Genomic DNA, 54240 nt, shown 5'->3' on the forward strand with positions numbered 1-54240 from the left:
CCCCACGCTTTGCGGTCGGGCAGATTTAGCGCTTCAGTGCTTGCACGCACCCCATGCTTTTCGTCGACGAGCGCAAGCCAGCCGTGGCTCCCGCCGCATGACATTCGTTCGGCCCGGGCCCGCGCATCAACGTCGGCCCGGGCTGCGTATATCCGTGAATCGCCGCGTGTGTGGCCTGACGCGATCAGCTCGCCGAATGCGCCGCCGCCGTGTCGACAGCGGCCGTACCCGATGGCAGTCCGAACGCTTCGCTCGCGCCCGCATCGTCGAGCACGGCCGCGAAGATCGACAACTGCGCGCTGTCGGGCATCGGCGCCTTCAGCGCGGCGACGATCAGCGAGGACAGCCGCGCGATCATCTGCACGTCGTTCATCGTGCGGCCTTGCGAGAATTCGTCGATCAGGCTTTCGGTTTCGGCACCGGCCAATGCGCCGGACAGCGCGCCGATCGCGAAGTGCAGTCGCCAGCCGAGCTCCGTGCGCGGCAGATGCGGCAGCGCGCGCTGGAACGCATCGAAGAAGCGGCCCGCGACGCTCGCATAGTGCGCGGTCAGGAAGTTGCGCACGAACGGCGACGGGTCGGTGTACGCGCGGCCGATCAGACGGAGGAACGCGGGGCCGCCGCGATCGGGGTCGCGCGACGCCTTCAGCGCGGGAATGAACATCGCGCCGAGCACGTGCTCGCAGGTGATGTGCGCACCGAGTTGCGCATCGAAGCGGTCGAGGATGCCGAGGCGTTCCTGGTTGAGCTGATCGAGCCGACGCGACAGCATCGCGTGGATCAGCGCTTCCTTGCTGCCGAAGTGGTAGTTGACCGCGGCGAGGTTGACCGCCGCGCGTGACGTGATCTGCCGCATCGACATCGCTTCGAAGCCGTGTTCGATGAACAGATCCTCGGCCGCATCGAGAATGCGTGCCTTCGTCCCGCCGGTCTGCCGATTGCCGGATGACCGCGTCCCGGACGGCCGTCCTGCGGGCTGCCGCCCCTCCTGACTTACTGCCATGTCCCGCCTCCCAATGCCGGTCGCCCGGCCGCGAACAGGTGATTTGTTTGTCTGATTCAAACAGTCGTTTTTATTAAGATAAAAAAACGCGGGCGGCGCGGGCAAGCGGGGAATCTGGACAAATTCCTCTAGTTCGATGTGCAGGTGCGGAAACCATCGCATGCCGCCCCGGCGGGGCGGGGCGCACGCGATGATGCAGTGCGGCAACGCGCGGGTTCAGCCGACGGTGGTACGCGTATTGACCGATTGCGTCATGTCGATACCGCGCCGTTCCCGGCTGAACAGGATCAGCACGGCGATCACGACGGCCACGATGCCGGCCACGAGCGCCAGCGCGAAACTGTAGTCGTTGCCCTGCGAAACTGCGAGCGACGCCTGCATCGTCGCGTTACCGGACGCGAGCAGGTTGCCGAGCTGGTAGACGACGCCAGGGAAGGTCGCGCGGATCTCGTCGGGCGAGATCTCGTTCAGATGGACGGGGATCACGCCCCACGCGCCCTGTACCGAGATCTGCATCAGGAACGCGCCGGCGGCGAGCGCGACCGGGCCGCTCGAGAACGCCCACAGCGGCAGCACCGGCAGCGCGATCAGTGCCGCGATGAAGATCGCGCGACGGCGGCCGATCCGCTCCGAGATTGCGCCGAACGACAGGCCGCCGACGATCGCGCCGATGTTCAGCACGATCGTGATCCACGACACCGTGTGCGGATCGAAGTGATGCTGTTCGCGCAGGAAGGTCGGGTAGAGATCCTGCGTACCGTGCGAGAAGAAGTTGAATGCGGTCATCAGCACGATGGCGTAGATCGTGAGCTTCCAGTTCTGCTGCAGCGTGGCGCCGAGGCCCGGCCGCGAACGCTTCTCCATCTGCTTCCAGGCCGGCGATTCGGGCACGTGCGCACGTACGTACAGCACGAGCAGCGCGGGCAGCACGCCGACCATGAACATCCCGCGCCAGCCGATGTACTGGTAGAACAGGCCGAACACGACGGACGCGAGCAGATAGCCGCTCGGATAGCCGGCCTGCAGCAAGCCCGACACGAAGCCGCGCGCGTGGGTCGGCACGGTTTCCATCGTCAGCGCGGAGCCGACGCCCCATTCGCCGCCCATCGCGATGCCGAACAACGCGCGCAGCACCAGCAGCGCGGTCAGGCTTGGCGCGAAACCCGACGCGAGCTCGAGCAGCGAATAGCACGCGATGTTGACCATCAGCGTCGGGCGGCGGCCGAAGCGATCGGCGAGCCGGCCGAAGATCAGCGCGCCGATCGGGCGCATCGCGAGCGTCAGCGTGAGCGCGAATGCGACGGCGGGGATCGTCGATGCGAATTCGGCGGCGATGTCCTTCAACACGAAGACCATCAGGAAAAAGTCGAACGCGTCGAGCGTCCACCCGAGATAGGCGGCGATCGTGACGTTGCGTTGTTCGCGGGTCCAGCTCATGTCCGAGGTCTCCTCGTTGGCTTGCGCGCTCACGATCTGCAGGCGGATGCCAGCCCGGCTTGCGCGCGGCGCGGGGGCATGGATCGAGTGTAGGCCGCGGCGCCGTCCGATGTGGGGCGCGATAATCGCGAATCGGGAATAATCCCTATGAAATGAACTGTTGAGAAAGCGGAAATGGTGCGCGCGAGACAAGCGTCAGGCGTCTGTATCATTCTGGAAGGCTTTCTGTATCAGTTTCGTAATACGCGCGATGCGCAACGCCATCGAATCAGGAGTCCAGATGACTGAACCATCCGTTGCCACGTTGCCCGTCCTCGAGACAGAGCGGCTGGGGCTGCGCCCGCGCATCCTGGCCGACCTGGACGCGAGCATCGAGATGGATCGCGATCCCGAGGTGACGCGGTACATAGCCGGCCCGTGGCATGACCCGGACCAACATCACCGCTTCGTCACGCACCGGATCACGCGCGAGTATCCGCCAGGGCTCGGCTACTGGTCGATCTTCGAGAAGGCCGCGCCCGACGCGTTCATCGGCTGGATCCTGCTGATTCCCGACTATGCGGACGGCGCACGCGACGTCGAGATCGGCTGGCGGCTCGTGCGCGCGGCATGGGGGCGCGGCATCGCGTGCGAAGCCGCCGCGGCTGTCGTGCGCCATGCGTTCGACACCGTACGGCTGCCGCGCGTGATCGCCGATATCGCCGAGGCGAACACGGGCTCGCTGAACGTCGCACGCAAGCTCGGGATGCGGCGCGTGAGCGTCGTGCACGATGGAATTCCTTACGTGCGTCATCGTCTCGAGCGCGACGACCTGCGCGCATGACGCGGTAACGCGACGCGGCTGCGCGGCTTGTTGTCGGAGAGAGGTCAAACGCTTGCGTATCGAGGCCGCGACGTATTAACGGTTCGCACGATCAGGAGTATCGTTGCCGGAAATTCGCAACATGGGGTACGACCATGGCACTCGGCAACGACGTTCATCTCATTCCCGTCCGGCTCGATGCACTGCGTCCGACGCAAATGACGGTCGGCTATCGCGAAGTGAAAGCGAAACGCAAGCACTGGAAGGCGCTCGACAAGCGCGCACGCAAGGCCGCGATCGAATCGCACTGGTTTCCGGCCGTCCTCGGCCCGGGTGGTCTGCACTACATCACCGATCATCACCATCTCGGCCTCGCGCTGATCGAGGAAGGGGAGACGCGCGTGAACGCGATGCTGCTGAAGGATCTGTCGTGGCTCGACGACACGATCTTCTGGCGAATGATGGAACACAACCAGTGGGTGCATCCGTTCGGTGCGGACGGCTCGCGTCGTGACTACGCGCATCTGCCGAAGGCGCTGACGGGGCTCGAGGACGATCCGTACCGGAGCCTCGCGGGCGAATTGCGCACGGCCGGCGGCTATGCGAAGGATGCGACGCCGTTCAGCGAGTTCCTGTGGGCCGACTACCTGCGTCAGCACGTGACGCTCGACCAGATCCGCAAGAGCTTCTCGAAGGCGCTCGATATCTCGCTGCGCCGTGCACACGACCAGGACGCGCGCTATCTGCCCGGCTGGTCGGGTGTCATTGCCGTCAAACCCTGATACGGGCCCGGCGCCTGCTGCCTCATGACGACCGCCTCGACCCGTCCGGATGCCGGCCCGCAGCATCCCGAGCATTTCGCTGCACTCGATGCGGCAACGCCGTCGACGACGCGGCGCATCGCCCTCGATGCGCTGGCTGGCCTGTCGATCGCCGGGCTGTTGATTCCCGAGGCGGTCGCGTATGCGGGGCTCGCCAACCTGGCGCCGCAGGCTGGCCTCATCGCGTTGCTGTCCGGGCTCGTCATCTATGCGCTGACCGGCAGCAGTCGCTTTGCGATCGTGTCGTCGACTTCATCGTCGGCGGCGGTGCTCGCGGCGACCGTGCTGGCCGAATCGGGGATGGCGCTCGCCGCGCAGCTCGCGCTGGCGGCCGCACTCGTCGCGATGACCGGTGTGCTGTTCATCCTGGCGGGCCTCGCGCGACTCGGCGGCATGTCGGATTTCGTCGCGCGTCCGGTCCTGCGCGGTTTCACGTTCGGACTGGCGCTGACGATCGTCATCAAGCAACTGCCGAAGATTCTCGCGATTTCCGTGCGGCACAGCGATGCGCCACATGTCGCGCTCGAGCTCGTCACGGGTGCGCCGCATGCGAACCTCGCAAGCGTTGCGCTCGGCGCGACCGCGCTTGCGCTGTTGTTCCTGCTCGGGCGCAGCAAGCGCGTGCCGGCCACGCTCGTCGTGATCGTGCTGTCGATCGCGGCCGGCTATGTGCTCGACTGGCAGCACTACGGGATCGCGATCGTCGGACACATCGATTTACGGCACCTCGAATTCGGACTGCCGCATCTCGACCGCAACGCGTGGATGCAGACGATCGAGCTCGCGTTCGCGCTGATGCTGATCCTGTATGCGGAGTCGTACGGGTCTATCCGCAACTTCGCGCTGAAGCACGGCGACAGCGTGTCACCGAACCGCGACCTCGTCGCGATCGGCTGCGCGAATCTCGTGTCGGGGCTGCTGCACGGGATGCCGGTCGGCGCCGGCTATTCGGCGACGTCGGCGAACGAGGCGGCCGGCGCGCAATCGCGCCTCTCGAGCCTGTGGGCAGCCGGCGTGGTCGCGCTGATCGTGTGGCTGCTGCTGCCTCAGCTCGCGCGCACGCCGGAGCCCGTGCTGGCGGCGATCGTGATCTTCGCGGTCAGCCACTCGCTGCATCCGTCTGTATTCCGGCCGTACTGGGTGTGGCATCGCGACCGGCTCGTCGTGATCGCCGCGCTGCTCGCGGTGCTCGTGCTCGGCGTGCTGCACGGGCTGCTCGCGGCCATCGGCGTGAGCCTGTTGCTGACGCTGCGCAAGTTGTCGGAGCCGAACGTCAGCGTGCTCGGCCGGCTGCGCGACGGGCACGACTTCGTCGACGTCGCGAATCACGCCGACGCGAAGCCGGTGCCCGGTGTGCTGATCGTGCGGCCCGAGGCACAACTGTTCTTCGCGAACGCCGATCGGATGCTCAATCGTGTGCGCGCGCTGATGAAGGCCGCGCCCGATACGCATATTGTGCTGCTGAGTCTCGAAGAAACGCCGGACGTCGACGGCACGACGATCGAGTCGTTGCGTACGTTCGCGGCAGAGTGCGCGGCACGCGGGCTGCAGCTCGCGATTGTGCGGCTCAAGGAGCACGCGCTGCGTGCGCTGCGGCGCGCGGCCGACGATACGCTGCGCGACGATGCGATGTCCGAATTGAGCGTCGACGAGAGCCTGCAATTGCTGCGGGCGCGCGGTAACGGCGGTACTGTCGGGAAGGCCGGCGCGTGACGATGCGGCGCGTATGCACCGCTTGGTGCTTTCGGATGTCGCCTGGTGCGATAGCGCGGCGTCGGCTGGCTCGGTGCTCGCGCGGGCGGCCACGACATCGGCTACTTCGGCAGCCGTCGCCGTATACCCTTGTGCCGCGGCGGTGCTGCGGTTGAGCCAAGCGGGCGGGCAGGGCCGGCGTCGCGCGCGGCGGCGCAGCCCGGCACCGCCCGGGGTGGTTGGTCGCGTAGCGCGATCAGCGCGGGCTGCTCCAGCCCTTGTAGCTCTTCACGTTGTCGCGCGTGACGAGCGTCGGCTCGATCAGGATCATCGGGTTGGCCGGCTTCTGGCCGTTCATGATTCCGTAGCCGACGTTGACGGCCTGCTGCGCCATCGCCCACGGGTCCTGGCTCGACGACGCCTGCACGAGCGTGTTGGACTTCAGCGCCACCTCGATGTCCGGCGCGCCGTCGACCGACGTGATCACCACGTTCGGGCGATTCAGCTGCTTCGCCGCGAGATCGCTGCCGATCGCCTGCGGGTCGTTGATCGTGAACACGCCGTCGAGCTTCGGAAAGCGCGTCAGGTAACCCTGCATCGTGTTCATCCCGCCTTCGCGCGAGCCCTTGCCGTCCTGGTCGCTCGACAGCAGCTTGATGCCCGGATTCTTCGCGAGCGCGGCCTTGCAGCCGTTCACGCGATCGATCACGGCCGACACCTGCGGGCCGTTCTCGATGATCACGTTCCCCTTACCGTTGAGCTTCTTCGCGAGGTAGTCGCACGCCAGCTCGCCGGCCTTCACGTTGTTGGTCTGCACGGTCGCGTTCGCGCCGGCGGCCGCGACGTCCACCGCGACGACCGTGATGCCGGCCGCCTGCGCCTTCTTCACCGCCGGCTCGATCGCCTTCGGATCGGTCGCGTTGAGCAGGATCATGTCGACGTGCGCGGAGATGAAGTTGTCGATCTGCGTGAACTGCTTGTTCAGGTCGTAGTCGGCCGATACCGCGGTGACCTTCGCGTTCGGATTGAGCTGTTTCGCGCGCGCTTCGGCGCCTTTCACGATCGTGACGAAGTACGGGTTGCCGAGCGATCCGACCGTGACGCCGATCGATTTCAGCGGCTTGTCGGCTGCATGGGCGGCGGCAGCGCCAAAGGCGAGCGCGCAGGCGACGGCGGTCAGGGCGGCTTGGTGCTTGAACATGTCGTTGTGTCTCCGGAAGGTCCGTTGGCGAACGGGCGCAGGAGGACCTGCCCGCGCCCCGATGGTTGAACGGTGAGGAATGCGTGTCAGGTACGAGCCGAGTCGCGCTGGCGATAGCGGTCGAGTGCCACCGCGCCGATGATTACGAGCCCCTTGATGATGTATTGCCAGATGTCGGACACGCCGAGCAGCACGAGGCCGTTGGTCAGCACCGCGATGATCAGCGCGCCGATCAGCGTGCCGACGATCGAGCCGACGCCGCCGACGAAGCTCGTGCCGCCGAGGATCACCGCGGCGATCGCATCGAGCTCGTACGACTGGCCGAGCTGCAGGCCGTTGGCCGCATAGAGGCGCGCGGCCGACATCACCGCGCCGAGACCGGCGAGCAGGCCCGACGCCGCATACACGAACAACTGGATCGCCCGCACGTTGATGCCCGACAGCCGTGCGGCTTCCGGGTTGCCGCCGACCGAATAGATCCGCATCCCGAGCACGGTGCGACGCAGGATGAACCACGACAGCGCGATCACGGCGCAGGCGATCACGACGAGCCACGGCACGCCGAGGATGGTGCCGTTGCCGATGAACGCGAACGGCAGTTGCGGGTTGAAGATGGTCGTGTCGTTGCCGATCAGGCGGGCGACCCCGCGCACGGCCGTCATCGCGCCGAGCGTGACGATGAACGGCGGCAGGCGCAGGAACGAGATCAGGCCGCCGTTGATCGCGCCGAACACGAGGCCGACGGCGAGCGCGATGGGCACGCCGAGCCAGCCCCAGCCGGGGATGGTCGAGGCGAGCAGCGCGGCGACGGCCGACGCGGCGAGCACCGAGCCGACCGACAGGTCGATGCCGCCCGTCAGGATCACGAAGGTCATGCCGGCGGCGAGCACGATGTTGATCGAGGCCTGCTGGGTGACGATCGACAGGTTCTGCAGCGTGAAGAAGCCGTCGGTCAGGAATCCGAAGCCGATGCAGAGGACCAGCAGAACCGGCAGCATGCCGGCGGTGCGCATCAGCGACTGCATGCGCGCGCGATGATCGGCGCCGCGCAAGAGCGGCGTACGGTTGGCCACCGGGGCCGTCGCGGAAGCGAGGTTCCGCTGCTTGGTCGGGTTGATCATTTCGGTACCTTGAATGAAGAAGGAAATGAAGGGGCCGTGGTCAGTGCGCGTCGGCGAGTTCGGCCTGCGAGCCGGTCGCGAGCGCGATGATGGCTTCCTGCGTGATGGGCGTGTGCGTGTGGCCGCCGAGTTCGCCGGCGATCTCGCCTTCGCGCATCACGAGCACGCGGTCGGCGACACCGATGATTTCCGGCAGTTCGCTCGAGATCACGATCACGCCGACGCCCGCGCGGGCCAGTTCGTTGATGATCCGGTAGATCTCGGATTTCGCGCCGATGTCGACGCCGCGGGTCGGTTCGTCGAGGATCAGCACGCGCGGCTTCGTCTCGAGCAGGCGCGACAGCAGCACTTTCTGCTGGTTGCCGCCCGACAGCGCGCCGACGTTGACGTTCGCGTGCGGCACGCGGATCGACAGCGAGGCGATCGCGTCGCGTGCGCGTTCGGCGCCGCGCGCGAGATCGAGCGCACCGAGCCGCGCATCGCGGTTGCATACGGAGATGTTGATGTTGTCGCGCACGCTCATGTCGAGGAACAGGCCCTGGCGCTTGCGGTCTTCGGTCAGGTAGATGAGGCCGGCGTCGATCGATTCGCGCGGCGAATGGGTGCCCAACGTGCGCTCGCCGAGCTTCACGTCGCCGCGGGTGCGCGTCTCCGCGCCGAAGATCAGCCGTGCGAGCTCGGTGCGGCCGGCGCCGACGAGCCCGGCGATGCCGAGCACCTCGCCGGCATGCAGGTCGAGGCTGCAGCCGCGCACGCGTTCGCCGTCGGCGATGTCGCGCACCGACAGCAGCAGGTGGCCGGGGTCGTACGGGGCATGTTCCTTCTTGTAGAAGCCGGAGATGTCGCGGCCCACCATCATCGCGACGAGCCGCTCGGCCGACAGCGATTCGCGCTCGAGCGTGCCGACGTACGAGCCGTCGCGCAGCACCGACACGCGGTCGGACAGTTCGTAGATTTCCGCCATCCGGTGGCTGATGTAGATGATCGCGAGCCCTTCCTCGCGCAGCTGGCGGATCAGGCCGAACAGATGCTCGGTCTCGCGCGAGGACAGCGGCGTCGTCGGTTCGTCCATCACGAGGATGCGAGCGCGGGTGTGCACGGCGCGGGCGATCTCGACGAGCTGCTGTTCGGCGATCGACAGCGTGCCGACGAGCGTGTCGGGCCCGAACGGCGCACCGAGGCGCGCGAGCACGTCCTGGCAGCCGCGCGCCATCGCCGCGCGGTCGATGGTGCCCCAGCGCCGGTTGCCGCGCCGCAGTTCGCGGCCGACGTAGATGTTTTCCGCGACGGTGAGGTTGGGTGACAGGCACAGCTCCTGGTAGATCACCGCGACGCCGGCATCGCGCGCGGCGAGCGGGCCGTCGACGTCGATGCGCTCGCCGTCGATCAGGATCTCGCCGCCGGCGTCGGCGCGGTAGGCACCCGAGAGGATCTTCATCAGCGTCGATTTGCCCGCGCCGTTCTCGCCCATCAGCGAATGAATCTCGCCGGGATAGACGGTCAGGCTGACGTTGTCGAGTGCGCGCACGGCCGGGAACGTCTTGCTGATTCCGCGCATCTCGAGCAGCGGTCGGGGCGACTCAGATCGCGACATGATTGATCTCCTGCGATTCGGTGCGGGCGCCCTTGAGAATGCCGGCCCGCGGGGAGAAGTTGAAGAACATCGGCAGCGTCGCGGCGCCGATCGCACCGGCGTCGGCGCCGAACGTGCCGCGCACGAGCGTCGGGGTACCGCGCGCTTCCGGCGCGGTGGCGGCGAGCGCTGCGCGCAGGCGGGTCGTCACCGCATCGAGCAGGCCTGCGTCGGTATCGGCGTCGAGCACCACCACCGGCGCATCGACGACGCACAGCACCGCGCGCAATGCAGGTGCGAGTGCGTCGACGCAGTCGTCGATCCATTCGTCGACGGCGGGCAGGCCGCGCGCGATGCAGGCCTCGAGGTCGGCGCGGTTCTCGACCGTCTCGCCGTGATGGCGCAGGTGGCGCACAAGCGCATGCAGCGACGCGCGGGCGAGCAGGATGTCCCACTGCCCGCGCGGCGGCGGCGCGGACGCCAGCCGGCTCGGCGGCACGGGCATCACGGCGATGTCGCCGGCATTGCCGGTCACGCCGCGCAGGCAGTCGCCGTCGATGGCAACGCCGCCGCCGATCGCGGGACCGATGAACAGGTAGACGAAGTCGTCGCACTGACGGCCGTACCCGTAGAACAGTTCCGCGATTGCGGCCGCATTGCCGTCGTTTTCGCCGTACACGGGTAGCGACAGCGTGCGTCCGAGGTCGCTTGCGAAGTCGACGTCTTCCCATGCGCGGAACGTGTCGGGTGCGAGACCGAGCTCGCGCATCCACGCGCCGAGGTTGTATGGTTGGGCGACGCCGACGCCCGTGAGGCGCGCGCGCTCATGCGCGGGAAGCAAGTCCTGCATCGCGTCGATGTCGCGCCGCACGATGTCTAGCACGTCGGCGGGCGGGGGGAGCTGCATGTCGTGCGAGCGGCGGCCGAGCACGTCGCCCGCGAAATTGACGAGCGCCGTCTCGATGCGCATCCGATCGAGATGGACGCCGATGCCGAACGCACCGCGCGGATCGAGACGGATCAACGAAGCCGGCTGGCCGCGCTGGCCTTCGGTACGACCGGCGAATTCGATCAGCTTTGCGTCGGCGAGCGACGCGATGATGCTGCCGACCGCCGTGCCCGTCATGTTCGCGAGACGGGCGAGGTCGGCCTTCGACGCGCTGCCCGCACGGCGCAGCGTCTTCAACAGCAGGCGCTCGTTGTAACGGCGCACGTTGACCGAGTTGCTGCCCTGGCCGATGTGCGGGCTTCTCATGGCGTCTCCTTCCATGGCGCGCCGGCTGTGGGCGCATTAAATAAATCATGCTGATTTATTTAACCGCGTGAGCGGCGGCATGTCAGCTTAGGGAAATCCCGGTTTCGTCCGGAGATGACGGCGGAGTCTGGTTTCCGGGCAAGCGTGGTGCGCGGGGAGGTCGGAAGTTTCGAATTCGTCTGATGGATTTGCTTTCAGGCACACGCCACGATTGCCTATCGGGCTGTTTGCAATACGGCAGCACGGAGATGGCGATGTCGGTGCAGGCGGGGGCATGTGGCGCGGGCTGCAGGTCGCTTGTTCATCGACGCGGCGGCGGAAGCCGCCCTGCGTCTGCTTCTATTTGAGAGAAAGTCCATGCACCGCACGACGCGTCCTTCGATATCGCTACTTGACCCATACACCGGTAGCGAACCGCTCCCGCTTTACTCGACGACGGTGACCGTTACTGGTGGCGAGTCGGCGCATGGACGGTCGTCCGGACATGTGCGTTCGGCAACCGGCGAACTGGATGTGTCGTTGCGCTTGCCGGTTGAACTGGGTGGCACGGGTGGCGGCACGAATCCGGAGCAGCTATTCGCGGCCGGCTTCGCCGCATGTTTTCATGGCGCGTTGGTGCTGGTCGCGACGAAACGCCGGATTCGACTGCCCGTCGATCTCGCGATTTCGGCCAGCGCAACGTTTCAGCGCGACCCGGCGGATGGCTGGTTTGCGCTCACGCTGGATGTCGAGGTCAGCATGCCGGGTGTGGGTGCCGATGATGCGCGTAAGCTCGTCGCCGCGACCGAGGCGATTTGTCCTTACGCGAAGATGGCGAGGGAGGGGATTGGGCACACCGTACGCATCACCGGGACGGTGTGAGCGCGATGTGAGGTGGATATCGCGCTTCCGGCAGCGGAAATGAAAAAAGGTCGGCTAAAAGCCGACCTTTTAAAAACAGATGGTGCCCAGGAGAGGACTCGAACCTCCACGGTGTTGCCACCGCTAGGACCTGAACCTAGTGCGTCTACCAATTCCGCCACCTGGGCACGTTTCGCTTGCTGCGATGCGAAGACAGCTATTCTAGCGTGTCTGAAGAACCTGTCAATAGAATTTGAGGTCGCGAACGAAAATAATTTGGCGGCTTGCCTGCGGGGCTAGAGATGCGCGTCGTAGCGAGGGGGCGATGCGACAAGATGCCGGGCATATGGATGCTGCCATGACTGCGCGTTATCTATTCGGCGCCGGAAATGAAAAAGGTCGGCTAAAAGCCGACCTTTTTAAAAACAGATGGTGCCCAGGAGAGGACTCGAACCTCCACGGTGTTGCCACCGCTAGGACCTGAACCTAGTGCGTCTACCAATTCCGCCACCTGGGCACGTTTTGCAGTAGCTGCTTGCTGCAAAGAAGCGAAATTATAGCGTGTCTGTAGAGGCTGTCAACACCATTTGATCATTGGCGATAAAAATATCGCGCGTTGCATGTTCGGGTTTTCAGACGCCGATCGGATCCGCACGCTTCGCCGTGAAATTCCAGCGCAACGCTTCGCTCGTGTCGACGCGAGCGGGTAGCAAACCGGCTGCGAGGAACGTATCGGCGATCTTCTGCTGCTCACCAAAGTTCTGCGTGACCACGTCGCGCACGAGATAGCTGCGTCGCGCGTTCGCGCGCTCGATCGTCTTCGCGTCGAGTCCCCAGATCGGCGCCAGGGTATTGGCAGCCTCTTGCTGGTGTTCGCGCAGCCATGTGCCAGCCTGCGACAGACGATCGAACACGATCTGGATGACGTCTGGGCGCGCGGCAGCAAAGCTGCTCGATGCGAGGTAGTAGCGCTGGTATGAAGCAAGCCCGTTGCCATCGGCCAGAATCCGCACGTCGGGATTCGAGTCGACGGACGCGACGTACGGATCCCACGTGATCCACGCATCGACGCTGCCGCGCTCGAACGCCGCGCGGCCATCCGCCGGTGTCAGGTAGTGGATCGCCGTATCGGCAGGGGCGAGCTTGGCGCGCGTGAGTGCGGCAAGCAGCAGGTAGTGGCTGCCGGCAGCCTTCGTGACGGCGATGCGCCTGGCCTTCAGATCGGCGAGCGTGCGCAGTGCACTGTCGCGCTTGACGATAATGGCCTGCGCTTTCGGCGACGGCGCTTCCTGCGCGACGTACACGAAGCGCGCATGTGCGGCTTGTGCGAAGACGGGAACCGTGTCGGCCACGTCGGCGCTGAAATCGACAGCGCCGACATTGAGCGCTTCGGTGAGCGGCAAGCCGCTCGCGAACTCGTGCCACGACACGCGCAGGCCGAGCGGAGCGAGCGACTGCTCCAGCGTGCCGCGCGTCTTGAGTAGCGTAATGAGCGTCGACGATTTCTGGTATCCGATGCGCAGTGCGGATGGCGTGTTCTCTGCGTGAGTCCGGATGCCGGCGGCGCTCAGGCCGACGGCCAGCATCGCATGCGTGAATACGCGGCGGTTCATCGACGTCATGTGGAGAATTCCTCGTTGGGCTCGTTGAGAGCAAGGCGGCTAACGTACCAACGGGGAGGGCAATCAATAACTGATTAATTCTGCTATCGATCGGAGCGGCGGGTATATGGCGCGGCCAGTGCGTGCAATGTGCGCGCCGGAAATGAAAAAGGTCGGCTAAAAGCCGACCTTTTTAAAAACAGATGGTGCCCAGGAGAGGACTCGAACCTCCACGGTGTTGCCACCGCTAGGACCTGAACCTAGTGCGTCTACCAATTCCGCCACCTGGGCACGTTTTGCAGTAGCTGCTTGCTGCAAAGAAGTGAAATTATAGCGCCCCAATTATTGGTGTCAACACTTTTTTGCGATGCGCCGCAAACCGGCCGCTGTGGCGCCTGGGCGCGGCATTCGCGTCATTTCGCAACACAGGCGGGTGATAGAATGATCCGCCGCCGTCACTATAGAACTGTCTGACGGACACTTCTATGTTGATGCCGTGCACCGTCAGTCAACGCAACGAGAACAATCATCGACAAACCCTTGAGCAAATATCCGTACCCCATTCCGAGCCGTGAAGAAATTCTCGGCGTGCTGCGTACGAGCGACGCGCCGCTGGCCGCCAACGACATCGCCGAAGCGCTGTCGATCAAGCGTCAGGAGCGCGAGGGGTTCTTCCGGCGAGTCGCCGCGATGGAACGCGACGGCCAGATCCGCCTCGACAAGCGCGGCCACTACCAGCTCACTCATCCGTCGAACTTCGTGGCCGGTCGCGTGCAGGGGCATCGCGACGGCTACGGATTCGTGATCCGCGACGACGGCCAGGACGACCTGTTTTTGCCGAACGGCGAAATGCAGAAGGTGATGCACAACGACCGCGTGCTCGCGCGGATCGTCGGCTACGATCGCCGCGGCCGGCCGGAAGGCCATGTCGTCGAGGTTACCGAGCGTGCGAACAAGCGTGTGATCGGCCGCCTGCTCAATGAAAATGGCGCGCTGATCGTCGCTCCGGAAGACAAGCGTATCGGCCACGACATCCTGATCACGCAGAACGTGAAGAAGGCGAAGGTGGGGCAGGTCGTCGTCGTCGAGCTGACCGACTTCCCGAGCCGTCATTCGCAACCGCTCGGCCGCGTCGTCGAAGTGCTCGGCGACATCGACGATCCGGGCATGGAAATCGAGATCGCCGTGCGCAAGTACGGCGTGCCGCACGAATTCAGCCAGCCGGCACTCGACGAAGCCGCCGCGCTGCCGGACAAGGTGCGGCCGGCCGACCTGCGTTTCCGCGTCGATTTGCGCGACGTGCCGCTCGTGACGATCGACGGCGAGGACGCCCGCGACTTCGACGATGCCGTCTACTGCGAGCCGACCAAGGTCGGTCGCGGCGACGGCTTCCGCCTGATCGTCGCGATCGCCGACGTGTCGCACTACGTACAGCCGGGCAACGGTCTCGACGCCGACGCGCTGGAGCGCAGCACGTCGGTCTATTTCCCGCGTCGCGTGATCCCGATGCTGCCCGAGAAGCTGTCGAACGGGCTGTGCTCGCTGAATCCGCAGGTCGACCGCTGCGTGCTCGCGTGCGACATGGTGATTACCGCGCGCGGCGAGATCAAGGCGTACCAGTTCTATCCGGCGGTCATCCATTCGGCCGCGCGCCTGACGTACACCGAAGTCGCCGCCGTGCTGTCGAATACGAAGGGGCCGGAGGCGGCGCGCCGCGCGGACCTGCTGCCGCACCTGCAGGACTTGTACGGCGTCTACAAGGCACTGTTCGCTGCCCGCCAGAAGCGCGGCGCGATCGACTTCGACACGACCGAGACGTACATCGTCTGCAACTCGCAGGGCAAGATCGAGCAGATCGTGCCGCGTCAGCGCAACGATGCGCACAAGCTGATCGAGGAATGCATGCTGGCCGCGAACGTCTGCGCGGCCGACTTCCTGAAGCGCAACAAGCACCCGGGCCTGTACCGCGTGCACGCGGGGCCGACGCCGGAGAAGCTGGAGAACCTGCGCGCGTTCCTGCGCGGCATGGGCCTGTCGCTCGGTGGCGGCGACAAGCCGCACGCGAGCGACTACGCGGCGCTGATGGCGCAGATTCGCGACCGGCCCGATGCGCAGATGCTGCAGCCGATGCTGCTGCGCTCGATGCAGCAGGCCGTCTACAGCCCGGACAACATCGGCCACTTCGGTCTCGCGTATGAGGCGTACGCGCACTTCACGAGCCCGATCCGCCGCTATCCCGACTTGCTCACGCACCGCGCGATCTACGCGATCCTGTCCGGCAAGAAGTACGCACCGAAGGCGCCGGACGGCTTCGAGCTGAACACCGCGCTGTCGCCGCGCGCCCGCGCGATGCAGCAGGCCGACGACGAAGCGCGCGGCCGTTCGCGCTCGAACACGGCGATCTGGGAAGAACTCGGCCTGCACTGCTCGGCGAACGAGCGGCGTGCCGACGAAGCGTCGCGCGACGTCGAGGCCTGGCTCAAGTGCTACTTCATGCGCGACAAGCTCGGCGAGGAGTACGGCGGGATGGTGAACGGCGTCACGTCGTTCGGCATCTTCGTGCAGCTCGATACGCTGTTCATCGAAGGGCTCGTGCACGTCACGGAGCTCGGCTCGGACTATTTCCAGTACGACGAGATCAAGAACGAGCTGCGCGGCGAGCGCACCGGCATCCGCTATCGCCTGTCGGATCGCGTGCGCGTGCAGGTGAGCCGCGTCGATCTCGACGCGCGCAAGATCGATTTCCGTCTCGTGCGCGATACACCCGTGAAGGCGCCGCGCCCCGCGCCGGCGCCGGTTGCTGCCGGTAACGGCAACGATCGCGGCGGCCCGCGCGTGCGCTCGTTGCCGCCGGCGGAGGATGCCGTGCCGCGACGCAAGAAGGCGGCAAGCGCGCCGACCGTCGCGGTGAAGGAAGCGCGTGCAGCGCGTGCAGCGAAGAAGAAGGGCGGCACGGCGGCGAAGACGGCCGCGAAGAAGCCACACGCGCGCAAGAAGTATTGAGCGCTCGGGGCGGCGCGAAGCGCACGCCCTTGCAGTATCGAGAGACGCCGCGTTCTACCGGTCACCGGCCGGCAACGCGGCGCTTTCCTTTTCCATGGATCGCGGCTGCGCGCGTTGCGCGGCCGCACGTTTGATCGAAGGTTGTTCCAGTCATGTCACGTCTGAAGGTTCTTTACGGTTTTCATGCGGTGACCGCACGTTTGCGGCACGATGCATCGACGGTTGCGGAGGTGCTGTACGACCAGACGCGCCGCGACCGCCGCATGCAGGACTTCCTGCACGCCGCGAAGGAAGCGGGCGTGCGACTGATCGCGGCCGACGAAACCCGCCTGTGGGGGCTCGCGCACACCGAGCGCCATCAGGGCGTCGTCGCGCGCGTCGAGGACGTTCCGCTCGCGCAGAACCTGTCCGAGTTGCTCGACGGCATCCAGGGCCCGGCGCTGCTGCTGGTGCTCGACGGCGTCACCGATCCGCACAACCTGGGCGCATGCCTGCGTGTCGCCGATTCGGCCGGCGCGCATGCGGTGATCGCACCGCGCGACCGCGCGGTCGGCCTGAACGCGACAGCAGCGAAGGTCGCGAGCGGCGCAGCCGACACGGTGCCGTACATCACGGTCACGAACCTCGCCCGCGCGCTGCGCGAGCTGAAGGACGCGGGTGTGTGGATCATCGGCACGTCGGACGAAGCGTCGGCGACGCTGTACGAAACGAAGCTCGACGGCCCCGTTGCCATCGTGATGGGTGCGGAAGGCGAAGGCATGCGCCGGCTCACGCGCGATACGTGCGACGAAGTGATGAGCATCCCGATGGCCGGCAGCGTGGAAAGCCTGAACGTGTCGGTTGCGAGCGGCGTGTGCCTGTATGAAGCGGTGCGGCAGCGGCGCGTGAAGGGCTGATACACGGGCTGACGCACGCGGTCTCGCGTGATGCGCGGGCCACCATGACCCGCACGACGCGTGCCGCGATTGCGCGCGGCACGCGGCTCCCGGAACTCGCGAACCATGACCCTGTTTCGCCTCGGCGCATCGTGCGCCGTCCTTGGCCTGCTGGCCGCCTGCACGTCGCCGTCGCTGGTCGAGCGCGGCACCTATTACGCCGACACGAGCCTGCACGCACGCGGCGCCGATTCGCGAATCCGCTTTCTCGTGATGCATTACACGGAAAGCGACGAAGCGAAATCGCTGCGTACGCTGACGGGCGATTCGGTCAGCGTGCACTACGTGGTGCCGCCGCAACCGCGCATCGAACACGGGATGCCGGTCGTCTACCAACTCGTTCCCGAATCGAAGCGCGCATGGCACGCCGGCATCAGCGAATGGCAGGGCACGACCGAGCTCAATGCGGCATCGATCGGCATCGAGAACGTGAACCGCGGGCCGCTCGATCCGCAAAACCGTACCTGGCAGCCGTATCCGCCCGAACAGGTCGATGCGCTGATTCGTCTGTCGAAGGATATCGTCGCGCGCTACCAGATTCCGCCGACGCGCGTGGTCGGACATAGCGATATCGCGCCGCAACGCAAGATCGATCCGGGGCCGCTGTTCCCATGGCATGCGCTCGCGCAAGCCGGCGTTGGCGCATGGCCGGACGATGCGACCGTGACCGCACGGCTCGGCGGGCGCGATCCGCACGCGCTCGTCGACGTGCGCGAATTGCAGCTGAAACTCGCGCGCTACGGCTACGACGTGCCGACCGACGGCGTGCTCGATGAGCGCACGCGGCGCGTATTCGCCGCGTTCCAGATGCATTTTCGGCCGTCCGACTATGCGGGCGATCCGGACGCCGGAACCGACGCGATCGCGCAGGCACTGCTCGACAAGTATTTTCCTGCCACGCCGGCCACCGGCAGCGCGTCGGCCACCGGCGCGCCCTGACCGGCGGCGTGCCCGGCGCCGACACCCGCACGGAAAAAGCCCGAGCCGTCTTCCGAGTCCGGTAAACTGGCGGTTTTCCGCAATCCTGCTGTATTCCCACCTCATGACTCAAGACGAACTCAAACGCCTGGTTGGCCAGGCGGCCGCCGATTATGTGATCCAGAACGTGCCGGAAGGCGCCGTGATCGGGGTCGGCACCGGCTCGACCGCCAACTGCTTCATCGACGCGCTCGCGACTGTCAAATCGCGCTATCGCGGCGCCGTATCGAGCTCGATCGCGACGACCGAACGCCTGAAATCGCACGGCATCAAGGTGTTCGATCTGAACGAGGTCGAATCGCTGCAGGTGTACGTCGACGGTGCCGACGAGATCGACGCAAGCGGCGCAATGATCAAGGGCGGCGGCGGCGCGTTGACGCGCGAGAAGATCGTCGCGTCGGTGGCCGATACGTTTGTCTGCATCGCGGACGGCAGCAAGCGCGTGCCGGTGCTCGGTGCCTTCCCGCTGCCGATCGAGGTCGTGCCGATGGCGCGCACGGCGATCGGCCGGCGCGTGACCGCGCTCGGCGGCGTGCCGGTGTTGCGCGTGACGAAGGACGGCGCGCCGTACATTACCGACAACGGCAACGAGATCATCGACGTGAAGGGGCTGCAGATTGCCGATCCGCGCGGTTTCGAAGCGCAGGTCAACGCATGGCCGGGCGTCGTGACGGTCGGCCTGTTCGCCGAGCGCGGCGCGAATCTGTGCCTGCTCGGCACGGCGAACGGCGTCGAGACGATCGTTTATCCCGGTTAATTAAAACTGAATGAGAAGCAGTCCGTAATGGCATCAGGATGCCGTAATGGATTGCATGTTTAAATTTTGAGAGAACCGCGGCCCGGCAAGCGCAGAGCGCTTCCCGGGCTTTTTTTGAAGCCTTATAAATCACCCCGTCTAAAAGAGGGATAACCCTGTCAGGTGTTTACCAGATAGCGAAATATCCTCGAACTCATCAACTTATAGATCATAAGAACAGTCGTAACCAGGGCCGGCGGAACTGCGGAGCAGGTGTTCGCAAATCGACGCACGGGGAGGTGTCATGGAGCAGGGCAAAGACCGGTCACTGGTCGCCAAAGTGATGGATGGGCTTGTCGAGGGTATCGTCGAGGACAAGTACGGCGGCATTTTGCCGCCGCAGGATGTGCTGTCGAAAGAGTTCGATGTCAGTCGTACGGTGATGCGCGAAGCATTATCGATGTTGCTTGCACGCGACATGCTCGACGTGCGTCCGAAAGTCGGTACGCGCGTTCGGCCGATGCGCGACTGGCGCATGATCGATGAAGACGTCGTGAGCTGGCGGTTTCGTGCGAAGCCGGATCCGCAGTTCATGCGCGACGTCATCGAATTCCGAATGCTGATCGAACCGCGCGCGACCGCGCAGGCGGCGGTCCGTGCGACGGCCGTCGACATCGCTGGCATCCGCGAAGCGTTCGAGGCGTTCAAGGTGTTGCAACCGGGCGACCCCGGCTACGACACGGCGGACGAACTGCTGCACACGCGGATCGTCCAGGCGAGCGGCAACCAGTTCTTCCAGCAGATGGCGGCGATCGTGCGCGGTGCGGTGCGGCTCGTGAATCCGCGCGTCGTGCAGAAAGATGGCGCGCACGACATCGCGGTCAAGGCGCATGCGCGCGTCGTCGATGCGATCGAACGCCGCGACCCCCGTGAAGCCGAAGCGGCATCGCTCGCCCTGATCGATTTCAGCGCCGACGAGATCTCGCGCGATTTCTCCGTCGACGTGCCCGTGCGCGCCTGAATCCGAACGCGTCGCTTATCCGTGAGCCGGCAAGCCGTTTATCATGACGGCCGGCCGGCAGCATGCCGGCCGCCACCGTCATACGACCGACACGGAAGATCCGGATGAACGACTTCGACAACCGCCCGGTGCGCTTCGGCATCGTCGGCGCTGGCAGCATTGCACGCCGTTTCGCGCAAAGCCTCGCTCACGTGCCCGGTGCCATGCTCGCCGGCGTGTGGGCCCGCCGCGCCGACGCGGCAACCGCCTTCTGCGACAACTGCGGCGGCACGCCTGCCGCCAGCCTCGATGCACTGCTCGCGAGCGACATCGACGCGATCTACATCGCGACCCTTCACGACAGTCATGCGCACTATGCGCAGGCGGCACTCGCCGCCGGCAAGGCCGTGCTGTGCGAAAAGCCGGCGACGCTGAACGCGACGCAACTCGACGGCGTGCTGGATGCCGCCCGCGCCGCCGGACGGCTCTTCATGGAAGCGATGAAGCCGCCGTTCTTTCCGTTGTACCGTCAACTGCGCGCCCACCTGGATGACGATCCGATCGGCGAGATCCGGCTCGTGCGCGCGGGCTGCGCGTCGTCGTCGGTGCCTGGCGATCATTCCGTCTATCGTCTCGATCGTGCCGGCGGTGCGCTGCTCGACATCGGGATCTACGAAGCGTTTCTCGCAGTCGACTGGCTCGGTGCCGCATGCGACGTGCAGACGCTCGGGCGCGTCGGCGCGACGGGCGTCGATGTATTCGCAAGCCTGAACAGCTGCCACGCGAACGGCGGCATCGCGCAGCTTTTCTGCGGGCTCGACGTGATGGGTCGTGGTGACGCGCTGATCGCCGCGGCCGGCGGCCACGTGACGATTCACGAGAAGTGGTGGAACCCCGCGCGGGCGACGATTCGCTATGCCGACGGGCGTACCGTCGAACTCGACGCACCGTTCGACGGCGGTGGCCTGAACTACGAGACCGCGCATTTCTGCGACCTGCTGCGCGCGGGCAAACTCGAGAGCCCGATCATGACGCACGACCATTCACGACAGATGATCGCGATGACCGACGCGGCACGCGCGGCGCTCGGCGTGCGCTATACGGGCGAGTAGGCGGGAAGGACGGGGCCGGGCGCGCATCCGCGGCCCGGCGCCGATGCAACGTGCTCAGTGCCGCGCGGGCAGCGACAGGCGCTTTTCGTACCAGCGCTGGACCCATTCGAGGATCTGGCACAACACCCAGTAGACAGCTGCTGCGGCAAGGTACAGCGGCAACGGCTGGTAGGTCGCCGCGATCACTTCCTGCGCGCTGCGCAGCAGCTCGGTCACGGTGATCACGGACACGAGCGACGTGTCCTTGATCAGGCTGATCAGGCTGTTCGACAGGCTCGGCACCGCGATACGCAGTGCCTGCGGGCCGATCACGTAGCGCAGCGTCTGCCCCCAGGACAGACCGAGGCTGTATGCGGCCAGCCATTGGCCGCGCGCGATTCCGTTGATCGCGCCGCGCATGCTTTCGGACATGTAAGCGGCGACGTTCGCGGACAGCGCGATGACGCCGGCCGGCGTCGGATCGAGCGAGATACCGAGGCTCGGCAGCCCGTAATAGATCACGAAGATCTGCACGAGCAGCGGCGTGCCGCGCATCAGGCTCACATATGCGCGCGCGAGCCAGGCGAGCGCGTTGACCCAGATGCGTTCGAAGCCCTCGAGCGATTCGCTTTGCCGGATGCCCATCATCGCGAGCACGACGGCGCCGAGCAGGCCGAACACCATCGACAGCACGGCGAACTTGACGGTCAGTACGGCACCCTGGGCGAGCACCGGCAGCGATTGGACGAGCAGGGACGTTGTCGACATGGAATACGAATCGAATGCGTGCGCGAAAGCGCAATCATAAACCGGACCAGTAAAACAAAGGGCGGCATCGTTGCGGATGCCGCCCTTTACGGCCCGCCGTCAGGCGGGAAACACAGGCGTGCTTACTTGATCGGCTTCGTCACGTCGATGCCGAACCACTTGTCCGAGATCTTCGTGAACGTGCCGTCGGCTTCGAGTTGCGCCATGGCGTCGTCGATCGCCTTCTGGAACTTCGGATTGCCCTTCTTGAACGGGATGCCCGACGGATTCGCCGAGCCGACGTTCGCGCCCGGACGCAGCGGCAATTGCGAGTTCTTCGTCAGGTACGCGAGCATCAGGCGGTCGTTCAGTGCCGCGTCGAGACGGCCGGCCGCGAGGTCGCGCAGGTACTCGGGCGCGCCCGGGTACGTCTTCACGTCGATGCCGGGTACCGACTTCGCCATGTCCATGTAGTTCGTGCCGAGCGCGACGCCGAGCTTTTTGCCCTTCAGGTCTTCGAGCGACTTGAACTGGCGCGTGTCGTCCTTGCGCTGGATCAGCTGCGCGGACGAGTACGTGTAAGCGGGCGAGAAGTCGAGCGTTTCCTTGCGCTTGTCGGTGATGCCGACCTGGTTGGCGATCACGTCGAACTTGCCGGCCTGCAGGCCCGCGATGATGCCGCTCCATTCGGTCGTGACGAACTCGGCCTTCACGCCGAGCTTCGCGGCGACGGCCTTCGCGATGTCGACATCGAAGCCGACGAGTTCGCCTTGCGGGTTCTTCGAGTTGAACGGCGGGAACGTGCCTTCGAGGCCGACGCGCAGCGTGCCGCGTTGCTTCACCTGGTCGAGGAGGTCGGCCGCATGCGCGGTGGCGGCGGCGAACGACGTGCCGATCAGGCCGGCGACCAGCAGCTTCTTCAGCAGCGAAATTTTCATCGTGTGAGCTTCCTTGCCCCGGCGGGGCGCTTGATTCTGACAGTGGCGTCGATCATAGCAAAAATACAATCGACCACTAAATATTGTTTGTTTATGGCTATATTACGCGGCGCGTTCGCGCGCGATGGCCTTCACGCATTCGGCCACGAGCGCGGGGCCGCGATAGATGAAGCCCGTGTACAGCTGGACGAGCGACGCACCGGCCGCGAGTTTCGCGCGTGCGTCGTCGCCCGAGAAAATGCCGCCGACGCCGATGATCGGCACCGCGCTGCCGACTTCGGCATGCAGCTTGCGGATCACTTCGTTCGACGCGTCGAACACCGGACGGCCCGACAGGCCACCGGCTTCGTCCGCGTGCGGCAGGCCCTGCACGGCCGCGCGCGACAGCGTCGTGTTGGTGGCGATGACCGCTTCGATCTTGTGGCGCAGCAGCGTGTCGCCGATTTCCTTCACCTGTTCGTCGTCGAGATCGGGGGCGATCTTCAGCGCGAGCGGCACGAGCTTGCCGTGCAGGTCGGCGAGGCGCTGCTGCTTGTCCTTCAGCGCGGCGAGCAGCGCGTCGAGTTCGCCCGCGCCTTGCAGCTGGCGCAGGTTCTTCGTGTTCGGCGACGAAATGTTGATCGTCACGTAGCTCGCGAACGGGTACACGCGCTCGAGGCAATAGAGGTAGTCTTCCGCGGCGCGTTCGATCGGCGTGTCGGCGTTCTTGCCGATGTTCAGGCCGAGGATGCCGCGATAGCGGGCCGCCTGGACGTTCTTCACGAACTGGTCGACGCCGTGGTTGTTGAAGCCCATCCGGTTGATCAGCGCTTCGGCCTGCGGCAGGCGGAACATCCGCGGGCGCGGATTGCCCGGCTGCGGGCGCGGCGTGACCGTGCCGACCTCGATGAAGCCGAAGCCGAGCGATGCGAGGCCGTCGATGGCCGCGCCGTCCTTGTCGAGGCCGGCCGCGAGGCCGACCGGGTTGCGGAACGTGAGCCCCATCACGGTGCGCGGCGCATCGGGCACACGGGCCGACAGCGCGCAGGCGAGGCCTGTGCGGCCGGCCGCGCCGAGCGCGCGCAGCGTGAGGTGGTGAGCGTCTTCCGCATCCATCTTGAACAGGGATGCGCGGGCCAGCGGATAGAGGGAACTGAACACGGGAATTGGGCGGACAGCCGGAATGAATGACAACCCGCTATTTTACCGGGAGTTGCGCGGCAAGGGCGGGCTTTGCTTCGCGCGCGCCGGCGGTGGCGTTGCTCGTGCGGTGCGGCGGCGCGTGCACGGGCAGAAACGGCGCCCGTTGCAGGCGCGAAGCCGCGCCGCGGGACGACCTCTCAACCCGACCCGGAATGTCCGCCTGGCAGCGGCGCGCGGGCCAGTGCCGCGTCGACCGGCGGCAAGTCGACCCGATCGGGATCGAGTACTTTCCAGCGGCCGTCGAGCAACCCTTCGAGCGGATGGAAGTTCGCCTTGTAGGCCATCTTCGGGCTCTCGCGGATCCAGTAGCCGAGATACACGTACGGCAGGCCGAGGCTCCTCGCCTGCTCGATCTGCCACAGGATGTTGTAGGTGCCGTAGCTCGAGTGCTGGTCGTCGGGTTCGAAGAACGTGTAGACCGACGAAAGTCCGTCGCCGAGGATGTCGATCATGCTGACCATGCGCAGCTTGCCCGGCTCGCCGCCCGGCGCGTCGAGGTCGCGGAATTCGACGAGGCGCGAATTGATCCGGCTCTGCAGCAGGAACTGCTCGTACTGGTCGCGGCTGTCGCGGTCCATGCCGCCGCCCGCGTGGCGCGCGGACTGATAGCGCATGTAGAGCGCGTAGTGCTCCTCGTCGTAGTGCAGCGGAGAGACCGTCGCGACGAGCGCGCGGTGCCGCTTCCACATCCGGCGCTGCGTGCGCGACGGCGCAAACGCGCCGACCGGCACGCGCACCGGCACGCACGCACGGCAGCCGTCGCAGTACGGGCGATAGGTGAACACGCCCGAGCGCCGGAAGCCGGCCTTCACGAGCTCGGTATAGATGTCGGAGTTGATCAGGTGGCTTGGCGTCGCGACTTGCGAGCGCGCGATGCGGCCGTCCAGATAGCTGCACGGATAGGGCGCCGTTGCATAGAATTGCAGCGCCGAAAGCGGTGAAAGCGGCAGCTCAGTCGGGTGAGTCATGGGCAGCTCTCGATGCAGGGAGGGAGTGCCGCGCTAGCGCTCGGTCCCGGAGGGCGCCGCCGTTTCGGCGGGGCCCGTCAGCGCGGCGAGCATGCGCTTGTCGAACTGCCACGGAATCGGCGGTTCGGCTACCGCGCGGCGCACGTGAGCGACAAAGGCCTTGCGTGCGATCTCGCGGCCACCGAGCGACGCTAGATGCGACGTATTCTGCTGGCAGTCTATCATCTCCAGCCCCTGCTCGCGAAGGTGGGCGACGAGCGTCGCCAGCGCAATCTTCGACGCATCGGTGGCATCGGCGTACATCGACTCGCCGAAGAACATCCGTCCGAACGCGACGCCGTAGAGGCCGCCGACGCGGCGCCCGTCGTGCCACGTCTCGATGCTGTGCGCGTTGCCGGACCGGTAGAGCGACGTATACGCGTCGATGATCTCGGCCGTGATCCAGGTGCCGCGCTGTCCGCGGCGCGGCGCCTGCGCGCACGCGCGCATCACGCCCGGGAAGTCGTGGTCGACGCGCACTTCCCATGCGGGGTCGCGCAGCACGCGCCTGAGCGTCTTGCGCAGAGACGGGGACACCTTGAATTCGGCCGGCGCGAGGATCATCCGCGGGTCGGGGCTCCACCACAGCACAGGCTGGCCGTCCGAATACCACGGGAAGATGCCGCGCAGGTAGGCCTCGATCAGGCGCGACGGCAGCAGGTCGGCGCTCGCGGCGAGGAGCCCCGGCGCGCCGGTTGCGGGACCGAGCGCGCGTTCGATGGGCGGAAAGGGATCGTCCGGGCCGAGCCAGGGGACCATGGAGCGCGGGCTCAGCCGTTGCGCAGCGAGCGGAAGATATCGCCGGTATGCACGCCGTAGTCGCCGGCGGCGCGATCGGCAAAGAAGAAGCGCAGGGTTTGGCTGACGGTCGGGAACGCGATCTCGTCCCACGGAATGTCGGCTTCGTCGAACAGCTTGACTTCGAGGCTTTCCTCGCCGGCCTCGTAAGCCGGATCGGTGAGCCGCGCCAGATAGAACAGGTGGACCTGATGCACGTGCGGCACGTTGAGCAGCGTGAACAGGTTCTGCACCTCGACGCGCGCGCCGGCTTCCTCGAGCGTTTCGCGCGCGGCGGCCTCGGCCGTCGTCTCGCCCATTTCCATGAAGCCCGCGGGCAGCGTCCAGAAACCGTAGCGCGGTTCGATCGCGCGGCGGCACAGCAGGACCTGATCGCCCCAGACCGGCACCGTGCCCACCACGTTGCGCGGATTCTGGTAATGGATCGTGCCGCAGTGATCGCAGATGAAGCGCTCGCGGTTGTCGCCCGGAGGAATGCGCGCGATGACTTCGTGACCGCAGACGGAGCAGAATTTCATGACGAGTGGAAGGGACGAGGTGATGCGAGTGTATCACCGGGGCGGGGCATTCTCGAACGCGCGCGCATATGTGCGGCATGCCGCGCGAAGCGCAACGCGCGATGCGCGGGATCGGGCGTGAAAAACAAAAAGCCCGGCGTAGAGCCGGGCTTTTTGCATGAATCGGGACGTTGGTTGCGGGGGTAGGATTTGAACCTACGACCTTCGGGTTATGAGCCCGACGAGCTGCCAGACTGCTCCACCCCGCGTCCGTCGAAGAATTGAATTATATGGACTAACCCGAATGCTTGCAAGCACTTTCTGACGATCACGTTGGAATCGGGGGCGAGGCGGTTGTAGGGCCGGTACGGCAGGCGCGTGCGCTAGAATCGAGCGGTTTGCTTGTGTCGTTCATTCCTGCAGCGTAGCCGTGCGCGAATTGAATTGCGTCGGTGCCGTTGCAACACTCACTACTGCATCGACGGATTCATGGACATCGCTCACGATCTGCAATCGATCGGCGCTCAGGAACAGGCGCTCGTGTTTCCCCATTTCGACCCGGCTCGCGCCTGGGCGCTCGGCAACCGGATGCATGCGCTCGCGACGTCGCGCGGTCACGCCATTGCAATCGACATCGTCACGTTCGGCCAGCCGCTGTTCTATGTGGCGCTCGCCGGCGCGACGCCCGACAACGCCGACTGGGTGCGCCGCAAGCGCAACGTCGTCGCGCATTTCCGCCGCAGCTCCTATGCGATCGGCCTGCGCATGCAGCAGGCCGGCGCGACGCTCGCGGACAAGCACGGGTTGCCGATCTCCGAGTATTCGCCGCATGGCGGCGCGTTTCCGCTGACCGTCGCGGGGGCCGGCGTGATCGGCTCGATCACCGCATCGGGGCTGCCGCAGCGCGCGGATCACGAGTTCGTCGTCGAAGCGCTGTGCGCCGAGCTCGGGCAGGACTACGCCGTGCTGGCGCTTGCGAGGAGCTGAGCGATGCAGCTTCCGGGTTACGCATGGCTCGCGATCGCGATCGTCGCGGAAGTGATCGGCACGTCCGCGCTGCGCGCGGCGGACGGCTTCACGCGCTTCTGGCCGTCCGCGCTCGTCGTGGCCGGTTACGGCATCGCGTTCTACTGTCTGTCGCTCACATTGCGCACGATGCCCGTCGGCATCATCTATGCGGTGTGGTCGGGCGCCGGCATCGTGCTGATCACGCTCGTCGCGATGCTGCTCTATCGTCAGGTGCCGGACGTGCCGGCGGTGATCGGCCTCGGGCTGATCATCGCGGGCGTCGTGGTGCTGAACCTGTTCTCGAAGATGCAGGCGCATTGAGCGTGCGCCCGCGATACGCCGGATTCTCCACATGACCGATTCCATTTCCGCTTCCGACGAAGCTGCCCAGCTCGACGTGCGCGCGTATGTCGCGAATCGCATCGGCTATCTCGAACTGAACCGGCCGAAGGCGCTGAACGCGCTGTCGGTCGGGATGATCCGCCTGATGCAGCAGGCGCTCGATGCGTGGCGCGACGACGCCGACGTGGTCGCTGTCGTCGTGCACAGCCCGCATCCGCGCGCGTTCTGCGCGGGTGGCGACGTGCGCTTTTTCCACAACGCTTGGCAGCGCGGCGACCGCGATGCGGTGGACACGTTCTTCATCGAGGAATACACGCTCAACCACACGATCTTCACTTATCCAAAACCGTACATCGCGCTGATGCACGGCGTCGTGATGGGTGGTGGCATGGGCATTTCCCAGGCGGCGCGGCATACGGGCGGCCTGCGCGTCGTCACCGATTCGACGAAGATGGCGATGCCTGAAACGCGCATCGGCCTGTTCCCGGACGTCGGGATGAGCTGGTTCCTGGCGCGCACGCCGGGCGCGATCGGCCGTTATCTCGCGGTGACCGGCGCGACGCTCGACGCAGCCGGCGCACTGTATGCGCAGCTCGCCGACGTCTACCTGCCCGATGCCGCGCTGCCGGCGCTGCTCGATACGCTGCGCAGCGCGCGCATCGACAACGGCGCGCAGGCCGTCGCGTGCGTGGCCGACGCGGCTGCCGCGCACAAGGTCGTGCCGACGCCCGACACGTCGGCGCTGGCCGACGCGCATGCCGGGATCGACCGGCATTTCGCGCAAGCCGATATCGGTGCGATCCTTGCGTCGCTCGACGCCGAGCAGGATTGCGCCGCAGTCGACGGATGGGTCGAGAAGGCGACGCACGCGATGCGCAGCCAGTTGTCGCCGCTGTCGATGGCCGTGTCGCTCGAAGTCGTCGAACGGGCGCGCGGTGCGACGATGGCCGATTGCCTGCGGCGCGATCTCGACCTCACGCGTTCGACGTTCGCGCACGGCGACGTGATCGAAGGTGTGCGCGCGCTGATCGTCGACAAGGACAACCAGCCCGTCTGGCGCTTCAGGTCGACTGCCGATATCGACAGGGCCGACGTGCTCGCGATGTTCGACAGCCCGTGGACGCCCGACACGCATCCGCTGCGCAACCTGAAGGACTGACACGCCGCGGTATCGAAGCGAAAAGCAAAAAGGCCGCCTGCATGTGCAGGCGGCCTTCTTATTTGCTGATGCCGATCCGGCTCGGCGGCGGTGGGCCGGAGCCTCGCCGCAAGACGTGCATTATTCGTCGCCGGCGTCGTCCGACATGAACGCACGCATGAACACGAGCGCGCCGAAGCCCCACACAGCATTCGCCGCGAAACCGGCCGCGAGCACCGGCATCATGTTGCCCGACGGCCAGATCCCGCGCAGCGGATCGATCGCGAACACGCGGGCAGCCGTCAGCACGATGCCGCCGAACACCAGCGCGCCGATCCACGGCGCTTCGCGGTCCGGCGACACGCGCAGCAGCCACGCCATCGGGATCGCGCAGCACGCGCTGATCAGCGCGTTCGCGACAAATTCAGGAATGCCGAGCGGCGCGAACGGTTGCGTGGAGAATCCGGCGGTGGCGATCAGGTCGGCCGTGTGCAGGAGCGCGAGCGTCGCTTCGCGAAAGAAGAGGGCGGCCAGGAAGCCGGACAGGAACGGCAGGATGACTTTCTGCATCGATGAGTGTATTGCAGGCGCGGCTGGCTGGGGCCGTCCGCGCGAAGTTATTCGGATAGGTGCGTCATTATAGGGCCCGGCCGACGCGATATTCGCTGGAGCGTCGTGCTAATCACGAAAGCGGAAAACCTAAGCTCAAAAAAATCGTTCCAAAGCTCTGCCCCGATCCATAGACTGATTTCCCAGAAACAGCCGTGCAATCGCGTACTCGCCCGCGGCACGGCCTGACCGGCGAGCCATCCCGATTCGAACGCACACCATGCATGCGTTGCTCATCCGCGACGCGAGCAGGGCCTCGTTTTATCCGGATTCCGGCAAGAACAGTCAAGCAGGAGCAGCAGATGAATGTTTTCTGGTTTATCCCCACGCACGGCGACAGCCGGTATCTCGGCACCGCCGAAGGCGCGCGCGCCGCGGATTACGATTATTTCAAGCAGATCGCCGTCGCGGCCGATACGCTCGGTTATGAAGGCGTGCTGCTGCCGACCGGTCGTTCCTGCGAGGATGCGTGGGTCGTCGCGTCGAGCCTGATTCCGGCGACGCAGCGCCTGAAGTTCCTGGTCGCCGTGCGTCCCGGCATCGCATCGCCGGGACTGGCCGCGCGGATGGCCGCGACGTTCGATCGCCTGTCGGGCGGGCGCCTGCTGATCAACGTCGTGACGGGCGGCGATGCCGCCGAGCTCGAAGGCGACGGACTGTTCGCCGATCACGACACGCGCTACGAGATCACCGATGATTTCCTTCACATCTGGCGCGGGCTGCTTGCCGCATCGCACGAGAACGGCGGCTTCGACTACATCGGCAAGCACCTTCAGTCGAAGGGTGGCAAGGCGCTTTACCCGTCCGTGCAGCGCCCGCATCCGCCGTTGTGGTTCGGCGGGTCGTCGCCGGCCGCGCACGCGATCGCCGCGGATCACATCGACACCTACCTGACCTGGGGCGAGCCGCCCGAGGCCGTCGCGAAGAAGATTGCCGACATCCGTGCGCGCGCCGAATCTCGCGGCCGCAAGATCCGGTTCGGCATCCGCATGCACGTGATCGTGCGCGAGACCGAGGACGAAGCATGGCGCGATGCCGAGCGCCTGATCAGCCGCCTCGACGACGAGACGATCGCCCGCGCGCAGAAGGCATTCGCGAACATGGATTCGGAAGGCCAGCGCAGGATGGCTGCGCTGCATGGCGGCAAGCGCGGCGGCCGCGCGGCGCTCGAGGTGTATCCGAACCTGTGGGCCGGTGTCGGGCTCGTACGTGGCGGCGCGGGCACCGCGCTCGTCGGCAATCCCGAGCAGGTCGCGGAGCGCATGCGCGAATACACGGATCTCGGCATCGAGACGTTCATCCTGTCCGGCTATCCGCACCTCGAGGAGTCGTACCGTTTTGCCGAACTCGTGTTCCCGCTGATCAAGGGCGAGGGCGCAAAGCGGCCGTCCGGCCCGCTGTCGGGCCCGTTCGGCGAGATCGTCGGCAACAACTACCTGCCGAAAGCGAGCCAGAGCTGAGCGAAGGAGGCCTGTGATGACAACGAAAACATCGAAGACGGGGGCCGCCGTGGCCACACGTGCGTGGCGCGGCATCGCGCCGTGGCTCGTGCCGCTCGCGCTGCTGGCCGCATGGGAAGTCGGCGCGCGCGTCGGCTGGCTGTCGACCCGCGTGCTGCCCGAACCGGTGGCGGTCGTGCGTGCCGCGTGGTCGCTCGTGACGTCGGGCGAGATGTGGGCGAACGTGAAGGTCAGTACCTGGCGCGCGCTGTTCGGTTTTGCGATCGGCGGTGGCGTCGGCCTGGCGCTCGGGCTCGCGACCGGCCTGTCGAAAGCGGCGGAGGTCGCGCTCGATTCGACGATCCAGATGATTCGCAACATCCCGGCGCTCGCGATGATTCCGCTCGTGATCCTGTGGTTCGGCATCGACGAGAAGGCGAAGCTGTTCCTCGTTGCGCTCGGCGTGTTCTTTCCGGTCTACATCAACACGTATCACGGGATCCGCTCGGTCGACGCGAACCTGATCGAGATGGCGAAGAGCTACGGCGTGCGCGGCTTCGCGCTGTACCGTGACGTGATCCTGCCCGGCGCATTGCCGTCGATTCTCGTCGGCGTGCGCTTCGCGCTCGGGCTGATGTGGGTGATGCTGATCGTCGCGGAAACGATTTCCGCGCAGTCGGGCATCGGCTACATGACGATGAACGCACGCGAATTCCTGCAAACCGATGTGGTGGTGGTCGGCATCCTGCTGTATGCGGTGCTCGGCAAGCTGGCCGACGTGCTGGCGAAATGGATCGAGCGCGTGACGCTGCGCTGGCACCCCGCTTATCAATCAGGAGCAAAGGCATGAATGCGACCACTTCGGCGGCCGCCTACGGCCCGCTCGCCGGCGCAGACCTCGAGGCCGAACTGGCGCAGGCGCGCGTGACGGACGACGACGCACGCGATGCGGTGATCGTCGATCGGGACGGCGGCGCATCCGTCGTTCCGATCGCGCGGCGGCGCACGGGCAGCACGGCACAGGAAGACGCGGTGACGCTGTCGGGTGTCAGCAAGCGCTTCGGCACGCGTACCGTGCTCGACAACGTCGAACTCGGCATTGCGCGCGGCAGCTTTGTCGCGATAGTCGGCCGCAGCGGTTGCGGGAAATCCACGCTGCTGCGCCTCGTCGCAGGGCTCGAGGTGCCGAGCAGCGGTGCGCTCGTGACACGCAGCGAGGGCGGTGGCACGCTCGACACGCGGATCATGTACCAGGACGCACGGTTGCTGCCGTGGAAGACCGTGCTGCAGAACGTGATGCTGGGCCTTGGGCGCGGCGCCCGCGATCAGGCACGCGCGGTGCTGGACGAGGTTGGCCTGCTCGAGCGCGCGAACGACTGGCCCGCGCAGTTGTCGGGCGGCCAGCGGCAGCGCGTCGCGCTCGCGCGTGCGCTCGTGCACCGGCCGCAACTGCTGCTGCTCGACGAGCCGCTCGGCGCGCTCGACGCGCTGACCCGCATCGAGATGCATGCGCTGATCGAGCGGTTGTGGCGCGAGCACCGGTTCACCGCGCTGCTCGTCACGCACGACGTGCAGGAAGCCGTCGCGCTCGGCGACCGCATCCTGCTGATCGAGCAGGGGCGGGTCGCCCTCGACCAGCCGGTGCCGCTCGAGCGGCCGCGTGCGCGCGCATCGGCTGCGTTCGCGGCGCTGGAGGACCGTGTGCTGCAACGCGTGCTCGCGGGTGGCTCCGGTGGGGGCGAACAGGGTGCGGCGCCTGAAGTCGATCACGTACGACCGGTCGGGCAGATTCGCTGGGCCGTTTAATTCCGGGCGGCAGCGGCCGCCCGTTCTCAGACCTTTTTCTTCGGAGCGATCAACCCGATGAGCATCACTGCAATCAACGTGCGTAACCAGTTCAAAGGCAAGGTGAAGGAGATCATTCGCGGGCCGGTCGTGTCCGAGGTCGACGTCGAAACGCCATTCGGCATCGTCACGTCGGTGATCACGACGCGTTCGGTCGACGAACTCGAGCTGAAGGTCGGCGCGGAAGTCGTCGCGCTCGTGAAGTCCACCGAAGTGTCGATCGCGCGCCTCTGAGCGCGGGTCTTCCGCGTCGGGGCGGCGCGGGCGGTTTGTCCGTCCGCGCCGCCCCGGCTCTCGCGTCGCGCGTTTGCCTCGGTATTCGGCGCGCGGACGAAGTGCTAGGATGGAGCGACATCGACGCCGGAGGCCAACGCATGACCCCCATCCTTTCTCCCGAAGCCATCGAGGCGCTGAAGTGGATCGACCAGTTCGGCGACAGCCGGCCGGTCCCGGCCGCGTTCGACGATGTCGTCTATGCGTTGCTGAACGAAGGGCTGATCTACCAGGCGGCTGCCGACCGCGTCGACCTGACCGCCGACGGCAAATCCATTTTGTCTAACGAATACGATTGAGCGCACGGCGCCGGCCGCCGACGCGACCTGGCGCTGCGTCGCCACGGAGCGAGCGATGGAACCGAGAGGCAGCGATCTCGGCGATTTCAGCGAGCCGTATCGCGGCTACGAGATCGAGGTGAAGACCGAGCAGGTTTGGGATGGCGAGCATGCGCACTACCGCGTACTGCAAGGCGCGGCCGTACTGATCGACTGGCGGCTGGTGAAAGTCGACGGGATGCTGCTCACCGAACGGCGCGTGATCGAGCGCGTACTCGACGAGGCGCGGCGGGCCGTCGACGCCGAACTGGGCGAGGGCGGGCCGGTCTAGTCAGGCTGACGGGCTGGTCGGATCGCGTTGCGGTAAAATGGCGGGTTGTTTCCCGCGCCGCTTGCTGCCCCGAATTCCATGTCCGCACCGTCCTCGCTTCCTCCCCGCCGCGTTTCCGTGGCGCCCATGCTCGACTGGACTGACCGTCATTGCAGGTCGTTCCATCGCACGCTGACGCGCGACACGTGGTTGTATACGGAAATGATCACGACGGGCGCGCTGCTGTTCGGCGATGCGCAGCGGCATCTCGCGTTCACGCCGAACGAATCGCCAGTTGCGCTGCAGCTGGGCGGCAGCGAACGGGACGATCTCGCGCGCGCCGCGAAACTCGGTGAGCAGTGGGGCTATGACGAGATCAACCTGAATTGCGGCTGTCCGTCCGAGCGCGTGCAGCGTGGTGCGTTCGGCGCGTGCCTGATGAACGAGCCGCAGCTCGTCGCCGACTGCGTGAAGGCGATGCGCGATGCGGTGTCGGTGCCGGTCACGGTCAAGCACCGGATCGGCGTCGACTCGGTCGAGGATTATGCGTTCGTGCGTGACTTCGTCGGCAAGGTGGCTGAAGCGGGCTGCGAGACGTTCGTCGTGCATGCACGCAATGCGATCCTGAAGGGGCTGTCGCCGAAGGAGAATCGCGAGATCCCGCCGCTCAAGTACGACTATGCGTACCAATTGAAACGCGATTTCCCGTCGCTGGAGATTGTGATCAACGGCGGGATCAAGACGCTCGACGAAGTCGCGCAGCATCTCGAGCATGTCGACGGCGTGATGCTAGGTCGCGAGGCGTATCACAACCCGTATGTGCTCGCGGGCGTGGATGCGCGCTTCTATGGTTCGACCGAAGCGGTGCCGACGCGCGAGGAGGCCGAGGCGAAGCTGATCGAATACTGCGCGGCGGAACTGAAGCGCGGCACGTATCTCGGCGCGATCGTCCGGCACGCACTCGGGCTGTATCGCGGTGCCGCCGGCGCGCGCGGCTGGCGTCGCGTGCTGTCGGACAACAAGAAGCTCGCGCGTGGCGATCTGGCCGTGTTCGACGAGGCGCGCACGCATCTGAACGACGCTCTCGAAAATTTTGAAAAAAATGCTTTGCAAGACGGAAAAGTCTTCGTATAATCTTGTTCTTCGCTGCTGAACACGAAACGAAACAGCGAAGAAACAAAGCAGTATCAGTGGTGGCTGTAGCTCAGTTGGTAGAGTCCAGGATTGTGATTCCTGTCGTCGTGGGTTCGAGTCCCATCAGCCACCCCAAAATTCTTTAGCAAAACAGGCGCTTCGGCGCCTGTTTTGCTTTGCGCGGAAAACTTGAAGCGATTACGTCAATTCGGTCCGCGGCATTTCCAGAGCATTCTGCTCGAAATCAATCCATCCATTTCGTTCATGTCAATCGGAGCAGTCGCGATACTGCGGTCGAGCGACGAGTCCCACCATTCGGGCATCGCCAGTCAATCAACGTTGCATCTGCTCGCGAGCGAGCAAGGCAAATCGACGACCCGTCACGTCCGCTGCGCCGCGCTGTAAATTGGCGGATTAAGCCAGTGACTTGGCGCAAACCGCCAATGCTTAACATTCTTACATTCATGTAATGTATCGATTCCTCGTGCCCTCAGCTTTGCAGGGCCGTTCGGCCCCGACGCCCCGGAAGGCGTCGGGGCATTTTTTTTCGGCACCGCCGCCGCGCAGCGTTTCCTGCGATTCGCGATTCAGCGCGCCTTTGAAACATCGCAATTGCTACACTTTCCCTGCCTCCATCAAGCAACGGAAGTGACCCACACATGCCGGAAATCCGACCCGTCACGCTGCGCAGCGCGACGCCACACGACGCCGAGCGCATCGCGCGCTTGCACACGCTGAACTGGCAGAACGCCTATAGCCATATCCTGCCCGCGGCCTATCTGTCCGATGAGGTGCCGACGGAGCATGCGACGCGGTGGCGAAACTATTTCGGCCGCAACGAAGCGGAATGGGGCCTCGTGCTGATCGCGGAATCGGACGGCGCATCCGTCGGCTTTGTGAGCGCCGAACGACCGGTCGATCCGGCGCGAGGCGTCCTGCTCGACTGCCTTCACGTCCATCCCGCGCATCGCGGAAGCGGTATTGGCAAGCACATGATCGAAGCCGTTCGCGCGTGGGCTCGAAATATCGGCGTGGACAAGGTTCATCTTTCGGTGCTCGAAGACAACGTCCGCGCGATTGGCTTCTACGAGCACAACGGCTGGCGATTGGCAGGCGTTGAAACCAGCTTCATCGGCCGGACGGAGGTCGCCGATCGGATTTACATGATCGAGGCCTAGCGGCCTGTCGGCACCGAATCGAACGGCTGCGCGCTGCGCGACTCGTTCCGCAAACGACGAAGCATTGCGCCCGTCACTCGCCGCAATACCGCACAAGCAAATCCGCCTCCGTTTCATGTACCTCGACAGGCAGGCTCGTCGCACCCGCATACGCCAGATAGCGCGCGCGATGCTGACCGTTCCGGAACGACGCGACGCCGACTTTCGACAAGCCCGGAATGCCGAGCAACGTCCGCGTTCTCGTTTCGCGAAACGTGATGAACGGCATGTCGGGTATCCGGGCTTCGGTCGGGTCGAGGAAATCGCGGATGCCCGCGGCCTTGCCGGGCGGCCAGTACTGAACCGACGGCAGCACATAGTCGGTTGTGTCGCGATCGGCGCAAGCGAGCAGTTTCGCCAGGTCGACCGTCACCACGCAATGTCGCGAGTCGTCGGATGCGAATACCCGCTTGAGATGCGTATAGGCATAGGCGGCATGTCCCGGAAGCTGGATGATCCAGACATCGACGCCGTCATGTTGTGCCCGAGCGAGTGTCATTGTTTCCTTGGGTGGCGCGAACGATTTTTGTGCCCGGAGTGTAGCAGCGCGGCCTCGGCCGCGGAGCACGCAGATACCCGAAACGGACGGGCAAGATCATGCGCGAAAGAACGCGGTGCGAGATCGGTCACGAAAAGGGTACTTGATTGATGCGGCCATGCATTTTCAGTCGACGTCGACAGCTTGCGAGAATATCGCGATACTGCCCGTCGGAATGACGCGTGGTCCGAAATTCACAAGATTCACGCAGTGTGTGAAGCCGGACAGGCATGGCGCATCATAAGAACCGAGAGGGCGGATTGGCCGCAGAAAATCATGTCGCCGGAACTTGAGATCAAATATCTCGATTATCGCTTCACCGCGATACTCGAAACCCGGGAAACGGGGCGCGTCGCCGTGGCCGACTGGCAACTGGATTCCATTTCGCGACGCAAGACATTCGCGTGGGCCGTGCTCGACCGCTTCCTCAAACGCAATGACTTCGCCGACGAAGACGACGCGCGCGCCAATATCGTCGACTGGCTGGAGCAGTTGGTCAGCCCGCGGGGCGCGTCGCTCGTCGAAATCACCGTGACGAAAGCGGCCGCGGCTGGCGTTGCTGGTGCCGCCGATGCGGTCGCCAGTGATGCTTGCGCCGCGGAAATCGTCAGTGAAGTCGTCGTTGATATCGCCAGTGATCTCGACTGGATCGACATGATTGCCGGGTGGTTGACGGATGGCCCGGTGTAGCGTCAGGTTTGCCTCGTTTCAAAGCGAATGCTGTCGATCGTGAAACGTTATTTCACGAAAATCCGGAGAGGAAATCGCTGAATCAAGGAAAAACGGAATCACGCCGCTTTGAGAATGCACACGACATGCTGGAGACTGGCGCGCGATTAAAAAACGCCGATATAAATCAAAAAAATCCCGACTCGAAACCAGAAAAGAAGAACGCTGCTGACTGCCGGTGATCTTCGTGATTCTCGCGCCGGCCGTGGGTCTTGCACTCGAGCCGTGACGCGATGCACGCGGGGCTTCCGGTTGAAAGGGTGAGTTGCCGCACAGACGGTCCCAAGAGCCACGATCACAATCTGACCGGTTGACCGTTCTACCCCGGCCCGGTCAACTGTTTCCCCGCTCGCTCGCGCAGGAGCGGGGGCTTTTTGCCCGCCCGACGCATGCAAGACGCGTCGGCGGAACCGGACAGGCGTTCGGCAGGCGGCGCTTCGCGCCCCGGCATCCGTTCGCCTGATCCGCCTGAATCGCTTTCCTCGTGCCTGAGCGATCGCTTGGGCCCATTGCCGGTTACGGCCGGCGATGCCTTGGTCCCGGCGGCGCCCGCCCGCACTGCCGGGATGCTTTTTGTCCCGGACCCGTCAATGCCCGGTCGCGCGCAACGCGCGGGTCGGCCGGATCATCACGCCTGCTCGACGCTCGTTTCCCAGCCGTCGTATTCGCCGCCGAGCGAGCGTACCTCGCGATTGATCTCGAGCGTATGGTGCGTGATGTCGGCCAGCACCATCGTGCCTTCGTGCGCGAACCGCACGGCCGATTTGCCGTCCTCGGTCGGTGCGACCGATTCGACCGGATAGCCTTTCGACTCGGCCCAGTCGGCGAACTGGTGCGCGTCGCTCGGCTCCGGGAAGTAGGCCCAGTGCATCACGCGCCGGCGGATATCGCTCACGTCGCCTTTCTGCCGCAGTGCCTCGAGCACGCGCATGTCGCGCATCAGTTGCCAGTCGTCGTCGGTCGGGTAGAGCGTGCGCCAGTAGGTTTCCTTGTCAGGATCGTCCTGGTAGGCGTACTGAAGTGCGTAGGTTGTCTGTTCGGCCAGCGAGTCGACGATCTCGGCCGCGGCTTCTTCGTCGAACGGCACGTAGAACAGGAAATCCTGGTTGCCGTCGACCGTGATGCGGCCGACCTGTACGCCGTCCTTCGCGGTCACGGCGGCATCCAGCAGATCCTCGATCTTGGTGAGATCGGCGAACTCGTCAGCGCTCGGCAGGCCGTCGGGCGTCGGATGCGCAAACGTGATGCGCACGCTGAGCAGCGACGTGCGCGGGTCGCTCTCGGCGATTTCCGCAAAGCCGTGATTGAAGCTGATGAAGGCCTGATGGTCGCCCATTCTGGCAGGGAAGGTTCCCCAGGCGTCGGTCATGTGTTTCTCCCGTGCACGATTGTCTGTTGACGGTTGCAAAGCGTCCCAATGTATCATCGAAAAACGCGTTGGCCGATGCCGCGCCGACGATTGCCGGCCCGGCCGACCCGGTGGCGGTCGAATTCGCGTGGTCTCGCGCGATCGTCGGCTGCCATCGTCAGGCGTTCGCCCGGCCACAACCGTTTCGAAGGAGATTCCGATGTCGATGTTCGCGGTGAATGGTGTCCGAATCGATGTGCGCAGTGCGCGTGTGACGCATGTGCGCTGGGCGGCCGTCAATCCGGCGGACCGGTCGTGGGCGGCGACGCCGAGCGAGGCGTCGGTGGCGGAGGTGGCGCGCGCGCTTGCGGCGGGCAACGACGTTCACGCCGTATTCGACGAAGTGGACGGAACGGCGGTGGGGCCGAAGGTGAAACGTGTGCTGTATCGCGACGCGTCGGAGGGGATCGAGCTCGACATCGATGCGACGAACGAGTCGCGCACGCTGCGTGATCTTCCGCAGATCTGAATGGCGATCGGCGCGTGTTCACGCGAGCCGGCCACAAGAACGCATCACGCTATCGCGCACGAAGCCATGACCAGATGCCCAGTCATCCCGTTGGCAGCCGCACTCTGTCTGATGCTTGCGGCCTGTCAGACTGAACCGGTACAGTCGTCTCCCGAGACCGCATCTGCGACGGTTCCCGCATCGTCGCCTGCGACGCCGATTCGCGGAATCGGTCTCGCGCCGCACCTCGCGGGGCAGAGTCACTGGGCAGTCGGTCAATGCACGTCCAACGGCGCGGTCAAGGTGTGCAATTGACGGGAGCGGGAGCGGCCGAAGCGATGAACGAAGCAAGCGAGGCGGACGATTCACGCTGGCATGTCGATCCGGTTGCGGGTACGGTGACTGCCGCGTTACCGATGGTCCTGCCGGTCGACAGCCGCAGTTTCAGGCGCAAGGCGATCGTCTGCGCGGTGCTGGCCGGGTTGGCCGCGTGCGGCTATGCGGCCGATCGGACACTCTGGCCGGTGGCGGCGCTGGCCGCGTTGCTGGCGCTCATCAGCGGCGGCTTTTTCTTCGTGTCGCGCCGCAAGATGGCGCTGCATATCGACGAAACCGGCTTCAGGCTGATCGGTGCCGTGCAGGAAAAGCCGGTCACGCGATGGCGCGACGTGACCGAATTCGGGATCGTGAGCGTCGCGGGCAACCGTTACATCGGCTACCAGTTCTCGGCGCATTCGCCGCGCATGAAGGTGCCCGGCGGCGTGATGCTGCCGATCAACCGGTTCGCGGACCTTCCGCTCGACGCGGTCGCCGCACTGCTCGAAACGTGCCGCCGGCAGTTCGCCATGCCGGATGATTCGGTTGGCCAGCCGAACTGATTTCGCGCATCGTGCGCGACCTCGCCGGCCTGTCGCGGACGAATACAAAAAAATCCCGGCACGCGTGTCGATTTCCGTCGAGCCCGTCCGTCGTAGCATCGGAGGCGTGCGCATCGTGCGTCCGTCCCGATTTCCGATACGACAACCGACTGAAGGAGCGACACCCATGGCCACGTCCGTTAACCCGATCCCGGAAGGGATGCGCACGCTGACGCCGCATCTGATCTGTGCCGGCGCAGCCGCAGCCATCGATTTCTACAAGCGCGCGTTCAACGCGACCGAACGGTTCCGCCTGCCGACACCGGACGGACGGCTCGCTCACGCATGCCTCGCAATCGGCGATTCGACGCTGATGCTCGTGGACGAAATGCCGGAGCATGGCGCTCTCGGGCCGAAGACGCTGAAAGGCACGCCGGTCTGCCTGCACCTGTTCGTGCCGGACGCCGATGCGACGATCGCGCAGGCCGTCGCGGCCGGCGCAACGGTCACGATGCCGGCGGCCGACATGTTCTGGGGCGATCGCTATGGGCAGGTGGAGGATCCGTTCGGCCATCGCTGGTCGATCGCAACCCATCAGCGCGATCTGACACCCGAACAGATCGCGGAAGCGATGGCGAGCGCGCCGCCGTGCGGAAGCTGACCGGGCCGGGCGAATCGGGCTGACGCCGCGCGCGGCCGCGGTTGCGGTTGCAGCGGCGAGCATCAGCGCATATCGGCGCGCGGCCCGTCCGCGCTCAAGCGCCGGTGGCGTTGCCGCGTTGCTTGTCCTCGCGCCGCCACGACGAGTGATGGAGTGCCGGCATGTCGGTGCGACGCGGGCACTTTACGCGTCGAGCAGTGCCGTGGAGCAGGCAATTTGATGTCCGGTGGCTCAAGCTGTCCGGCGGCGCGCCGTAAACAGGGCGAGATCAATCGTTCATCTATCGCACCATAGTTCGAGTTCCGTACGCGGGATATCTCGCGTTTGCGTTGTACCTGCTCTATCCGATGGTCCAGAACACGCTGACCTTCAGCACGGAGTGCGTACTCGGTGTGCTGCCGGGCGGCAATCGCGATCTATCGAAACCTTCCGCAAGCGACGCGCATGTGCGGGCGAGCCGGTGCGTCGCGACCGCGCAGATCGCGGAGCGATCGCCCGACGTTCACTGATTTCATTGCATTGATGCCACGGATCGCTGCGCTGTCACGCCTGGTGAGCCGGCCATTCGGCGAGGTTGAGTACGCGTCGTGCCGCAGCCGCATTCCGGCTCTTGGTGAGGAAACGCTAAAAATTCCACGGGCCTGGCGATCGAAGCATCGTCTCCCGTATACTCTGGCGCCCATTAACTCCATGCATATTCCATGCGGAAATATTTCGCAGGCGTGCTGCTGGCACTAGCCACGCATGCATTCGCATCCGACGACTGTTCCCAGTTCAGCCCACGAGGAGAGCATCCCGTCCTGGTCAACGCCAAGATGGCCTCGAAAGCGCATCTGCTTTGCTATTCCGATTTCGAAATACTGCATTCGGGAATCACACATGGCCCATTGTGGTCTGCAGAGCACCTGACCCGCGCTCACTTGACGGCCGCAAAGAGCGAGGTGCGAACCAATCGCTTCTTCGAAGAACGTCGCCTGCCTGCAGGCGAGGGCGCTCGGCTTTCCGATTATCGCAAGAGCGGATTTGATCGAGGACACATGAGTCCGGCGGGTGATCGCTGGAACGACCAGGCGATGGCCGATTCGTTTTCGCTTGCAAACATGGTGCCGCAGAACCCGACAAACAATCGTCGCTTATGGGCGCGCATCGAGGGCGCCGTTCGTCGCATTGGCATGAGCGCCGCCGACACGTACGTCGTCACCGGCCCGATGTTCAAGGGTGGGGAACTGCAGACGATCGGGGAGTCGGGCGTGATCGTTCCTACTCAAATTTTCAAGGTAGTCTATGTTCCCGAGAAGCGTCTCGCATTTGCTATCGTGGTGAACAATTCGGCAACCAATCACTACGACATCGCAACGGTGCACGAACTCGAGGCGCAAAGCGGATTGCGGTTCCCCGGCATTCCGGAAGCGCTGAAAGATACCCGTATAGGAGGCTTAAATGGAGTTTAAGGCGTTTGCAGATGACTCTGCCATGCTGAATATTCATGGCGACGACTTCACCGTCACAAACGATCCGGAGTGCATCGTGTTGTCGGGAACGTTGGAAGTGACGCGTGACAAAGCCGGCCTGGCAGCGGCGCTTGCGCTACAGCAGGCGATCGCAAGTATTGTCGACGTACTTCAGCAGGATCCTTCGCTTCCCGAGCACGTCGCGAAGGAGCCTCTTAAGCCAACCGGCAAGGTCAAAAACCCGTTCGCGTGACGCGCCGAATGGTAATCGTTCGACTTTGAGGGAAGGATTTGCGCCAGGTGCCATCGGCGGGGCTTTATGCAAGGCGTCGGCGACAGTGGTGGGCGCGGGACTTGACGCGCCATCACCATTTCGTGCCAGGCTATGCCGCGGTAATTCGAGTTGAAATGATTGTGGCCTACGCCAGCCGGCCCGGCAAATCTTCCACCTGCTCACCGCGTGTACGTACGTGTTCGAGCTTTTCCGACATGGATCGGTAGGCTCGGTGATTCGGCCGTGCGAAGAGCGGGCGGCGATCGATGACAACCTGGCTTTGATACTCAGAACGCGCTTCGCAACCCGAGCCCCGCCGAATCGCCATGTCCGTAGCCGCTCGCGCGATCGTGCATGTAGGCTACGTAGATGTCGGTCCGTTTGGACAGGCGGTAGTCATAACCGAGCGCCCAGGTCGTTCTCGACGGGCGGTCGCGCCCGTGGCTTTTCGCGGCCATGACCGACGCGAGCAGCGTGCCGAAGCCGAGCGGCACCGCCGCGCCCACCTGTCCGCTGTGCGTGCCGAGCCCGCCGCTGTCGATTGCGTCGTGCACGTACTGGTAGAACGCGGTGAACTTCACGACCTTCAGGTCATAGCCGATGCCTGCCAGCACGGCATCCTGCTGCGTGAATCCGGCGATGGAAGCATTCAGGTCGCCCGGTGTCCGGTCGTATTTCGCCTGCTGGAACGCGAGCGTCGCGCTGAACGCACCGTGCCGGTCGTAGGTGACGCTGCCGCCCCATTGGTTCGCGCCCGTGTGGCCCGCTTCGTTGCCGCTCGCATAGATCAGGCTCGCCTGCAGCGCGTGCTCGCCGGGTGTCGAAACCAGCACCGAGTTGCTCCAGCCGTTGTCGCCGACGAGCCCTTGCCCCGACACACCCTTGTACATCTGGTTCAGCGCCGGCGAAAAGCCGAACGACGTCGAGAACGGATTGAAGCGAACGGCGGAGATGTAATACGGTGTCGTATTGCGTCCCGCGCGCAGTACGCCATACGGCGTCGCGACGCCGACATACGCATTGCGCCCGAAGAACGTATCGCCGCCGAAGCGGCCGGCGCCGCCGTTCGACGGGCGCATGAACGCTTCGAGCGCGAACTGCAGTGCGTAGCCGCCGCCGAGATCCTCGCGGCCGCCGATGCCCCAGAAGCTCGTCGTGAAGCCACCCGAATTCATCGCATACGCGCGCGGCTTGCCGAGACTCTTCTGCGCGCCCACATAGACGTCGGCCAGCCCGTACAGCGAGACGGACGACTGGGCCGTGGCGTCGTCGGCGATCGCGCAGGCGAGCAGCGATGCGCCGAGGGTTGACAGCAACCGGCGACGTTGGCCGGCATTCCGGATTGATTGAGTAGGCATACTGATCGATTCGTGTGAAGGAACGAAAGGCGGACGAGGGCGCGACGGCACCCGTCGAACGGAACGTCAGAACACGTGGCGGATGCCCGCGCGCCCGACGGCCTGCTTCTGGTTGCCGGACGGATTGAAGCCCGCGATTTGCGCGACCGGTGCGTCGCCGGCCGCCTTCTGGAACGCACACATCGCATAGACGCTCGTGCGCTTGGACAGCGCGTATTCGACGCTCAGGTTGAACTGGTGATACTTCGGCTCCGCGTTCGTCGCGTGGTCGCGGCCTGTCGTGTACGTATATCCGGCGCCGATCGTCACGGCCGGTGTCGGCGTGACGAGCGTCGACAGCTCGTAGTTCTGGAACGTCGCGTCGTGCCCGGCGCTGCCCTGCCGGAAGTTCGTGTTCGTGAAGTCGGCCAGCAGCTTGAGCCACTGCACGACCTGGTACGACGCGCCGACGCCGAACACCTTCTGCGCACGTGCCGCATCGAGATAGTTGCCGTAGATCGCATTCGTGAAGCCCGGATAGTTCTGGTAGCCCTGCGTCGACACGCCCGGGTTGTTGATCCGCAAATAGCCGATGCCGAAGCCGACCGGGCCCGCCGCGTAGCTCGCGCCGACGCTGAACGTCGCGTTGTCGGAGAAGCGGCCCGGCTGCCCGCCGAACGCATAGAGGCCGCCGAACGTGACGCCCGCGATCGTGGGGCTGCGGTATTTGACCGCGTTCGAGATCGGGAAACCGTTGTCGGTGTTGTCCATGTCGTTCGGGTGCGCAAAGTAGTAGCCGCCGATGTTGCCGTTCAGCGTGAACGGCTCGACGTAGTCGACGATCGAATCCCACTGGCGGCCGAGCGTGAGCGAGCCGAGCTTCGTGTCGTTCAGACCGACATACGCGTTGCGCGAGAACGCGAGGCCGCTGCCGAGGCGACCGGAGTTGAGATCGAAACCGCTTTCGAGCCGGAAGATCGCGCTCAGGCCGCCGCCGAGATCCTCGGTGCCGCGCACGCCCCAGCGGCTGCCGGCCGTCACGCCCGACGCGAGCTGCACGAGATGTTTGCCCTGCACGTTCGAGACGTAGTCGACGCCGTCTTCGACGATGCCGTACAGCGTGACGCTGCTTTGCGCGTGGGCGGTAGCTGCCGCGGCAAGCGGTAGCGCGAACAGGATTTTTTTCATGATGAGGGTTCAGTGCGGGTGGTTGAAAGACGGTGAACGATGGTTCGATCCGGCCGCGTGTAAAGCGATCGGACGTGCGTGCTCCGCACCGCGATCGGAAGACGATCGCGGCGGCGGGTGTGGCAGCTAACAGGTGAAACGAAGGAAGGGTGGTGCGCCGCTCAGTTTCGATATGCGTGCAGCAGCGCATCGGCGGCCCGGAAGTCGGGCGTGAGCGGGCGGTCGCGCTCGAGGAACGCGACCTTCGTGCGCAACGCTCGATACAGCGGCTGCGTGGCCGGCGCGAGCGCGAACGACGGCTGCTTGCGCTGGCGCAGGTCGATCGCCTGCGACGCCTCGATCAGTTCGAGGCCGAGCAGCGTGTAGCTCGCGTCGATCTGCTTCTGCACGCGCTGCACGACTTCGGGTGCGTTCGTCGCGACGTCCTCGATGCCGCCGGCAACCGGCAGGTAGTCGAGCGACACGGGCATGGCGAGCGACTTCACCGTCATTGCAAGCGCGGTCGGCGGCTTCTCCATCGCGCCGAACGCATGCACGGTTTCCTCGGTGCCGAGGAAGCGCGAAAGGCCGGTGAGGTGCGGGTCGTTCAGCTTGACGATGCGCTGCGCGGACGCGAGCGCGTTGTGGCCGAGCGCGAGCCCGAGCTGCTCGAACGCGAGCACCCACGGCAGCGGCTCGAAGTTCGCGCTCGGCAGCACCGCGCCGCCGCCGTTGACATAGCCGGCCGTATCCTGCGCGCGGCTCGACTTCGGCGTGACACCGACCGCGACGCCCGGATTGTCGTCGCTCGAATTGAGCTGCACCTGCAGCAGCGCACGCGCTTCGTCGTAGGTGCGATCCTCTTCGCCGAGCAGATAGACGCCGGAGCGGAAGCTGAGCGGATCCTGCAGCGGCCGGTCCGGATCGCGGTTCCACAGGCTGCTGCCCGCGAGCAGTGTGCGCAGCGTTGCACCGGCCCGCAGCGTGGCCGGGAACGGCCGCAGCGCGAGCGTGTCCTCGCGGAACGGCGACACGTTGCCGTTCAGACCCTGCAGGCTCAGCGCGAACACGACCTTCGACACCTGCGCGAGACGCGCCATGTCGGTGAGCGCCAGCGCGCCCATGCCGGCCGAGTACGCGTTGGAACTGAGGATCGCGAGCGCGTCCTTGCCGTACGGACGGATCGTCGCGATGCCTGCCGATTTCAGCGCATTGGCGGCCGCGACCTTGCGGCCCTGGTAGTACACGTCGCCTTCGCCGAGCATCGCGAGGCCAACGTGGCTCAGGATCGTGATGTCGGCTTCGCCGATCGAGCCGTCCGACGGCATGGCCGGCGTGACGCCGCGATTGAGGAATTGCGCGTACGCGTCGACGATCGCCGGCTGCACGCCGGCGCCGCCGTCGAGCATCGCGTTCAGGCGCGCAGCCATCGCGGCGCGCGCCACGCGCACGCTCATGTCCGGGCCGACGCTGCCGGAATGCGCGTGGATCAACCCGATGTTGAAGCGCGTCGACGCGTCGATGACCTCCTGCGACAGCTTGCCGTGCGCATCGACCATCTCGCGGTCCTTGTTGAGGCCGACACCGACCGTGAGCCCGTAGATCTGCTGGCCGGCCGCGGCGGCCTTCAGCAGTACGTCGTGCGCGGCGACGACGCGCTGGCGGGCGGCCGGCGCGATCGACACGGCTTCGCCGTCGGCGATGCGCGCGATCGATTCGGGCGTGACGGACCGACCGTCGAGCGTGACGTCCGCAAAGGCCGGGACGGCGGCGAAAAGCGCGAGCGCGATCGCGCTCCGCATGAGGAAGCGTGGCATGAAGCAGTTCTCCGGTTTCAGGCGTGACGTGGTGTGGAAGACAGCGCGGCGATCGATGCAAGCGCGATGGCGCTTGCGACCATCACATACCAGGCTGGCGCGAACGGGTTGCCGGACCGTTGCGTGAGCCACGCGAGGATCGCCGGCGCGAAGCCGCCGAAGATCGTCGTGGCGATGTTGTAGGACAGCGACATGCCGGTCGCGCGCACGCTGGTGGGAAACAGCTCCGACAGCGCGGCGGGCGCGACGCCCGTGAAGATCGCGACCATCACGCAGAACGCGCTCTGCACCGTGATCAGCGCGGCGAGCGTGTGCGCATCGGCGAGCCAGTGCAGCAGCGGATACACGGACACGAGCATCAGCAGGGCGCCTGCCGTGAGCACCGTGCGCCGGCCGAAGCGATCCGACCAACTGCCTGCGCACACGCAAGTGACGGCCATCAGGCAGTTGCCGACCAGCGACGCGATGAATGCGTCGCGCCCGTCGAAATGCAGCGCGCGCTGCACGTGCGTCGGCATGTAGATCACCAGCGCATACACGCATACGGCCCATAGCACCGAGAACCCGGTGCCGACGACGAGCGCGCGCGGATAGTCGCGCACGACCCGCAGCAACGGTGTCTTGTGCTCGGCCGGCGCGTGCGCGGCACGTGCCATTTCCGCGCGGAAATGCGGTGTTTCATCGAGCGTCTTGCGCAGCCACAGGCCGACCGGCGCGATCGCGAGACCGAGGATGAACGGAATCCGCCAGCCCCAGTCGCCGATCTGTTCGCGCGACAGCGTGAGCGTTACGGCGGTGGCAACCAGCGCGCCGAGGATGTTCGACGCCGCCATGCTTGCCTGCAGCCACGATGCGTAGCGGCCCTTGCGGTCAGCCGGCGCGTGCTCGATCAGGAACGCCGCGGCGCCGCCCACTTCGCCGCCGGCCGAGAAGCCCTGCAGCAGGCGGCCGCACAGGATCAGCAGCGGCGCGCCGATGCCGATCGCAGTGAACGGCGGCGCGAACGCGATGATGCCGGTGCCGGCTGCCATCACGAGAATGGTCAGCGTCAGCGCGGCCTTGCGGCCCGCGCGATCGCCGTACACGCCGATCGCGAGCGCGCCGAGCGGCCGTGCGATGAAGCCGATTCCGAACGCCATGAACGCCTCGACCAGTTCCGTGCCCGTGTCGCCGCGATGGAAGAAGTTCTGCGCGATGTACACGGCAAAGAAGGCGTAGACGGAAAAGTCGTACCACTCCAGCGCGTTGCCGATCGAGGCCGCGGCGATCGCGCGCCCGGCACTCGATGCGGGAGGTGACACGGCGTCGGCCGTGTCGAGGGGAACCGCGGTTTGTTTCACTTCGATCTCCTGTCGTCGTGCGGGGCGGCCTTACAGCCGGATATGCGGAATCTGCTTGCGTTCCGCTTCGTCGAGCGCTTCTTCGTAGCCGGCGTCCGCATAGCGGATCACGCCGAGCGCGGTGTCGTTGGTCATCGACAGCGTGAGCCGCTCGTTCGCCGCCGCGCTGCCATCGGCTACGACGGTGACACCCGCGCTCGTCATGTAGCCGCTGTAGCCGCCGCCGCCCGAATGGATCGCGACGAGATCGGCCATCGACGAGCAGTTCATCATCGCGTTCAGCAGCGGCCAGTCGGCCACTGCGTCGGAGCCGTCGCGCAGGTTCTCGGTCATGATGTTCGGGTGCGCCATCGCGCCGGCGTCGAGGTGGTCGCGCGTGAACGCGACCGGCCCGGCCAGCACGCCGTCGCGCACCATCGCGTTGACGGCGAGCGCGAGCCGCGTGCGCTCGCCGTGGCCGAGCCACGCGATGCGCGCCGGCAGCCCTTCGAACGGCACGCATTCGCGTGCGCGTTGAATCCAGTTCGTGACGATCCGGTTGTCGGGGAAGTGTTCGAGCAGGTAGTCGTCGATGAGGCGGATGTCGTTCGGATCGTTCGACAGCGCGATCCAGCGGAACGGGCCGATCGCGCGGCAGAACAGCGGGCGCAGGAACGCTTCGGTAAATACCGGGATCTCGAACGCGCGCGTCACGCCGCCGTCCTTTGCATGCGTGCGGATCAGATTGCCGTTGTCGAACACGATCGCGCCGCGATCCTTGAATCCCAGCATTGCCTCGACGTGCCGCACGATCGACGCGCGGCTCGCATCCATCAGCGTCGTGCGGTCGCTGTCGCGCAGCGCGCGCACGTCGTCGAGCGTATAGCCTGACGGCACGTAGCCGTACACGAGATCGTGCGCGGCCGTCTGGTCGGTGACGATGTCGGGCACGACGCCGCGCGCAAGAATCGCCGGGAACACGTCGGCCGCGTTGCCGAGCAGGCCGACCGAGATCGGTTCGCGCCGCGCCTGCGCGTCGGCGATCAGCGCGAGCGCCTCGTCGAGATCGCGCGCCTGTCGTTCGAGAAAGCCGATCTGCAGCCGCTTGTCGATGCGTGTCTGGTCGATCTCGACAACGAGCGTTGCGGCGTTGGCCATCCGTCCCGCGAGCGGCTGCGCGCCGCCCATCCCGCCGAGGCCGGCCGTGAGGATGAAGCGCCCGCGCAGGTCGTTGTCGAAATGGCGCTCGGCGATTCGCGAAAAGATTTCGTAGGTGCCCTGGATCACGCCTTGCGAGCCGATGTACTGCCAGTCGCCGGCCGTGAGACCGCCCCAGCAGATCAGGTTGCGCCGCTCCAGTTCGTAGAAGTGTTCGGCCTTCGCCCACTGGCCGATCAGATTGCAGTTCGCCATCACGACGAGCGGCGCGCTCGCATGCGTGCGCAGCAGCGCGACGGGCTTGCCCGACTGCACGACGAGCGTGTGGTCATCGTCCATCGTCTTCAGCGTGCGCACGATCGCGTCGTGCGACGGCCAGTCGCGCGCCGCGCGGCCGAGCGCCGCGTAGACGATCAGTTGATCGGGGTCCTCGCCGACGGCGAGCACGTTCTCGAGCAGCCGCAGCAGCGCTTCCTGGCGCCAGCCCTTGCAACGCAGCGTGCTGCCGGACGTGACTTCGAAGGGTCGGGTCGTCTGATTCATCGTCGTGCCTCCCGTTCAGCGCGCGAGCGCATAGTCGGCGATCGAGATGCCGAGCGCGGCTTCGACCGGCGGGTACACAGCCGCGTCGAACACCGACGACGACAGCGGAATGTGCGCCTTCGCCACCCGCAGCACGTGGATTTCCATCCCTTCCTTCAACTGGCCCGCGCTGACCGGGCGGCCTTCGGCATCGAGCGTCGTGATCACGTCGGGGTAGGTTGCGATCCGGGCGCCGTGCGCGTCGTCGACCGCCATGTGTTCGTTCATCACATGAATGACCGCGCGCTGCGTGCCGCTGCCAAGATGGACGAGGCCGACGTCGAATGCGTCGCGCGTGTATTCGAGCGTGTTGCGCTCGACCTTGCCGCTCGCGATGATCTCGCCATGCGTGGTCGCGCAGATCGCATCGATCACCGCGCTGCCGCCGCGCCGTTCGGCGTCGATGATCGCTTCGCCGAGCGCGAGTGCGCGGCTGATGCCGCCGAGCGCCGCATGCTGGCGCACGTACGATGCGCGAATCGGGTTGCGGCAGCTCGCGATGAAGCCGCCGGCCATGTCGGCCGCCTTGCGCAGCACCGGCGACACCTTCGCGGTCGCGCCGCGCACGACCACTTCCATGTATGCATGCCGTTCGCGGTTGCCGCCGGCAGCCGCCTGGATCATCGGCGCGGTGCTCGACGCGAGGCCGAGCGAGCCCATGTCGCCGGTCGGGTGCGCGCGGATGTCGCCCACCGCGTCGACCACCTTGGTGCCGAGCAGCGCGGACGGCAGCCATGCGTTCAGCGTGCTCGACATCCCGTTCTGCCCGATGATGAGCCCCGCGAGCGGCGCGCCGAGCGCGTCCTGCACGAGCTGCGCAGCCTTTACATAGTCGGCGCCGAGCATTTGCCAGTCGGTGAGGCCGCCCGGCGCGCCGATCGCGGCGGCCGTGGCGATCCACGCGTCGTCCGGCAACTCGTCGATGGTGACCAGTTCGGGGCGGCCGATCGTGACCGCGAGCGTGCCGAGTTCACGGCCGTGGTCGGCCCAGCCGCCGGCGGCTTCGCGCTGTGCAACATGTTCCGGCAGGCCGGCCATCGTGCGAGCATCGAGACCTGCGTGCAGTACCTGATGCTCGACCACGAAACGCATACGAAGCGGTTCGGCGCGAAGACGAAGCACTACCCGCCGATCCGGCCGCGCGCGGAGCAGGAACTGCTATGGACGCACATCGCGCGCGGCGAATGCACGTTCGTGTCGTCGGATCACGTGAGCTGGGGGCTCGAACGCAAGGGCGACCCCAACGTGTTCCGCAATGCGTCGGGCGGCCCGGGGCTTGAAACGCTGCTGCCCGCGTTCTGGACCGGCTGCGAGCAGCATGGCGTCGCGCCGACGCGCATCGCGGAACTGCTGGCGACGAACCCGGCGCGGCACTTCCTGCTCGACGATCGCAAAGGTTCGCTCGATGTCGGCGCCGATGCGGATTTCGTGATCCTGACGCCGGAACGCTACGCGTTCGATCCGTCGCGCAGCCTGTCGGCTGTGCAGTGGAGCGCGTTCGAAGGCATGGAATTCACCGTGCGGATCGCCGCCACCTACTGTCGCGGCGCGCTCGTGTACGACGGCGCACGCATTGTCAATCCGGCAGGCTCGGGCCGCTTCCTGAAGCCGCACGGCAGCCAATCGATCAAGACACAACCGGAGCAAGCATGAATCCGACGGTATTTCCTCCCCTGAACGCCGCGCGCCTGAACGCGCGTGTCGAGCAACTGGCGCGCTTTACGCGGCCCGATGTCCCGTGGACACGCCGCGCGTTCTCGCCGCTGTTCACGGAGGCGCGCGCATGGCTCGCCGCGCAGTTTGCCGAGGCCGGCCTCTCGGTCTCGATGGACGCGGGCGGCAACCTGATCGGCCGCCGTGAAGGCAGCGGCCGTTGCACGAAACCGCTCGTCACGGGGTCGCATTGCGACACGGTGGTCGGTGGCGGCCGCTTCGACGGCATCATCGGCGTGCTTGCCGGCATCGAGGTCGCGCATACGCTGAACGAACAGGGAATCGTGCTCGACCATCCGCTCGAGGTAATCGACTTCCTGTCCGAAGAACCGAGCGACTACGGCATTTCGTGCGTCGGCAGCCGCGCACTGTCGGGCGTGCTCGATGCCGGCATGCTGCGCGCGACCAATGCCGAAGGCGAAACGCTCGCCGAAGCGCTGCGCCGCATCGGCGGCAATCCGGATGCGCTGCGCGAACCGCTGCGCGCGCCGGGCAGCACCGCCGCGTTCGTCGAACTGCATATCGAACAAGGCCCCGTGCTCGAGACGCGCGGCTTGCCGATCGGCGTCGTGACCAACATCGTCGGCATCCGGCGCGTGCTGATCACCGTGACGGGGCAGCCCGACCATGCGGGCACGACGCCGATGGACATCCGTCGCGACGCGCTCGTCGGCGCCGCGCATCTGATCGAGGCCGCGCATGCGCGCGCGTCGGCCCTGTCGGGCAACCCGCACTACGTCGTGGCGACGATCGGGCGGATCGCGATGACGCCGAACGTGCCGAACGCGGTGCCGGGGCAGGTTGAACTGATGCTGGAAGTGCGCAGCGACAGCGACGCGGTGCTCGACGATTTCCCCGAGGCGCTGCTGGCCGGTGCGGCCGCGCGGCTCGAGGGATTGCGATTGAGCGCGCGCGCCGAGCACGTGAGCCGTGCGCGGCCGACCGATTGCCAGCCGCTCGTGATGGACGCGGTCGAGCAGGCGGCCACGCAGCTCGGCTATCCGAGCATGCGGCTGCCGAGCGGCGCGGGACACGACGCCGTGTATGTCGCGCCGACCGGGCCGATCGGGATGATCTTCATTCCGTGTCTGGGCGGCCGCAGTCATTGCCCGGAAGAGTGGATCGAGCCTCAGCAGTTTCTCGACGGCACGCGCGTGCTATATCAAGCGCTGATGCAACTGGACAGCGCGCTTGCCGTACGCGAGGAAAGTCGGAAATGAGCGTGTGCTTCGCGCCCGTCGGGCGCGAAGCACGGGGTGATATCGGCGCAGGGAGGTTGACGCGCCGGGGAGCGCCGCGCACGGCTTGCATACCCGGGCCAGGGAGGGGGCAGGTAGCCGAGCCCCTCTCTGGCAAAGGGTCAGTGGCGGTGGATGGTTAGAGGGACCACGTCACGCCGGTGTGATCGCAAAGACGCGCGCGGGAAATCCCGACCCTCCCTTTGGTTTAGGCCACGTTGCGATGACCAACGCACCTGATTCCGATACCTCGTCAAGATTCGTCAACAGTTCGATCTGCCAGCGGTCTTGTGCGAGGACGTAGCGTTCGAGCGACCCATCGCCTCGACTGATAGCCAGGCCACCGTCGGTGTCGAGCGTTTCGTGCCCGCACGCAGTCGCACGTCGCTCCTCGAAGATGAAGCGAAGTGCGTCGAGTGTCCAGCCAGGGAAGTGCGCAATGCCGTCTTTATCGCGGTTCATCATTCTTGCGTGATCGGGCCAGCGTGCCGACCAGCCGCTTCGTTTCGCAACGAACGCGCCGCATGGAATACGTCCATGACGCATTTCCCAATCGTGCAAGTCGCGCACCGTCAGGCAATAGTCGGGGTTGCCGGCGACTTGCTCGCGAATATCGACGACAACGAGCGGAAGTACCATTTCGCTCACCGGTATCTCGTCGAGAAAGCGCTTGCCGGCAACAAAATGTGCGCCGGGATCGACGTGCGTTCCCCACTGGCCGACCAGGCTGTAACGGTGCGCGAGAAATCCTTGGCCCGATGTCCCTCGTGCGGGAGCGTGGTCGTACAGCACGATTCGCTCCTCCGCCTCGAAGAACGCCGAATGAGGGATCGACGCATCAAACGCATGCGTCAGATCCACGAACCGGCACTCGCGGAGCTGCCGTGCGAGTGCCCACAGGTCGAAAGCCATCGATGTCAGATCCGACCGAGGTTCGTGCGAGTCCGTTCGTTGACGATGTTGCCCGTGTTGATCGTCGTTTTCGGCTCGAGCAGCAGGCAGTGGACTTCGTCGGTGATGGCTTCCGGACAGTGCTCGATTCCCTTGGGAACGATCAGGTATTCGCCTTCCTCGACGACGATGTCTCCGCCATTTTCCGGATGCAGTTTCATCCGCAATTTTCCTTTTACGACAAAGAACAGTTCGTCCTCGTTGTCATGGTGATGCCAGTTGAACGTGCCGCTGAACTTGGCGAACTTGATCTGCGAATCGTTAATGTCGCCGCCGATCTTGGGCGACCAGTATTCGCTCACGGCGGAGAATGCCGCTGCGACGTTGACCTTGTTGAGATTCATGCCGTCACCCCTTCAATCTTGAAAATGGTATCGATCTGCGCCGGAAGCAGGCGCTTGACGAACGTACCCTGAAACAATGCACTGCCGACCGTGAACCCCCACGTTTTGGCATCGATCATGGCCTTGACGCGCACCTCGCCGTCGATGCTGCCGGCCGCGATGACCGGAACCGTTACGGCTTCCGTCACACGCCGTGTCAGCTCGGCCGGATCACCATCGCCTGCGAAGCGGTAGGCGAGCAGATCGAGCCCATGTACGCCAGGCATGGCAGCAATGCGCCGCGCATCCTCGACGATCTCGTCCATCGTTCCTTCGAGTACCGTCGGGTGTCCGACCGTACGGCCCGCAAACGGGAAATATTGAATCGACGAACCCTGCAGCATGGAGAGCGCATCCT

General features: G+C 65.6%; 55 protein-coding genes, 5 tRNA genes and 1 pseudogene (1 of these 61 running past the window's edge). 32 read left to right on the plus strand and 29 right to left on the minus strand.

The genetic code is table 11. The annotated features are described in order from the left end of the window. Positions 1–184: 184 nt before the first annotated feature. The gene (locus tag AC1Z3W_RS26600) at positions 185–1003 is read right to left on the minus strand and encodes a TetR/AcrR family transcriptional regulator (protein WP_057924345.1); all 819 of its coding nucleotides are present in this window, start codon (positions 1001–1003) and stop codon (positions 185–187) included. 216 nt (positions 1004–1219) lie between these two features. Next, complete coding sequence (locus AC1Z3W_RS26605) at positions 1220–2440, minus strand: MFS transporter (RefSeq protein WP_483508795.1); 1221 nt, start codon at positions 2438–2440, stop codon at positions 1220–1222. A gap of 280 nt (positions 2441–2720) precedes the next feature. Between AC1Z3W_RS26605 and AC1Z3W_RS26610 the strand changes: the two genes are divergently transcribed. From AC1Z3W_RS26610 to AC1Z3W_RS26620, 3 genes are all read left to right on the plus strand, one after another. Continuing rightward, positions 2721–3263, plus strand: a complete 543-nt coding sequence (locus AC1Z3W_RS26610; protein WP_124835076.1) for a GNAT family N-acetyltransferase — start codon at positions 2721–2723, stop codon at positions 3261–3263. Positions 3264–3397: 134 nt separating this feature from the next. Continuing rightward, a complete protein-coding gene (locus AC1Z3W_RS26615; RefSeq protein ID WP_057924347.1) occupies positions 3398–4024 on the plus strand; it encodes a ParB-like protein in 627 nt (208 codons plus the stop codon). 24 nt (positions 4025–4048) lie between these two features. Beyond that, entirely contained in the window at positions 4049–5776 is a 1728-nt protein-coding gene (locus AC1Z3W_RS26620; RefSeq protein WP_483508796.1) for a SulP family inorganic anion transporter, read from the plus strand. 235 nt (positions 5777–6011) lie between these two features. Here AC1Z3W_RS26620 and AC1Z3W_RS26625 read toward each other — a convergent pair whose 3' ends face one another. The 4 genes from AC1Z3W_RS26625 to AC1Z3W_RS26640 form a co-directional block, all read right to left on the minus strand. Continuing rightward, positions 6012–6956 (minus strand): ABC transporter substrate-binding protein, encoded by a 945-nt coding sequence (locus tag AC1Z3W_RS26625; RefSeq protein WP_483508797.1) that lies wholly within the window; start codon positions 6954–6956, stop codon positions 6012–6014. 86 nt (positions 6957–7042) lie between these two features. Beyond that, positions 7043–8077 carry an ABC transporter permease subunit gene (locus tag AC1Z3W_RS26630; protein WP_057924349.1) on the minus strand — a complete coding sequence of 345 codons (1035 nt, stop codon included), beginning with the start codon at positions 8075–8077 and terminating at the stop codon, positions 7043–7045. Between the two features lie 40 nt (positions 8078–8117). Continuing rightward, a complete protein-coding gene (locus AC1Z3W_RS26635; protein ID WP_483508798.1) occupies positions 8118–9671 on the minus strand; it encodes a sugar ABC transporter ATP-binding protein in 1554 nt (517 codons plus the stop codon). Beyond that, entirely contained in the window at positions 9658–10905 is a 1248-nt protein-coding gene (locus AC1Z3W_RS26640) for an ROK family protein (protein WP_057924504.1), read from the minus strand. The genes AC1Z3W_RS26635 and AC1Z3W_RS26640 overlap by 14 nt, the downstream gene beginning before the upstream one ends. 357 nt (positions 10906–11262) lie before the next feature. Between AC1Z3W_RS26640 and AC1Z3W_RS26645 the strand changes: the two genes are divergently transcribed. Continuing rightward, positions 11263–11766, plus strand: coding sequence for an Ohr family peroxiredoxin (locus AC1Z3W_RS26645; RefSeq protein WP_057924351.1), 504 nt, complete (start codon positions 11263–11265; stop codon positions 11764–11766). Positions 11767–11846: 80 nt separating this feature from the next. On the opposite strand, the gene AC1Z3W_RS26650 is transcribed toward AC1Z3W_RS26645, so the two are convergent. From AC1Z3W_RS26650 to AC1Z3W_RS26665, 4 genes are all read right to left on the minus strand, one after another. After that, positions 11847–11933, minus strand: a tRNA-Leu gene (locus AC1Z3W_RS26650). A 242-nt stretch (positions 11934–12175) separates the two neighbouring features. Then, positions 12176–12262 (minus strand) — tRNA-Leu (locus AC1Z3W_RS26655). Positions 12263–12377: 115 nt separating this feature from the next. After that, entirely contained in the window at positions 12378–13367 is a 990-nt protein-coding gene (locus tag AC1Z3W_RS26660) for an aliphatic sulfonate ABC transporter substrate-binding protein (protein ID WP_124833084.1), read from the minus strand. A 183-nt stretch (positions 13368–13550) separates the two neighbouring features. Further along, positions 13551–13637, minus strand: a tRNA-Leu gene (locus AC1Z3W_RS26665). 249 nt (positions 13638–13886) lie between these two features. Here AC1Z3W_RS26665 and rnr point away from each other — a divergent pair. The 6 genes from rnr to AC1Z3W_RS26695 all read left to right on the plus strand — a co-directional run bounded on the left by rnr (position 13887) and on the right by AC1Z3W_RS26695 (position 21110). Then, positions 13887–16349, plus strand: coding sequence for a ribonuclease R (rnr, locus tag AC1Z3W_RS26670; RefSeq protein ID WP_057924353.1), 2463 nt, complete (start codon positions 13887–13889; stop codon positions 16347–16349). Positions 16350–16501: 152 nt separating this feature from the next. Then, the gene (rlmB, locus tag AC1Z3W_RS26675; RefSeq protein ID WP_057924354.1) at positions 16502–17245 is read left to right on the plus strand and encodes a 23S rRNA (guanosine(2251)-2'-O)-methyltransferase RlmB; all 744 of its coding nucleotides are present in this window, start codon (positions 16502–16504) and stop codon (positions 17243–17245) included. Positions 17246–17350: 105 nt separating this feature from the next. Beyond that, positions 17351–18223, plus strand: coding sequence for an N-acetylmuramoyl-L-alanine amidase (locus AC1Z3W_RS26680; protein ID WP_124833083.1), 873 nt, complete (start codon positions 17351–17353; stop codon positions 18221–18223). 103 nt (positions 18224–18326) lie between these two features. Continuing rightward, positions 18327–19019, plus strand: a complete 693-nt coding sequence (gene rpiA / locus AC1Z3W_RS26685; protein WP_057924356.1) for a ribose-5-phosphate isomerase RpiA — start codon at positions 18327–18329, stop codon at positions 19017–19019. A gap of 283 nt (positions 19020–19302) precedes the next feature. Then, on the plus strand, positions 19303–20019 hold the full coding sequence (locus AC1Z3W_RS26690; protein ID WP_057924357.1) for a FadR/GntR family transcriptional regulator: 717 nt from the start codon (positions 19303–19305) through the stop codon (positions 20017–20019). 104 nt (positions 20020–20123) lie between these two features. Next, complete coding sequence (locus tag AC1Z3W_RS26695) at positions 20124–21110, plus strand: Gfo/Idh/MocA family protein (RefSeq protein WP_483508799.1); 987 nt, start codon at positions 20124–20126, stop codon at positions 21108–21110. A 54-nt stretch (positions 21111–21164) separates the two neighbouring features. On the opposite strand, the gene AC1Z3W_RS26700 is transcribed toward AC1Z3W_RS26695, so the two are convergent. From AC1Z3W_RS26700 to AC1Z3W_RS26730, 7 genes are all read right to left on the minus strand, one after another. After that, positions 21165–21857, minus strand: a complete 693-nt coding sequence (locus tag AC1Z3W_RS26700; protein ID WP_057924359.1) for an amino acid ABC transporter permease — start codon at positions 21855–21857, stop codon at positions 21165–21167. Between the two features lie 122 nt (positions 21858–21979). After that, entirely contained in the window at positions 21980–22774 is a 795-nt protein-coding gene (locus AC1Z3W_RS26705; RefSeq protein ID WP_057924360.1) for a cystine ABC transporter substrate-binding protein, read from the minus strand. Positions 22775–22876: 102 nt separating this feature from the next. Then, positions 22877–23914, minus strand: coding sequence for a quinone-dependent dihydroorotate dehydrogenase (locus AC1Z3W_RS26710; protein WP_057924361.1), 1038 nt, complete (start codon positions 23912–23914; stop codon positions 22877–22879). 179 nt (positions 23915–24093) lie between these two features. Next, positions 24094–24924 carry an arginyltransferase gene (locus tag AC1Z3W_RS26715; protein WP_124833080.1) on the minus strand — a complete coding sequence of 277 codons (831 nt, stop codon included), beginning with the start codon at positions 24922–24924 and terminating at the stop codon, positions 24094–24096. Between the two features lie 33 nt (positions 24925–24957). Next, positions 24958–25722, minus strand: coding sequence for a leucyl/phenylalanyl-tRNA--protein transferase (gene aat, locus AC1Z3W_RS26720; protein WP_483508801.1), 765 nt, complete (start codon positions 25720–25722; stop codon positions 24958–24960). A gap of 11 nt (positions 25723–25733) precedes the next feature. Beyond that, positions 25734–26279 (minus strand): NUDIX hydrolase, encoded by a 546-nt coding sequence (locus tag AC1Z3W_RS26725; protein WP_057924364.1) that lies wholly within the window; start codon positions 26277–26279, stop codon positions 25734–25736. 171 nt (positions 26280–26450) lie between these two features. Continuing rightward, positions 26451–26527, minus strand: a tRNA-Met gene (locus AC1Z3W_RS26730). 220 nt (positions 26528–26747) lie between these two features. On the opposite strand from AC1Z3W_RS26730, the gene AC1Z3W_RS26735 reads away from it, so the two are divergent. From AC1Z3W_RS26735 to AC1Z3W_RS26745, 3 genes are read left to right on the plus strand one after another with little or no spacing between them, the layout of a single operon-like run. Beyond that, positions 26748–27245 (plus strand): heme-degrading domain-containing protein, encoded by a 498-nt coding sequence (locus AC1Z3W_RS26735; protein WP_057924365.1) that lies wholly within the window; start codon positions 26748–26750, stop codon positions 27243–27245. Positions 27246–27248: 3 nt separating this feature from the next. Continuing rightward, a complete protein-coding gene (locus AC1Z3W_RS26740) occupies positions 27249–27587 on the plus strand; it encodes a DMT family transporter (protein ID WP_006764441.1) in 339 nt (112 codons plus the stop codon). 31 nt (positions 27588–27618) lie between these two features. After that, positions 27619–28767, plus strand: a complete 1149-nt coding sequence (locus AC1Z3W_RS26745; RefSeq protein WP_483508802.1) for an enoyl-CoA hydratase/isomerase family protein — start codon at positions 27619–27621, stop codon at positions 28765–28767. 120 nt (positions 28768–28887) lie between these two features. Here the strand turns inward: AC1Z3W_RS26745 and AC1Z3W_RS26750 are convergent, their stop codons facing one another. Beyond that, positions 28888–29316, minus strand: a complete 429-nt coding sequence (locus AC1Z3W_RS26750) for a hypothetical protein (protein ID WP_057924367.1) — start codon at positions 29314–29316, stop codon at positions 28888–28890. A 341-nt stretch (positions 29317–29657) separates the two neighbouring features. On the opposite strand from AC1Z3W_RS26750, the gene ssuD reads away from it, so the two are divergent. From ssuD to AC1Z3W_RS26795, 9 genes are all read left to right on the plus strand, one after another. Further along, complete coding sequence (gene ssuD / locus AC1Z3W_RS26755) at positions 29658–30815, plus strand: FMNH2-dependent alkanesulfonate monooxygenase (protein WP_124833077.1); 1158 nt, start codon at positions 29658–29660, stop codon at positions 30813–30815. A gap of 16 nt (positions 30816–30831) precedes the next feature. Continuing rightward, positions 30832–31644 carry an aliphatic sulfonate ABC transporter permease SsuC gene (ssuC, locus tag AC1Z3W_RS26760; RefSeq protein ID WP_057924369.1) on the plus strand — a complete coding sequence of 271 codons (813 nt, stop codon included), beginning with the start codon at positions 30832–30834 and terminating at the stop codon, positions 31642–31644. Continuing rightward, complete coding sequence (locus AC1Z3W_RS26765) at positions 31641–32600, plus strand: ATP-binding cassette domain-containing protein (protein WP_175827291.1); 960 nt, start codon at positions 31641–31643, stop codon at positions 32598–32600. The genes ssuC and AC1Z3W_RS26765 overlap by 4 nt, the downstream gene beginning before the upstream one ends. 57 nt (positions 32601–32657) lie before the next feature. Next, positions 32658–32873 carry a TOBE domain-containing protein gene (locus AC1Z3W_RS26770; RefSeq protein ID WP_006400187.1) on the plus strand — a complete coding sequence of 72 codons (216 nt, stop codon included), beginning with the start codon at positions 32658–32660 and terminating at the stop codon, positions 32871–32873. 140 nt (positions 32874–33013) lie between these two features. After that, complete coding sequence (locus AC1Z3W_RS26775; RefSeq protein ID WP_014897153.1) at positions 33014–33211, plus strand: hypothetical protein; 198 nt, start codon at positions 33014–33016, stop codon at positions 33209–33211. Between the two features lie 55 nt (positions 33212–33266). Further along, positions 33267–33521, plus strand: coding sequence for a hypothetical protein (locus AC1Z3W_RS26780; protein ID WP_057924371.1), 255 nt, complete (start codon positions 33267–33269; stop codon positions 33519–33521). 126 nt (positions 33522–33647) lie between these two features. Then, positions 33648–34634: a tRNA dihydrouridine(20/20a) synthase DusA gene (dusA, locus tag AC1Z3W_RS26785; protein ID WP_483508804.1), complete on the plus strand. Its 987-nt coding sequence runs from the start codon at positions 33648–33650 to the stop codon at positions 34632–34634. 59 nt (positions 34635–34693) lie between these two features. Continuing rightward, positions 34694–34769: transfer RNA gene (locus AC1Z3W_RS26790), tRNA-His, on the plus strand. Positions 34770–35293: 524 nt separating this feature from the next. Continuing rightward, on the plus strand, positions 35294–35812 hold the full coding sequence (locus AC1Z3W_RS26795) for a GNAT family N-acetyltransferase (RefSeq protein ID WP_124833073.1): 519 nt from the start codon (positions 35294–35296) through the stop codon (positions 35810–35812). Positions 35813–35885: 73 nt separating this feature from the next. Here AC1Z3W_RS26795 and AC1Z3W_RS26800 read toward each other — a convergent pair whose 3' ends face one another. Then, positions 35886–36350, minus strand: a complete 465-nt coding sequence (locus AC1Z3W_RS26800) for a plasmid fertility inhibition factor family protein (protein ID WP_057924383.1) — start codon at positions 36348–36350, stop codon at positions 35886–35888. Positions 36351–36665: 315 nt separating this feature from the next. Between AC1Z3W_RS26800 and AC1Z3W_RS26805 the strand changes: the two genes are divergently transcribed. Beyond that, positions 36666–37079 carry a hypothetical protein gene (locus AC1Z3W_RS26805; RefSeq protein ID WP_124833071.1) on the plus strand — a complete coding sequence of 138 codons (414 nt, stop codon included), beginning with the start codon at positions 36666–36668 and terminating at the stop codon, positions 37077–37079. Between the two features lie 667 nt (positions 37080–37746). Here the strand turns inward: AC1Z3W_RS26805 and AC1Z3W_RS26810 are convergent. Next, the gene (locus AC1Z3W_RS26810; RefSeq protein WP_175827311.1) at positions 37747–38487 is read right to left on the minus strand and encodes a DUF695 domain-containing protein; all 741 of its coding nucleotides are present in this window, start codon (positions 38485–38487) and stop codon (positions 37747–37749) included. A 199-nt stretch (positions 38488–38686) separates the two neighbouring features. Here AC1Z3W_RS26810 and AC1Z3W_RS26815 point away from each other — a divergent pair, with 199 nt between their 5' ends. The 7 genes from AC1Z3W_RS26815 (at position 38687) to AC1Z3W_RS26845 (ending at position 42196) form a co-directional block, all read left to right on the plus strand. Further along, the gene (locus AC1Z3W_RS26815; RefSeq protein ID WP_483508805.1) at positions 38687–38995 is read left to right on the plus strand and encodes a phosphatidylserine/phosphatidylglycerophosphate/cardiolipin synthase; all 309 of its coding nucleotides are present in this window, start codon (positions 38687–38689) and stop codon (positions 38993–38995) included. A gap of 66 nt (positions 38996–39061) precedes the next feature. Further along, positions 39062–39289, plus strand: coding sequence for a hypothetical protein (locus tag AC1Z3W_RS26820; protein ID WP_124833102.1), 228 nt, complete (start codon positions 39062–39064; stop codon positions 39287–39289). A 23-nt stretch (positions 39290–39312) separates the two neighbouring features. After that, entirely contained in the window at positions 39313–39852 is a 540-nt protein-coding gene (locus tag AC1Z3W_RS26825; RefSeq protein ID WP_483508806.1) for an aspartyl-tRNA synthetase, read from the plus strand. A gap of 166 nt (positions 39853–40018) precedes the next feature. Beyond that, entirely contained in the window at positions 40019–40492 is a 474-nt protein-coding gene (locus AC1Z3W_RS26830; protein ID WP_057924387.1) for a VOC family protein, read from the plus strand. 290 nt (positions 40493–40782) lie between these two features. Next, a complete protein-coding gene (locus AC1Z3W_RS26835) occupies positions 40783–41001 on the plus strand; it encodes a hypothetical protein (protein ID WP_057924388.1) in 219 nt (72 codons plus the stop codon). 192 nt (positions 41002–41193) lie between these two features. Next, positions 41194–41943 (plus strand): DNA/RNA non-specific endonuclease, encoded by a 750-nt coding sequence (locus tag AC1Z3W_RS26840; RefSeq protein WP_057924389.1) that lies wholly within the window; start codon positions 41194–41196, stop codon positions 41941–41943. Then, on the plus strand, positions 41933–42196 hold the full coding sequence (locus tag AC1Z3W_RS26845) for a hypothetical protein (protein WP_057924390.1): 264 nt from the start codon (positions 41933–41935) through the stop codon (positions 42194–42196). The genes AC1Z3W_RS26840 and AC1Z3W_RS26845 overlap by 11 nt, the downstream gene beginning before the upstream one ends. A gap of 308 nt (positions 42197–42504) precedes the next feature. Here the strand turns inward: AC1Z3W_RS26845 and AC1Z3W_RS26850 are convergent, their stop codons facing one another. The 6 genes from AC1Z3W_RS26850 to AC1Z3W_RS26875 all read right to left on the minus strand — a co-directional run bounded on the left by AC1Z3W_RS26850 (position 42505) and on the right by AC1Z3W_RS26875 (position 50635). Further along, positions 42505–43575, minus strand: a complete 1071-nt coding sequence (locus AC1Z3W_RS26850; RefSeq protein WP_124833066.1) for a porin — start codon at positions 43573–43575, stop codon at positions 42505–42507. A gap of 66 nt (positions 43576–43641) precedes the next feature. Continuing rightward, positions 43642–44742 (minus strand): porin, encoded by a 1101-nt coding sequence (locus AC1Z3W_RS26855; RefSeq protein ID WP_483508809.1) that lies wholly within the window; start codon positions 44740–44742, stop codon positions 43642–43644. Between the two features lie 161 nt (positions 44743–44903). Continuing rightward, entirely contained in the window at positions 44904–46538 is a 1635-nt protein-coding gene (locus AC1Z3W_RS26860; protein ID WP_124833065.1) for an HAL/PAL/TAL family ammonia-lyase, read from the minus strand. Between the two features lie 17 nt (positions 46539–46555). Then, positions 46556–47878, minus strand: coding sequence for an MFS transporter (locus AC1Z3W_RS26865; RefSeq protein WP_185734414.1), 1323 nt, complete (start codon positions 47876–47878; stop codon positions 46556–46558). 30 nt (positions 47879–47908) lie between these two features. After that, positions 47909–49558 carry a urocanate hydratase gene (locus AC1Z3W_RS26870; protein ID WP_483508812.1) on the minus strand — a complete coding sequence of 550 codons (1650 nt, stop codon included), beginning with the start codon at positions 49556–49558 and terminating at the stop codon, positions 47909–47911. 15 nt (positions 49559–49573) lie between these two features. Next, on the minus strand, positions 49574–50635 hold the full coding sequence (locus AC1Z3W_RS26875) for a DUF917 domain-containing protein (protein WP_483508814.1): 1062 nt from the start codon (positions 50633–50635) through the stop codon (positions 49574–49576). Between AC1Z3W_RS26875 and AC1Z3W_RS26880 the strand changes: the two are divergent. Continuing rightward, positions 50597–51250 (plus strand): annotated as a pseudogene (locus tag AC1Z3W_RS26880) (amidohydrolase family protein); the annotation flags it as partial. The gene AC1Z3W_RS26875 and the pseudogene AC1Z3W_RS26880 overlap by 39 nt on opposite strands. Then, positions 51247–52530 carry an allantoate amidohydrolase gene (locus AC1Z3W_RS26885; RefSeq protein ID WP_483508815.1) on the plus strand — a complete coding sequence of 428 codons (1284 nt, stop codon included), beginning with the start codon at positions 51247–51249 and terminating at the stop codon, positions 52528–52530. The pseudogene AC1Z3W_RS26880 and the gene AC1Z3W_RS26885, both read left to right, overlap by 4 nt. Positions 52531–52701: 171 nt before the next feature. On the opposite strand, the gene AC1Z3W_RS26890 is transcribed toward AC1Z3W_RS26885, so the two are convergent. The 3 genes in view from AC1Z3W_RS26890 to AC1Z3W_RS26900 are tightly spaced (at most 5 nt apart) and all read right to left on the minus strand, a layout consistent with a single transcriptional unit that may run on beyond the window. Further along, positions 52702–53460, minus strand: a complete 759-nt coding sequence (locus tag AC1Z3W_RS26890; protein ID WP_082664567.1) for a cyclase family protein — start codon at positions 53458–53460, stop codon at positions 52702–52704. Positions 53461–53465: 5 nt separating this feature from the next. Further along, positions 53466–53843: a cupin domain-containing protein gene (locus AC1Z3W_RS26895; RefSeq protein WP_057924400.1), complete on the minus strand. Its 378-nt coding sequence runs from the start codon at positions 53841–53843 to the stop codon at positions 53466–53468. Continuing rightward, a protein-coding gene (locus AC1Z3W_RS26900; RefSeq protein ID WP_242431747.1) for a beta/alpha barrel domain-containing protein crosses the window boundary here: on the minus strand, positions 53840–54240 show its 3' portion. It continues 280 nt past the right edge of the window; the window shows 401 of its 681 coding nt (coding positions 281–681); its start codon lies off the right edge, out of view — the gene reads right to left on this strand; the stop codon is at positions 53840–53842. The genes AC1Z3W_RS26895 and AC1Z3W_RS26900 overlap by 4 nt, the downstream gene beginning before the upstream one ends.

The sequence above is a fragment of the Burkholderia sp. 10_S31 genome, assembly GCF_056930375.1.

Excerpts from the sequence above, each read along its gene's own strand:
- ssuD (WP_124833077.1), top strand. The coding sequence starts at position 29,658 with ATGAATGTTTTCTGGTTTATCCCCACGCACGGCGACAGCCGGTATCTC.
- AC1Z3W_RS26660 (WP_124833084.1), bottom strand. The coding sequence starts at position 13,367 with ATGACGTCGATGAACCGCCGCGTATTCACGCATGCGATGCTGGCCGTC.
- AC1Z3W_RS26775 (WP_014897153.1), top strand. The coding sequence starts at position 33,014 with ATGACCCCCATCCTTTCTCCCGAAGCCATCGAGGCGCTGAAGTGGATC.
- AC1Z3W_RS26725 (WP_057924364.1), bottom strand. The coding sequence starts at position 26,279 with ATGAAATTCTGCTCCGTCTGCGGTCACGAAGTCATCGCGCGCATTCCT.
- AC1Z3W_RS26815 (WP_483508805.1), top strand. The coding sequence starts at position 38,687 with ATGTCGATGTTCGCGGTGAATGGTGTCCGAATCGATGTGCGCAGTGCG.
- dusA (WP_483508804.1), top strand. The coding sequence starts at position 33,648 with ATGCTCGACTGGACTGACCGTCATTGCAGGTCGTTCCATCGCACGCTG.
- AC1Z3W_RS26625 (WP_483508797.1), bottom strand. The coding sequence starts at position 6,956 with ATGTTCAAGCACCAAGCCGCCCTGACCGCCGTCGCCTGCGCGCTCGCC.
- AC1Z3W_RS26615 (WP_057924347.1), top strand. The coding sequence starts at position 3,398 with ATGGCACTCGGCAACGACGTTCATCTCATTCCCGTCCGGCTCGATGCA.
- AC1Z3W_RS26820 (WP_124833102.1), top strand. The coding sequence starts at position 39,062 with ATGACCAGATGCCCAGTCATCCCGTTGGCAGCCGCACTCTGTCTGATG.
- AC1Z3W_RS26840 (WP_057924389.1), top strand. The coding sequence starts at position 41,194 with ATGCGGAAATATTTCGCAGGCGTGCTGCTGGCACTAGCCACGCATGCA.
- AC1Z3W_RS26745 (WP_483508802.1), top strand. The coding sequence starts at position 27,619 with ATGACCGATTCCATTTCCGCTTCCGACGAAGCTGCCCAGCTCGACGTG.
- AC1Z3W_RS26780 (WP_057924371.1), top strand. The coding sequence starts at position 33,267 with ATGGAACCGAGAGGCAGCGATCTCGGCGATTTCAGCGAGCCGTATCGC.
- AC1Z3W_RS26890 (WP_082664567.1), bottom strand. The coding sequence starts at position 53,460 with ATGGCTTTCGACCTGTGGGCACTCGCACGGCAGCTCCGCGAGTGCCGG.
- AC1Z3W_RS26635 (WP_483508798.1), bottom strand. The coding sequence starts at position 9,671 with ATGTCGCGATCTGAGTCGCCCCGACCGCTGCTCGAGATGCGCGGAATC.
- AC1Z3W_RS26800 (WP_057924383.1), bottom strand. The coding sequence starts at position 36,350 with ATGACACTCGCTCGGGCACAACATGACGGCGTCGATGTCTGGATCATC.
- AC1Z3W_RS26860 (WP_124833065.1), bottom strand. The coding sequence starts at position 46,538 with ATGCCACGCTTCCTCATGCGGAGCGCGATCGCGCTCGCGCTTTTCGCC.
- AC1Z3W_RS26765 (WP_175827291.1), top strand. The coding sequence starts at position 31,641 with ATGAATGCGACCACTTCGGCGGCCGCCTACGGCCCGCTCGCCGGCGCA.
- aat (WP_483508801.1), bottom strand. The coding sequence starts at position 25,722 with ATGGTCCCCTGGCTCGGCCCGGACGATCCCTTTCCGCCCATCGAACGC.
- AC1Z3W_RS26850 (WP_124833066.1), bottom strand. The coding sequence starts at position 43,575 with ATGCCTACTCAATCAATCCGGAATGCCGGCCAACGTCGCCGGTTGCTG.
- ssuC (WP_057924369.1), top strand. The coding sequence starts at position 30,832 with ATGACAACGAAAACATCGAAGACGGGGGCCGCCGTGGCCACACGTGCG.
- AC1Z3W_RS26680 (WP_124833083.1), top strand. The coding sequence starts at position 17,351 with ATGACCCTGTTTCGCCTCGGCGCATCGTGCGCCGTCCTTGGCCTGCTG.
- AC1Z3W_RS26795 (WP_124833073.1), top strand. The coding sequence starts at position 35,294 with ATGCCGGAAATCCGACCCGTCACGCTGCGCAGCGCGACGCCACACGAC.
- AC1Z3W_RS26620 (WP_483508796.1), top strand. The coding sequence starts at position 4,049 with ATGACGACCGCCTCGACCCGTCCGGATGCCGGCCCGCAGCATCCCGAG.
- AC1Z3W_RS26750 (WP_057924367.1), bottom strand. The coding sequence starts at position 29,316 with ATGCAGAAAGTCATCCTGCCGTTCCTGTCCGGCTTCCTGGCCGCCCTC.
- AC1Z3W_RS26690 (WP_057924357.1), top strand. The coding sequence starts at position 19,303 with ATGGAGCAGGGCAAAGACCGGTCACTGGTCGCCAAAGTGATGGATGGG.
- AC1Z3W_RS26895 (WP_057924400.1), bottom strand. The coding sequence starts at position 53,843 with ATGAATCTCAACAAGGTCAACGTCGCAGCGGCATTCTCCGCCGTGAGC.
- AC1Z3W_RS26875 (WP_483508814.1), bottom strand. The coding sequence starts at position 50,635 with ATGGCCGGCCTGCCGGAACATGTTGCACAGCGCGAAGCCGCCGGCGGC.
- AC1Z3W_RS26845 (WP_057924390.1), top strand. The coding sequence starts at position 41,933 with ATGGAGTTTAAGGCGTTTGCAGATGACTCTGCCATGCTGAATATTCAT.
- AC1Z3W_RS26640 (WP_057924504.1), bottom strand. The coding sequence starts at position 10,905 with ATGAGAAGCCCGCACATCGGCCAGGGCAGCAACTCGGTCAACGTGCGC.
- AC1Z3W_RS26885 (WP_483508815.1), top strand. The coding sequence starts at position 51,247 with ATGAATCCGACGGTATTTCCTCCCCTGAACGCCGCGCGCCTGAACGCG.
- AC1Z3W_RS26825 (WP_483508806.1), top strand. The coding sequence starts at position 39,313 with ATGAACGAAGCAAGCGAGGCGGACGATTCACGCTGGCATGTCGATCCG.
- AC1Z3W_RS26735 (WP_057924365.1), top strand. The coding sequence starts at position 26,748 with ATGGACATCGCTCACGATCTGCAATCGATCGGCGCTCAGGAACAGGCG.
- rpiA (WP_057924356.1), top strand. The coding sequence starts at position 18,327 with ATGACTCAAGACGAACTCAAACGCCTGGTTGGCCAGGCGGCCGCCGAT.
- AC1Z3W_RS26610 (WP_124835076.1), top strand. The coding sequence starts at position 2,721 with ATGACTGAACCATCCGTTGCCACGTTGCCCGTCCTCGAGACAGAGCGG.
- AC1Z3W_RS26715 (WP_124833080.1), bottom strand. The coding sequence starts at position 24,924 with ATGACTCACCCGACTGAGCTGCCGCTTTCACCGCTTTCGGCGCTGCAA.
- AC1Z3W_RS26805 (WP_124833071.1), top strand. The coding sequence starts at position 36,666 with ATGTCGCCGGAACTTGAGATCAAATATCTCGATTATCGCTTCACCGCG.
- AC1Z3W_RS26870 (WP_483508812.1), bottom strand. The coding sequence starts at position 49,558 with ATGAATCAGACGACCCGACCCTTCGAAGTCACGTCCGGCAGCACGCTG.
- AC1Z3W_RS26630 (WP_057924349.1), bottom strand. The coding sequence starts at position 8,077 with ATGATCAACCCGACCAAGCAGCGGAACCTCGCTTCCGCGACGGCCCCG.
- AC1Z3W_RS26695 (WP_483508799.1), top strand. The coding sequence starts at position 20,124 with ATGAACGACTTCGACAACCGCCCGGTGCGCTTCGGCATCGTCGGCGCT.
- AC1Z3W_RS26645 (WP_057924351.1), top strand. The coding sequence starts at position 11,263 with ATGCACCGCACGACGCGTCCTTCGATATCGCTACTTGACCCATACACC.
- AC1Z3W_RS26830 (WP_057924387.1), top strand. The coding sequence starts at position 40,019 with ATGGCCACGTCCGTTAACCCGATCCCGGAAGGGATGCGCACGCTGACG.
- AC1Z3W_RS26740 (WP_006764441.1), top strand. The coding sequence starts at position 27,249 with ATGCAGCTTCCGGGTTACGCATGGCTCGCGATCGCGATCGTCGCGGAA.
- AC1Z3W_RS26600 (WP_057924345.1), bottom strand. The coding sequence starts at position 1,003 with ATGGCAGTAAGTCAGGAGGGGCGGCAGCCCGCAGGACGGCCGTCCGGG.
- rlmB (WP_057924354.1), top strand. The coding sequence starts at position 16,502 with ATGTCACGTCTGAAGGTTCTTTACGGTTTTCATGCGGTGACCGCACGT.
- AC1Z3W_RS26705 (WP_057924360.1), bottom strand. The coding sequence starts at position 22,774 with ATGAAAATTTCGCTGCTGAAGAAGCTGCTGGTCGCCGGCCTGATCGGC.
- AC1Z3W_RS26770 (WP_006400187.1), top strand. The coding sequence starts at position 32,658 with ATGAGCATCACTGCAATCAACGTGCGTAACCAGTTCAAAGGCAAGGTG.
- AC1Z3W_RS26605 (WP_483508795.1), bottom strand. The coding sequence starts at position 2,440 with ATGAGCTGGACCCGCGAACAACGCAACGTCACGATCGCCGCCTATCTC.
- AC1Z3W_RS26700 (WP_057924359.1), bottom strand. The coding sequence starts at position 21,857 with ATGTCGACAACGTCCCTGCTCGTCCAATCGCTGCCGGTGCTCGCCCAG.
- AC1Z3W_RS26810 (WP_175827311.1), bottom strand. The coding sequence starts at position 38,487 with ATGACCGACGCCTGGGGAACCTTCCCTGCCAGAATGGGCGACCATCAG.
- AC1Z3W_RS26855 (WP_483508809.1), bottom strand. The coding sequence starts at position 44,742 with ATGAAAAAAATCCTGTTCGCGCTACCGCTTGCCGCGGCAGCTACCGCC.